Consider the following 56,872-nt stretch of genomic DNA (forward strand, 5'->3'; position numbering starts at 1 on the left):
GGCTCGGTAGCTCAGTTGGTAGAGCAATGGATTGAAGCTCCATGTGTCGGCGGTTCGATTCCGTCTCGCGCCATAGTAATAAGCGGGTGTAGTTTAGTGGTAAAACTACAGCCTTCCAAGCTGTTATCGCGAGTTCGATTCTCGTCACCCGCTTTTGGATTCTTATCCAAATACCAAACAAGTGTTTGGGCGCGTAGCTCAGATGGTTAGAGCGCACGCCTGATAAGCGTGAGGTCGGTGGTTCGATTCCACTCGTGCCCATTTATAAGTGGAGAATTACTCAAGAGGCTGAAGAGGACGGTTTGCTAAATCGTTAGGTCGGGTAACTGGCGCAAGGGTTCGAATCCCTTATTCTCCGTTGTTAACGAGATTATCATTTGATATTCTCGTTTTATTGTATTGTAATACTCATTGAATTTCAAAAATATCTCTTTATCTATAACTATTTATTTTTACTCTAAGATAAAGCAAGTTAAGTGGGGGAAACATGATGCTTTTTCAGTAAGTGAAAAGGACAGTAATAAAAAAGTGGTAGGAAGCATCTAAGAAAGTTGCAAAGGCGCTAACTTTGATTTTCATTGAGTATAAATTAGTGTTGAGTATGGGTGAGGTTGGAAATGAATAAAATTTCTAAGTTAATTGTTGTTAGTTCTGTAATTTTAGTACTATCTTTATCTTTCTTATTCTTGACAGTTAATAAAAAAATGCAGATTCCTTACATATCAAGTATTATTCATTCGTCGATATCAACTGTTAATAATGCTATAGGGCGCCCCACGCAGTTTTTTTCTAAGCAAAAGGAATCAATTGCAGATTTGATTGCTGCCTATGATGAGAATAAAGAACTTAAAAAACAAAACATTGATTTAAAGAATCAATTAGCAGAAAAAGACAGCTTAGAAAAGGAAAATGAGAGCTTGCGCCAAAGTTTGTCCTTGGCTGGGACTTATGGAAATAAGCTCTTCATAACTGGTTTAGTATCTAGTCGAACTCCTACATCTTGGGCAAGTCGGTTGATGTTGGATATCGGTGCAAAAGATGGCGTTAAGGAAGGTATGCTTGTTGCTGCAAATGGTGCGTTGATTGGTCTAGTGGATAATGTCTATTCAAATGCGACAAATGTAAAGTTATTATCTAGTTCTGATCAATTTACAAAAATTCCTGTGAAGATTTTGGCGGGAACCTCCAATATTTATGGTGTATTAGTTGGTATGATACGGATAGTTCTACCTTTATTATCAATCAATTAAATAGTACGGAAACTATTCCTGAGGGAGTGGAGGTAGTGACAAGTGATTTAGCTGGGGATATGCCTTCAAATGTTCTTGTTGGGAAAGTTTCATCTGTAAAGACTAGTACAAGAGATCTTAGTCGGGAGCTGTATATCAAACCAGCAGCAAATTTTTCTAATATTTATTCTGTTTTGGTAGTTGGAGAGGAATAATGAAGAAGTACATTTTTTATTTCCTGCCGTTTTTGTTATTCTTGGCTTTTTTATTAGACGCCCAATTGTCTACTTTGTTAACAAATTTGGCACCAAAAGCGGTATCAATTACCAGTCATTTGCTATTGATAGTGGGAATTTTTGCAAGTCTGTATGTGACTGTTACGCCAATGATGGTTTTATATGTTATACTGGGCTTTGTATATGACATCTATTATTTTAATATTATTGGTTTATCTACAGCCTTGCTCCCTTTGACAGTTTACCTGGTTTATTACGTATATCAGAGTCTAGCTTTTAAACGAGTTACGAACTATATTTTGCTGTTGGTAATGGTCTTTACGTTCGAATTTGGAACTTTTTATTAGCTCGATTATTTCAAATTACAAATCTTTCTATGTTTATTTTTGTTTTTTATAATTTAGTGCCAAGCTTACTGTTTAACATTTTCCTATTGGTGATAATCCACCCGTTAATGGAAAAGATATTTGGGATTACGAATAAGACATAAAAATGTAACAATTGCGTAATATACTTACGCAATTTTTTTTGGTAAAATGAGATAGTCAGAAAGAATAGAGGAGTCTGAATTCGATATGAAGAAAAAATATTTAGCAACCTTGCTCGTAAGTACCATTATTTTAACAAATGCTGGAACAGTTGTAGCTGTTAAGGCAGATGATACAGATAGCAAAATTGCTGCTCAAGATAATAAAATTAAAGAAATTGCAAGTCAACAAGCCAGTGCACAAGCGCAGGTAGAAGCGTTACAATCAAAAGTAGATGCTATTCTTGCAGAACAAGCAAGTTTAAATGCTGAAAATGAGCGTTTACAGGCTGAGTCACAATCATTAAGTCAAGAGATTCAAAAATTGGCAGGTGATATTGTATCACGTGATGAGGCGTTAAAAAAACAAGCGCGTAGCGCTCAAACAGATGGTTCAGCAACTAGTTATATTAACACGATTTTAGATTCTAAATCAATTGTAGATGCTGTGTCTCGTATCAATGCAATGCGTGAAATTGTTTCTGCAAATAATCGTATGCTTGGACAACAAAAAGCGGATAAAGAAGCAATCGTTGAAAAACAAAAAGCGAATCAGGAAGCCATTAACGTTGTTGAAGCAAACTGGAAAAAATTAGATGATGCTTCACAAGAATTGAATACTCAGCAAGCAGCCTTGAAAGTAGCACAATTGAATCTGGCTGCAGAAAGAGCAACGGCAGAAGGTGAGAAGAATGCCCTTCTTGAGCAAAAAGCTGCAGCAGAAGCTGCTGCAAGAGAAGCTGCCGCAGCTCAAGCAGCTTACCAAGCTCGTCAAGCAGCTACCACTCAAATGCAACAACAGCCAGTTGCAACTTTATTGACAACTGGTGGAAATGTTGAGTCAACTGTTTCAGCTGCTCCAGCTACAGAAGCAGCAGCAGCTCCAGCTGCTGCAACTTATACTTATGATGCGAGCAATACATATCCAGTTGGTCAATGTACTTGGGGAGCAAAACAAGTAGCACCTTGGGTTGGGAACTATTGGGGAATGCAAACCAATGGTTGTATTCAGCAGCAGCAGCAGGTTTCCGTACAGGTTCTACTCCACAAGTTGGGGCTGTCGCAGTATGGACTGACGGGGCATTTGGACACGTTGCTGTCGTAACAGAAGTAAATGGTTCACAAATTCAAGTATTAGAATCAAACTACAACGGAAACCAATATGTTGGAAACTTCCGTGGATCATTTAATGCTGCATCTAGCGGTATTGCTGGTTATATTTACCCATAATAGAAATGAACTAAGACTTTGGAGAAATCCAAAGTTTTTTCGTGTAAGATTTTGATTTGATTTTGTTTGAAAATTGTCTTAAAAAGGTTTAAAATAGTAAAGTAGAAATAAATAGGAGGCTGTCATGGCGTTTTCTGACATAAAATTGTTCGCCCTTAATTCTAATCAAAAGTTAGCAGCTAAGGTAGCAGAGAAAATGGGGATTTCATTAGGAAAATCCACTGTTCGTCAATTTTCAGATGGTGAAATTCAAGTGAATATTGAGGAGTCTATTCGTGGGAGACATGTCTATATTCTTCAATCAACAAGTTCTCCAGTGAATGATCATTTAATGGAGATTTTAATTATGGTGGATGCATTAAAGCGTGCGTCTGCAGAGTCAGTAAATGTCGTTATTCCTTATTATGGGTATGCACGTCAGGATCGGAAAGCACGTGCGCGCGAGCCAATTACCTCTAAATTGGTCGCAAATATGTTAGAAATTGCTGGTGTAGATCGGTTGCTAACCATCGATTTGCACGCTGCACAGATTCAAGGTTTCTTTGATATTCCTGTGGATCATTTGATGGGAGCTCCATTGATTGCAGATTACTTTGAGCGTCGTGGTATGGTTGGAGAAGGATATGTCGTCGTATCTCCTGATCACGGGGGAGTGACACGTGCGCGCAAACTAGCACAATTCTTGAAAACTCCGATTGCGATTATTGATAAACGTCGCAGTGTTGATAAGATGAATACATCAGAAGTGATGAATATTATCGGAAATATTGAAGGTAAAACTTGTATTTTGATTGATGATATGATTGACACAGCTGGAACAATTTGTCATGCTGCTGATGCCTTGGCGGAAGCTGGTGCGGTAGAAGTATACGCTTCTTGTACGCATCCGGTCTTGTCTGGACCTGCTATGGAAAATATTCAAAACTCTGCGATTAAGAAGTTGGTTGTCCTTGATACGATCGAAATTCCTGAAGAGCGTTTGATTGATAAGATTGAACGAATTTCGACAGCGGACTTATTAGCTGAGGCCATTATTCGGATTCATGAAAAACGTCCATTGTCCCCATTATTTGAAAATAATTAGAATGAGCAGACTTAGAAGGTTGGAACATCTGTTTCAGCCTTTTATTCATGTAGTAGATTTTGCCTCAGGTAGAAATAGTGGTATAATGTGATGTATAGTCAAAAAATGAATGATATAGCACTGGAGAGAGAGGTAGTATATGGATTTACGTCATCGTTTTAATCAGAATTTGAACCGGATTGAGGTCTCTATGATTCGGCAGTTTGATCAAGCTATTTCAGATATTCCTGGTATTTTAAAATTAACACTGGGGGAGCCTGATTTTACAACGCCTGATCATGTTAAGGAAGCAGCGAAGGCTGCCATTGATGCTAACCAGAGTCATTACACAGGTATGGCTGGGTTATTGGAGTTACGGCAGGCAGCAGCAGAATTTGTAGCAGAAAAATACAATCTGTCCTACAATCCTATGAATGAAATTTTGGTTACAATTGGTGCGACGGAAGCCTTATCTGCTAGTTTAGTAGCTATCTTGGAACCTGGAGATAAGGTACTGCTTCCAGCACCTGCTTATCCAGGTTATGAGCCGATTGTGAATATGGTAGGCGCAGATATTGTTGAGATTGATACGACCGAAAATGACTTTGTCTTAACACCTGAGATGTTAGAGAAAGCCATTATTGAGCAAGGAGAGAAACTCAAGGCAGTGATTCTTAATTATCCTGCGAATCCGACAGGGGTAACCTATTCTCGGAAACAAATTCAGGCTTTTGCAGAAGTCTTGAAGAAATATCCTATCTTTGTCTTGTCTGATGAGGTTTATGCAGAATTGACCTATACAGGAGAGCCCCATGTGTCGATTGCAGAATTCTTACCTGAGCAGACGATTTTGATTCAAGGCTTGTCTAAATCGCATGCCATGACTGGCTGGCGGATTGGGCTCATTATGTCGTGTGCGGAGATTGTTGCACAGGTGATTAAAAGTCATCAATACTTGGTGACAGCTGCTGCGACAGCTATGCAATACGGCGCCTTAGAAGCCTTGAAAAATGGAAAAGATGATGCGCTTCCGATGCGTCATGAATATGTCAAACGCAGGGATTATCTGATTGAAAAAATGACAGAGCTTGGATTTGGGATTATCAAACCAGAAGGGGCTTTTTATATCTTTGCTAAGATTCCTGACGGATATCCTCAAGATTCCTTTAGCTTCTTGCAAGAATTTGCTCGAAAAAAAGCAGTTGCCTTTATTCCAGGTGCAGCCTTTGGTCAGTATGGAGAGGGCTATATTCGGATTTCCTATGCGGCAAGTATGGAGACCATTGAGCAAGCAATGGTCCGGTTGAAAGAATTTATGGCAGAATATGGAACGGATTGAAACAAGGGGAATCGTTCTGTATAATCGGGACTTTCGTGAGGCAGATAAATTGGTCAAAATCTTTACGGAACAAGCTGGGAAACGAATGTTTTTCGTGAAACATGTAGCTAAGTCCAAGTTAACAGCTGCGATTCAGCCCTTGACTTATGCAGACTTTATTATAAAAATCAACGATGATGGTTTGAGCTATATCGAAGATTTTCATCAGGTTCAACCTTTTCGGCAACTGAATGAGGATATTTTTCGGCTAAGTTATGCAACCTATATTTTGGCCTTGGCAGATGCATGTTTGCAGGACAAGATGCACGATGCGGCTTTATTTGCTTTTTTGGTCAAAACCTTGGAGTTAATGGAGTCGGGCCTGGATTATGAAATTTTAACCAATATTTTTGAGATTCAGTTGTTGAGTCGATTTGGGGTTTCCTTGAATGTTCATGAGTGTGCTTTTTGCCACCGTGTAGGCCTTCCCTTTGATTATTCGTATCAATATTCGGGAGTTTTATGCCCGCAGCATTATCACGAAGATGAGAGGCGTCTACATTTAGATCCCAATGTGCTCTATCTGATTGATCAATTTCAAGCAATTTCGTTTGAGGAATTGGAGCGAATTTCAGTCAAGGATGAGATGAAGCAAAAGTTGCGCCTATTTATTGATCAGCTCTATGATGAGTATGTAGGGATTCACCTAAAATCGAAGAAATTTATTGATGATCTGTCTTCTTGGGGGCAGTTACTGAAAAAGGGAGATAAGTAATCTGGGTTGAGAATGGATTTTCAACCCAGATTTGCTTATTATGACTTCGAGCCAGTTTTTCTCGAAGAGAAAAAAAGAAAACCACCAGCTATGCTGGTGGCTGACAAGGCTTTGAGCTTCCATTTCTTTTTCCTGTTATAATCTAATTGTTCAGGTTAGATAAAAGGAGGAAAAAGAAATGGCTAAAACCAGTTACAGTTTATCACATACTAAATGGATGTGCAAATATCATATAGTTTTCACACCGAAGTATCGCAGAAAATCCATTTACTACAAAATTAGACAGGATTTAATTGCTATCTTCCGTCATCTATGTCAATACAAAGGTGTTGAAATCATTGAGGGACACATGATGTCAGATCATGTTCATATGTTAGTTCTCATTCCTCCAAAACTTGCGATTTCTGATTTTATGGGCTATCTGAAAAGTAAAAGTGCCTTAATGATATTTGATAAACATGCGAATTAAAAATATAAGTATGGAAATCGCAAGTTTTGGGCAAGAGGCTATTACGTCAGTACGGTAGGATTAAACGAGAAAACTGTTGCGAAGTATATCCGTGAGCAGGAAAAGACTGACATCGCTCTTGATTCTTGAGTGTTAAAGAGTATGAAGATCCATTTTCAGATGGAGGTTTTAGAACAAGATAAAAGCCCGTTGTGACTAGCATTAGTCAAGTAATAGAAGCTAACCTGAACGAAGTTCAGCGAGCGTCTTTAGACGCCCGCTGGAGGGAAACGGCTTATAGCCGGTGTACAAGCCACCCGTTTTCACGGGTGGTTATGACTTTTTTATAATTTTTTCGAATAACAAAAGTGAAGAACTCTTCTTCAAAGTTATAAAATAACGTGGAAGTATTATTTGTGATTACGATGCTATCTAATGCGATGCAAGTATACGCATTAGAATTGGAAAAAAAGTATGAGGAAGTTATTGAAAATAGATGAGGCTGGGTGATAGTCGCACTAGTCGTTTTAGCCGCAGTTGGTCTGTATGCTTGGTACTGCACTAGCAGGGGAAAAAGTTTTGCATTTAATATAAAATTTAATTGACCTAAATCGGGTGAGATGGGAATAGCATGTCATTAACGAATCGTTTCACAAAGGAGCTAGGCTCAAGCCTAGCTTCTTTAATCAGATTTAGTAAAAAGATATTGACGCAGTGATTGACACGATATAAGTTCAAAGATAGGTTTAATCAATTATCTGGGGAGTCAGGGGAATGACTATTGGTAGCCGATCTGAGGAATCAGAGAGTGTGCTCTCTTTTTAATGGATGCGAGTTTTTTCTCGCTCCCTATTTTACTAGAAGGAGAATAAATGTTATCTGTTAGAAATATTATAAAACAAGTAGGGCAACAAAAAATTCTTAATGATGTAAGTATTGACTTCGGAAGAAATGGTGTTTATATTATTGTAGGAACGAATGGTTGTGGAAAAACAACGTTCATGAATATAGTGAATAATATGCTGCTAGTAGACAAAGGAACTATAGTATGCGAAAAGTTCCCTGTTGGTTCAAAAAACTATAAAGATTCTATATTTTATATTCCTTCAGATTTTTATTTACCGGAATATTTAACAGGTGATGAATATTTACAATTTGTATTGCAGCACTATTCTACATCAAGCTTTGATAAAGTAGAATTTCTATTTTCATTATTTGATTTATCGGAAGAAAGAGATAAACTGTTGGAGAATTATTCATTTGGGATGAAGAAAAAAATTCAAATAATAGCTGCTATCTTGTCAAATACTCCTTATATATTTGCAGACGAGTTGTTTAGCGGACTAGATTTTGATACAGTTATTCTATTACAGGAGCTATTACAGCAATTAGAAAAAGAGCGGTGTTTTGTATTGGTATCACATGATTTGAATGTATTGACCCATTTTCCCAATAAAATTTATATTATGTCAAATGGGAATCTTACCCATTTTACGAGTTCGGTGGATAAAATTAGTGAAGCAATAAAAGAAGTGGGAGATTTGCATGTTAAATTACAGAACATACAGAAATATTTTGTTTCTGCTTAAATTTTATTTCCGAGATTCTTTCCAAGGGGTATTGAGAAGACGTTTCTTTCAAAAAAAGATTAATAGGTAGCTATTTTTTGTAGGTAGTGTCATCATTTATGGGATTTATTTTTATTTAAATGCTGTGGAAACAGTCCATTTAGCTCAGGTTGGAGTGATTTCCAAAGAAGAGTTGAATAAACTAATCTCCTTGTCTGTTGGAAGCTATAATAATCTGGCTATTGTGTTTGCATTTCTTATATTTTTACTTACTAATGCGACACTTCAATTAAAAAGTAGTGCACTTTTTTTTTGCTAAAACACTGCCCTTTACAGAAAAGGAGGTGCATGTATCTTTAAAATTATTTAAAGTCATCGTGGCTCTTTCTTTATATGAAGTATTCTTTATTATTTTAATACCAGGTCTTAGTATACTGCGGTCGCCAGTTATATCCACTGTATTATTTGTATCTTGCCATATTATCTTTTTAGCGACCTATCTATTATTAAATTACCTATACCTAGTTATTTTAAAAATCCCTAGAATACCAATTAAGTATTTGCATTCGAGTGTGACAATTCTTTACTTTTTACTAGCTCTCATTTATGGATATGTAGTGCGGTTCAAAGTAGAGTATTATTTAGTTACATTAATTTCTAAACCACTTGTATTGTCAATTTTCTTTTTTGTGGTAGGATTTGTCACTCTATTAGGATTGTTGATAATGGATAAAGATGTATATGGGTCGGTATTTTTGATTAGAAGATTTATCAGAATCCCTTTGCCATCAATGTTGCCAATTGGTTTTAGAAGTGTATTATTATCTATTGTTCGGACAAAGTTATTTGTGTTTTCTATCGTTTTTATAGGATTTGTATCGATTTATTCCGTTATGGTTGGTCATCTGTCGATAATGGCCTATAATTTGTTAGATTTTTGGCCCTTGCTAGGGATAGTCTTTATTCACTATGCTGATTCTACCCAACAGCAGAGACGTTTGTATTACCATATGAATAGATCAACTAGTGTAGAGCTAATTCAGTTGATATGTGCTATTGGGTTGTTTCAATTGCCAGTACTACTATTAAATCTATATATCAATCAAACGCTTGTTCAGTTCATACATGCTTATGCTATTAGTTGCATATCTATTTTTATTGGTTTTTTATTTCCAAGGTCAAGTGGAAGTACAAATGAAACAGTTGCGACAGTTTTATTATGTTTGGCTATACTCTTACTTTATATAGCGACTCGATTTCCAGTGATATTAGTGTTAGTTACGCTTTATTTATGCTGTGTGATAACGTTTATGATTAAGAAAGAAACGGAGATTCAATTTTGAAACAATTTTTACAACAATATACCTATGCTACTTTGGTTTGGTTAGTCCTATTTATCGTCGATTTTGGTATTGAACTTTTTCAAATAGTGAATGAAACAAGAGTAACAATGATGGGTCTGGTTATAAAAAATGTAGATACACCAGAGGTATTATACAATCTATTTTCAATCCACTCTCGTTTGTATTATATATACGTAGTATTTATTTGCTTATGGCTAACTTGTTATGCTTTTTTCTATAAGAAAAAGGGATAATAGTATGATTTTTGTTTATTTTTGCGTGGCACTAACTAGTATTATTGTCCTGCATGAGTTTATTCATTGGATAACAGCACGGTTGTTAGGCTATAAAACAATAATAAGATGGAGAATAGCTAGTATAGCTATCGTTTACGAGAATAGAAAAAACGATTTTCATCATCTTATTATTGCTTGCTCGGCTCCGCTCATTCTTTTTTTAATAGGGATAATTGCACCAGCTGATAATACATTACAGTTTATCGTGAAATTTTTTTGTCTTATGAATATTATCAATTTCTTTCCGATAACCAATGACGGAGAAGTTATACTATTGTCGTTGATAAATATAATAAAGAAAGGGGACCCTCTATTGTTAAGGAAGTATTTACTGATTGTTTTGGGCATACCAGCTATTACTCTTGGAGTCATATGGCTATTTGTAGTTCGAAATTCTACACCTGTTGTAGACTATAATGAAAATGCTATTGAATTTATTCACCAATCCTCAAATACTGTTATTTCTAAAATACAGCAGAAAGAAGCAGGAATTTATTATTTTGGATTTGCATCATGTCCTTGGTGCCAAGAGTTACTGCCTTTGCTAATAGAAGAGTTGAATGCAGAAGATGTACAGGCTTATTTAATCAATACAAAATCTTCTGAGTTTACAGAGCAAAATCGACAGGAGCTAACGGATATTTATTTAACCTATCTAAAAGGTGATCGGTTATATGTACCATTTCTAGTATCTATAAATAGTAAGGGGGACGTGAGAACGCATATGGGAACAGTGTCTGGTCATAATGCAAAGACTAAAGCCTTGTCAGAAGAGCAAAAGGAGGAGCTTAGAAAGTTACTTGTTGATTTTATAAATCATTCACAAACCTAGTGTGGTATTCAAATGAAAAAGGGTGTCTTTCGTGGTATAATAGGGAGTAACTTTTTCAGGAGGAATCAAGATGAAACGGATTGCGGTTGATGCAATGGGTGGAGATCATGCTCCGCAGGCTATTGTAGAAGGAGTAAATCAAGCCATTGCTGCTTTTTCAGATATTGACATTCAATTGTATGGTGATGAGGCGAAAATTAAGCCTCTCTTAAAGAGTATGGATCGAGTATCGATTATTCATACAGAAGAAAAAATTGAATCAAATGATGAGCCGGTCAAGGCCATTCGCCGGAAGAAAAATGCTTCCATGGTGCTTGCGACAAAGGCTGTGAAGACAGGGGAAGCCGATGCGGTTATTTCTGCTGGAAACACGGGTGCCCTCCTTGCTGCGGGTGTATTTGTGGTTGGTCGTTTGAAACAGATTGACCGCCCTGGTCTATTGTCAACCTTACCAACAATGGATGGAAAAGGCTTTGATATGATGGATTTGGGAGCAAATGCAGAAAATACAGCTCATCATTTACATCAGTATGCGATTTTAGGGTCTTTCTATGCTCAATATGTACGAGGAATCGCTCGTCCACGGGTGGCCTTACTAAACAATGGGACGGAAGAATCAAAAGGGACTCCTGTTCATAAAGAAGCTTATGACTTGCTATCACAGGATGAAAGTATTCATTTTATCGGTAATGTTGAGGCGCGTGAATTGCTAAATGGTGTTGCAGATGTGGTTGTTACCGATGGTTTCACGGGAAACGCTGTCCTAAAAACGATTGAAGGAACGGCAAAAAGCATTCTCAGTCAATTAAACTCAGCGATCAAAAATGGTGGCTTACTTGCTAAGATAGGTGGCTTGCTCTTGAAGCCAACGTTGAAATCAGCCTTAGGGGCTTTGGACTATAAAAAAGCTGGTGGAGCGGTACTGCTAGGCTTGAAAGCTCCTGTTATTAAAGCCCATGGTTCAAGTGATGCGGCAGTAATTTACTATACGATTCGTCAAACGAGAACGATGTTAGAGGCTGGAATTGTCCAAAAATCAGTAGAGCGTTTTTCACATGAGGAGGAGACGAGTGACTAAAGAAGAAATTTATCAGAGAATGGAAGAAATTCTGATAGAAGAAAAAGGTGAAGGCCTTGAGCTTCGTCCTGATTTAATGGTTACTGAGGAGTTAGCAGAAGATTCTGTTGAAGTTATGGAGCTTGTGTTGACCTTGGAAGATGAGTTTCAGATTACTATTCCAGATGAAGCCATTGAAGGATTTGAGACGCTGGCAGATATTGTTGATTATATTGAACAGCGAGTGGATTAATAAGCATAGTGAATTGAATAAAGGTTAGGACATCATTTAGTCGCTTTGCTTCAACAGTCCGGTGGACTGTTGAAGGTTGGAAATAGGGATTATGGAGTAATCCTCAATTAATGCCAGTTCTATCTGCAGCCCTTCTCCTTGTCCTATTCCTTTCTCAGTCTACTATATATTTATTTACAAAAACAAATAAAACGTTCGCCTTTTGGCGTTCTTTTTTTTGTTTTTTTATAGGATTCAACCGATATTTTCTTGAATTAACGAATGTTGTATGCTAGAATATAGCAAAATACAAAAAATATAAAAGTAAAGGCGAACAATAATATGAAACAATCATTGTTATATTCGGGAAAAGCTAAGGATCTGTATGCAACAGAGAATGATGAGGTGATTGTTGCAGTGTATAAGGACCAGGCGACGGCCTTAAATGGGTTAAAAAAGGAACAAGTGCTTGGTAAGGGGCAATTGAATAATCAGATTTCGTCTTTGATTTTTGAAAAATTAAATCGAGCAGGAATTGCCACTCACTTTTTAGAAAAACTATCAGATACGGAGCAACTGAATAAAAAAGTGGCGATTATCCCGCTAGAAGTAGTATTGCGAAATTATACAGCGGGCTCATTTTCAAAGCGCTTTGGTGTGACAGAAGGGCTCAAGTTGGTAGAGCCAATTGTAGAATTTTATTACAAGAAAGATGAGCTAGATGACCCTTTTATCAATGATGAACATGTAGCTTTTCTGGATATTGCTTCAACCGAAGAACTTGCTTATATCAAGGCAGAAACGAGGAAAATCAATCAATTATTGATAGAGTGGTTTGCAGCTATTGGCTTGACCTTGATTGATTTCAAGCTGGAATTTGGGAAGGATCGGAATGGCAAGATTATTTTAGCAGATGAATTTTCTCCAGATAATTGTAGGCTCTGGGATGCCGAAGGACACCATATGGATAAGGATGTTTTTCGCCGTGGGCTAGGAAATATGACGGATGTGTATCAAATTGTATGGGAAAAATTACAGGAGTTGGACTAAGATGGAGAAACGAATTTTTGTCGAAAAAAAAGCTGGTTTTCAAATCAAGGCAGAGAGTTTATTGAGGGAATTGCAGGAGCGTTTAAGGGTTGACTCATTGACGAATGTACGCTTGGTGCAGGTCTATGATGTCTTTGGTCTGAGTGAAGATTTGATGACGTTAGCTGAGGAGCGTGTTTTTTCAGAAAAAGTAACAGATATTGTATTGTCAGAGCAAGAAGTGGCAGAAAGTCTTGCTGCTAGTCGTTTCTTTGCGATTGAAGCTCTTCCTGGTCAATTTGATCAGCGTGCAGCGAGCAGTCAGGAAGCCCTGTTTCTTTTAGGCGCAGGTAGTGATGTACTAGTAAAAACTGCTCAGCTCTATCTTTTAAATGCTGATACGAGCGATGAGGATGTAGCAGCGATTCAGGCTTATTTGCTCAATCCTGTCGATTCTCGTTTTAAGGATGTTACGAAAGAGTTGGAAGATCCTAATTTCTCCAGTTCGAATACGGTTATTCCAGTGCTTGATTTTTTCAAGGATTACACAGAGGCTGATTTTGCTCAGTATAAACAAGATCAAGGACTTGCTATGGAAGTAGCTGATTTGCTCTTTATTCAAGATTATTTTGCTTCGATTGGGCGTTGTCCGACGGAAACAGAGTTGAAGGTTTTGGATACCTATTGGTCAGATCATTGTCGTCACACAACCTTTGAGACAGAATTGCGTCAGATTGATTTTTCAGCATCACAATTTCAAGATCAATTACAGGCGACCTATGAGAAATATCTTGCTATGAGAACAGAATTAGGTCGTGACAATAAACCACAAACCTTGATGGATATGGCAACGATTTTTGGACGGTATGAACGAGCAAATGGCCGTTTGGATGACCTTGAAGTATCCGATGAAATCAATGCCTGCTCAGTAGAGATTGACGTAGATGTGAATGGGGTAAAAGAGCCATGGCTACTCATGTTTAAAAATGAAACCCATAATCATCCGACAGAAATTGAGCCTTTTGGTGGTGCTGCAACCTGTATTGGCGGAGCTATTCGCGATCCGCTCTCAGGTCGTTCCTATGTCTATCAAGCCATGCGAATTTCAGGGGCGGGTGACATTACCCAACCCTTGTCTCAGACTCGCTCAGGAAAATTACCGCAGCAGGTTATTTCAAAAACAGCAGCCCATGGTTATTCTTCTTATGGAAACCAAATTGGTCTCGCAACGACTTATGTTCGGGAATATTTTCATCCAGGTTTTGTCGCAAAGCGGATGGAGTTAGGTGCTGTTGTTGGTGCTGCTCCTTGTGAAAATGTGATTCGTGAAAAACCAGTAGCAGGGGACGTCATCATTCTTCTTGGAGGGAAAACTGGTCGAGATGGGATTGGTGGAGCGACAGGATCGTCAAAAGTTCAGACGGCTACATCTGTTGAAACAGCCGGTGCAGAGGTTCAAAAAGGAAATGCCATTGAAGAGCGGAAAATTCAACGACTTTTTCGAGAGAAAGAAGTGACCCGTCTGATTAAAAAATCCAATGACTTTGGAGCAGGCGGAGTCTGCGTTGCAATTGGGGAGTTGGCAGACGGTTTAGAGATTGATTTGGATAAGATCCCACTCAAATACCAGGGATTGAATGGGACAGAAATTGCTATTTCAGAAAGTCAAGAGCGTATGGCAGTCGTTGTTGCGCCAGAAAATGTGCAGACTTTCATCACCTTTGCAGCCAAAGAAAATATCCTAGCTGTCCCTGTAGCAACTGTGACAGAAACTGCAAATCTTGTCATGACTTGGAAAGGGCAGAAGATTGTCGATATTGAACGTTCTTTCCTGGATAGTAACGGTGTGCGAGTAGTTGTGGATGCGAAGGTTACAGATAGTCCATGTGTTTTGCCAGAGCAACGCGTAACCTCCATCCATACATTGAAAGAGGATGTGCAGTTTGTATTATCTGATTCAAATCATGCTAGTCAAAAGGGCTTACAAACCATTTTTGATAGTTCCGTAGGTCGTTCAACGGTCAATCATCCTCTTGGTGGTCGCTATCAAATCACACCGTCGGAAAGTTCCGTTCAGAAGTTGCCAGTTGCGCATGGTGTGACAGAAACCGTTTCTGTGATGGCACAAGGTTACAATCCCTTGATTGCAGAATGGTCTCCCTACCACGGAGCAGCTTATGCGGTCATTGAAGCAACCAGTCGCTTGGTGGCAACAGGAAGTGATTGGGAAAAAGCCCGTTTCTCTTATCAAGAATACTTTGAGAGAATGGACAAGCAGGCAGAACGTTTTGGAAAACCAGTCGCTGCGCTTCTTGGCTCTATTGAAGCTCAGATTCAACTAGGCCTCCCATCAATTGGGGGAAAAGATTCGATGTCTGGAACGTTTGAAGAATTAACTGTTCCTCCGACCTTAGTAGCCTTCGGAGTGACGACTTCAACTGTTGGACGGATTTTATCGCCAGAATTTAAGGCTACTGGAGAATACATCTATTACATTCCAGGGACTGCTATTTCTGCAGAAATTGATTTTGAGACTATAAAAGAAAATTTCAAAACCTTCACTCACATTCAAGCAAAACACAAGATAACAGCTGCAGCTGCTGTGAAATACGGTGGTGTAGCAGAAACCCTTGCACTTATGACCTTTGGCAACCATATCGGAGCAAGCGTTGACCTTCCTCAGCTTGAAAGCAGCTTACAGGGGCAATTGGGTGGCTTTGTCTTTGCTAGCCCAGATGAGATTGAGGGAGTTTTGAAAATCGGACAGACAAGGAGTGAAGCAAGCCTCGTCATCAATGGTGTTGATTTACCGATTACTGATTTGTTAGCAAGTTTTGAGAGGACTTTCGAGGATATTTATCCGACTGTATTTGAGCAGGACAGCCTTATGGCAGAAGTAGCACCAGTTGTGACCGATTTTGTGCGTGAAAATAAAGAAACAATCAGCCAACCCTTGGTGTATATTCCCGTTTTTCCGGGAACAAACTCAGAGTATGATTCGGCTAAGGCCTTTGAACAAGTTGGTGCCAAGGTGCGCTTAGAACCATTTGTAACGCTGGATGAAGCAGCACTGGCTCAGTCTGTTGAGAGAATGGTTCAATCCATTAGCCAAGCCCACATTCTCTTTTTTGCAGGTGGATTTTCAGCGGCAGATGAGCCAGACGGATCTGCAAAATTTATTGTGAATATTTTGCTCAATGAAAAAATAAGGGCTGCGATTGACGCATTTATGGCGCGTGGTGGTCTGATTATCGGTATTTGTAATGGATTCCAAGCTCTTGTCAAATCAGGTCTTCTTCCTTATGGTAATTTTGAAGAGGCAGGCGAGACGAGCCCAACTCTCTTTTATAATGATGCCAATCAGCACGTAGCGAAAATGGTGGAAACGCGTATTGCAAATACTAATTCACCGTGGTTAGCTGGTGTGGAAGTAGGTGCTATTCATGCCATTCCAGTATCACATGGAGAGGGGAAATTCGTTGTGACAGAAGCAGAATTTAGAGAACTTCGTAATCAAGGGCAGATATTCAGCCAGTATGTAGATTTTGAAGGGCAGCCAAGTATGGATAGTCGTTACAATCCAAATGGCTCCTTCTATGCGATTGAAGGGATTACCAGCAAGAACGGACAAATCATCGGGAAAATGGGACATTCTGAACGTTATGAAACTGGTTTGTTCCAAAATATTCCGGGAGAAAAAGACCAGAAGCTGTTTGAAAGTGCTGTACGGTATTTCACAAAGAAATAAGAGGATGATATGACATACGAAGTAAAATCGCTCAATGAGGAATGTGGCTTGTTTGGTATTTGGGGTCATCCACAGGCTAGCCAAGTGACCTATTTTGGACTGCATAGTTTGCAACACCGTGGTCAGGAAGGAGCGGGTATCTTGGCTAATCAAGCAGGAACCTTGCGCCGTCATCGTGGCTTAGGCCTGGTCTCTGAAGTCTTTAAGCATCAAGAAGATTTGGAAGCCTTGACAGGTCAAGCAGCTATTGGTCATGTCCGTTATGCAACAGCAGGCGGTGCGTCAATCAATAATGTTCAACCCTTTCTATTTGACTTTTTTGATATGCAATTAGGCTTAGCTCATAATGGGAATTTGACCAACACCCAAAGTTTAAAGAGAGAATTAGAAGCGCAAGGAGCTATCTTTGCTAGTTCTTCTGATACAGAAATTCTCATGCACCTCATTCGTCGAAGTCAAAAAGAAACGCTCCTTGCTAAAATCAAGGAGGCTCTCAATCAAGTTAAGGGTGGATTTGCCTATTTGATTATGGCGGAAGATAAGCTGATTGCAGCGCTTGATCCAAATGGTTTTCGTCCTCTTTCGATTGGTCGGATGAAAAATGGAGCTTGGGTTGTTTCAAGTGAAACTTGCGCTTTTGAAGTTGTTGGTGCAGATTGGATTGAAGATGTAAAACCAGGGGAGTTGGTCATCATAGATGATCAAGGAATTCAACATGATCGCTACACAGACGATACCCAGCTCTCTATCTGTTCCATGGAATATGTCTATTTCGCACGACCAGATAGTGTGATCAATGGGGTCAATGTTCATGCGGCACGAAAGAAAATGGGACGCCGTTTGGCACAAGAAGCAAAAATTGAAGCAGATATTGTGGTCGGTGTGCCAAATTCTTCTTTGTCTGCAGCGAGTGGTTATGCGGAAGAATCAGGCTTGCCTTACGAAATGGGCTTGATCAAGAACCAATATACTCAGCGGACCTTTATTCAACCAACCCAGGAATTACGGGAGCAAGGGGTCCGGATGAAATTATCTGCCGTATCGAGCATTGTCAGAAATAAGCGCGTGGTCATGGTCGATGATTCGATTGTTCGTGGAACAACTAGTCGGCGAATTGTCCAATTATTGCGAGATGCAGGAGCAGCAGAGGTCCACGTAGCGATTGCAAGCCCTCCTCTCAAGTACCCTTGTTTTTTCGGAATTGATATTCAAAATCGGAGCGAATTGATTGCGGCCAATCATAGCAATGAGGAGATTTGCGAGATTATTGGAGCAGATAGTTTGACCTTTCTGTCTTTAGAGGGCTTGATTGAGGGAGTAGGAATGGAAACAGATGCTCCAAATGGTGGTCTCTGTGTTGCTTATTTTGATGGGAAGTACCCGATTCCGCTGTATGATTACGAGGAGCGGTATTTGGAAAGTCTGGCAGAAAAAACGAGTTTCTACTAAATGTTAGTCGTTTAATTGCTGTATTTAGTGATAAAAAGGAGAAAAGGATGTCAAAAAATTCATACGCAGCATCAGGTGTGGATGTGGAAGCTGGATATGAAGTAGTTGAGCGCATCAAAAAGCATGTTAAAAAGACAGAGCGTTTAGGCGTTATGGGGGCTCTCGGGGGCTTTGGAGGCATGTTTGATTTGAGTAAACTCTCGGTCAAAGAACCTGTCTTGATTTCTGGAACAGACGGAGTTGGGACTAAGCTGATTCTGGCTATTCAGTACGATAAACACGATACCATTGGTCAGGATTGTGTAGCCATGTGTGTCAATGATATTGTCGCAGCAGGAGCAGAACCGCTTTATTTCTTAGATTATATTGCGACTGGGAAAAACATCCCTGAAAAACTTGAGCAGGTCGTCAAGGGAGTTGCAGATGGTTGTTGTCTAGCAGGTGCTGCTCTTATCGGTGGAGAAACGGCTGAAATGCCTGGAATGTATGGTGAAGATGATTATGATTTAGCCGGTTTTGCCGTTGGCATTGCAGAAAAATCCCAAATCATTGACGGTTCTAAGGTCGTGGCAGGCGATGTTCTGTTAGGTCTTGCTTCCAGTGGTATTCATTCAAACGGTTACTCTCTTGTTCGCCGTGTTTTCGCAGATTATACAGGCGAGGAATGCTTGCCTGAATTAGAAGGGAAACCTCTCAAGGAAGTCTTGCTGGAACCAACACGAATCTACGTTCAGACACTTCTTCCTCTAATTAAGGAAGGTTTAGTGCATGGGATTGCTCATATTACAGGCGGTGGTTTTATCGAAAATATTCCGCGGATGTTTGGCGAAGAGCTAGCAGCTGTGATTGATGAGAGTAAGGTGCCGGTCTTACCGATTTTCAAGGCCTTGGAGAAATACGGTAAGATTCCTCATGCGGAAATGTTTGAAATCTTCAACATGGGCTTAGGAATGGTTCTTGCGGTAGCAGCAGAAGATGTGGAGCGTATCAAGGAACTTGTGGATGAGGAAGTCTATGAAATTGGCCGTATCATTGAAAAAACAAATCAAAGTGTGGTCATCCAATGAAGAAAATAGCTGTGTTTGCTTCAGGGAATGGGTCTAATTTTCAAGTGATTGCGGAGCGATTTCCTCTTGAATTTGTCTTTTCAGATCACCGAGATGCCTATGTACTCGAGCGAGCCAAGAATCTTGGTGTGACAGCTTATGCCTTTGAACTCAAGGAATTTGAGAATAAAGCAGCTTATGAACATGCGATTGTGGAGCTATTAGACCAGCACCAAGTAGACTTGGTTGTCCTAGCAGGATATATGAAAATTGTGGCAGAAACCTTGCTATCTCGCTATGAGGGGCGGATAATCAACATTCATCCAGCTTATCTGCCAGAATTTCCAGGAGCTCACGGCATTGAAGAAGCCTGGAATGCAGGTGTTGCTCAATCTGGCGTGACTGTTCATTGGGTGGATTCAGGTGTTGATAGCGGTCAGATTATCAGACAAGAGCGGGTGCCGATTTTTGCAGATGATACCCTTGAGAGTTTTGAAGAGCGCATTCATGCGATGGAATACCAACTCTATCCAGAGGTGATTCGGAAGTTACTATCTTAATTTGTAAGTCCAGTATGGTAGAATGGTTGTATGTCATGATGGATTACAAAAGGAAAGGAGTAACTAAAATGGTCACACTGAGATTAGTTGATGAGGAAAATTTTGCTCAGGTCATTGATTTGAGCCTGGCAGAGGAGGATAGGTCATTTGTGGCTTCTAACCTTCGCTCATTAGCAGATTGTTGGCTTTATCGGGAGAATGGTGATGTCTTTCCATATGCTATTTACGCTGATCATCAAGTCGTCGGCTTTGCCTTGATTGATGTAGATGAGGAAGAAGCCTGTTATATGATTTGGCGCCTGATGATTGATAACAGTCAGCAGGGAAAAGGATATGGGAAAGCGGCCATCTTAGCCTTAATGGAACAAGCTAAGGCGATTGGAAAATACAACACCATTCGGGCTGATTTTGTTAAGGGAAATCAGAAAATGGAACGATTGTTGCACTCGCTGGGTTTTGCGAAATTTGGCCAAGATGAGCGAGAAATCTTTACCAGACGAACTCTTGAAGTTGAAAAATAAATATGGAACAGTATCAAATAGCAAAAAGAACGAATCATTGATAACAAAGAAAAATAAGGAGAAATCATGACAAAAAAAGCCTTGATTAGTGTATCGGATAAGACAGGCATTGTAGCATTTGCACAGGAATTAGTCCAATTGGGCTGGGACATTATCTCAACTGGCGGAACCAAGTCAACCTTAGATGCGGCAGGTGTAGCAACGATTGCAATCGATGAGGTGACAGGATTTCCAGAGATGATGGATGGGCGGGTGAAAACCCTCCACCCTAAGATTCATGGGGGACTTTTAGCGAGACGAGATGTAAATAGTCACCTAGAAGCGGCAAAATCACAGGGGATTGACTTGATTGACCTAGTAGTGGTCAATCTGTATCCCTTCAAAGAAACGGTTATAAAGCCTGATGTCACCTATGCGGAAGCGGTAGAAAATATTGATATTGGTGGACCTTCTATGCTTCGCTCAGCTGCCAAAAACCATGCCAGCGTAACTGTGGTCGTTGATCCAGCAGATTATCACGGGGTACTGGAGGAATTGCAAGCAACAGGTGAGACCAGTCTTGCCATCCGCAAACGCTTAGCAGCTAAGGTTTTCCGCCATACCGCAGCCTATGATTCTCTGATTGCAGACTACTTTACTAATCAAGTCGGAGAAGAAAAGCCAGAAAAGCTTACTCTGACCTACGAACTTAAACAACCGATGCGCTACGGTGAAAATCCGCAACAGGATGCGGACTTCTATCAAACAGCCCTGCCTCTTGCTTACTCGATTGCAGCTAGCAAGCAACTGAACGGCAAAGAGCTGTCCTTTAATAATATTCGAGATGCCGATGCAGCCATTCGTATTATCCGTGATTTTCAGGATCGCCCAACCGTTGTAGCCCTCAAACACATGAATCCATGTGGTATTGGGCAGGCAGATGATCTTGAAACAGCTTGGGATTATGCGTATGCGTCAGATCCTGTGTCGATTTTTGGTGGCATTGTCGTCTTGAACCGTGAGGTAGATGCGACAACTGCTGAAAAAATGCACCCGATTTTCCTTGAAATCATCATCGCACCAAGTTATACCCCAGAAGCCTTGGAGATTTTGACCCATAAAAAGAAAAATCTTCGAATTCTGGAGCTTGATTTTAGCCAGCACCTAGCCAGTACAGCTGAAAAAGAAGTGACTGGTGTGCTGGGGGGCCTCCTTATCCAAGATCAAGATGTTGTAGCAGAAAGCCCAAGCGACTGGACGGTTGTCACCAAGCGTCAGCCGAGTTCTGAAGAGCAAACAGCCCTTGAATTTGCTTGGAAGTCCATCAAATATGTCAAGTCAAACGGCATTATCATCACAAATGACCATATGGTGCTAGGCGTTGGCCCTGGGCAAACCAATCGTGTGGCTTCCGTTAAAATTGCCATTGAACAAGCAAAAGACCGCCTAGAGGGAGCCGTTCTTGCTAGTGACGCTTTCTTCCCATTTGCAGATAATATCGAAGAAATCGCAGCAGCTGGTATCAAGGCTATTATCCAACCCGGGGGTTCCGTCCGTGACCAAGAATCCATTGCAGCAGCAGATAAACATGGCCTCACCATGATTTTCACCGATGTCCGACATTTTAGGCACTGAGTTTCGTTTAAGCCCTCTTTAAGGTTCGAGACGTATACTATAAATATCCTAAATTTTCTTTTTCATTAATCTCCAAAAAATCCCGAGCGTTGCTACGCTTGGGATTTTGCTGTTTATTGTGGATAGATATAGGATGCAATTCCCCCTGCGACAGGATTAAACCAACCGCGGAAATCACCCACATATTGATGCCCATTAAAGTTTGATTCTTTAAGGCGGATACGGGTTGGACTTTCTACAGCAGTAACGACACCGACATGTCCAAATTGACCATCTGTCCAAACAGCAACAGCTCCGACACGAGGAGTTGTACCGACTTCAAATCCCTGAGCTCTGGCATTGCTTGCCCAATATTTTGCATGGCCAAGGTAGTTAGGAATCCATGGTGCAAGCTCTTTTGCTCCCCATGTACATTGGCCGACAGGGTAGGTATTTGGCTCTGTTCGGATGATAGGCTTAGGTGCAGGGAGCTGAGAGGTAGTTACTTGGAAGGTAGATGGAATCAATCCTTTTCCATTTTGATAGACATGGAGATGGTATTTTCCTGTACCCTTGTGGAAATGGAGTGGAATATCTCCAGTATAGGTCTTATCTCCAGCTTTAGTAGCTGCATACCAGCGAAGATCATCTTGCCCGTTTTCATCTGACCAAACGGCATAGCTAACATTTCCGCCACCATAAATATTGTCGAGTGTGACCCGGAAATTTCCTTGAGAGCTAAATGTTGTGGTAACTTTTACAGCGGCGCGGGCATTGGTCAAATCGACTTTCTCAGTGGCATACCCCAATCGACTTCCGTCGCCATAGGTAATATAGACATGATTGTGGTAGAATCCATTGATACTCTGATGCTCAGAGAAGTTAACATTGGTCGTATAAACTCCATCTTGATAAGAGGCAACACGCCATTTGAGGTTGCTTTGATTGTCGGTAGACCAGGTTGCGACATCCACTTTTTTGATGGATTTTCCTCCAACTTGTGGTGTGACCTGCACTTGGTAGGTGCCGTTTGCTGGGTTTAGGGCCGTAATGGCGAGCTTAGGATCTGGATTAACAGGAAGTTGCTCTTTTTCAATAGAAATTTGAGTATGTGTCAGGATTTTTAAGGAAGAGCTTGCCTCCTTACCATAGACATGGATAGCATAATTTCCAGTGTCTAGTTTATGACGTTTTAAATCAACTTGTAAGCCATACGTTCCATCAGCGTTACGAGTAGCATTGTACCAAATAATATCATCCTGACCATTATTGATAGACCAAACCGGAATTTTTACTTCGGTTACGGTATTTGGGACATGTTCGACCTGTATATCGATAAATCCTGGTTTAGAAACACTTGCTGAAACAGCTGGTGGAGTTGTTTGAGGAGTCTCTTTGGGTTTATCTGGTTTCTCTTCGGATGGATTTTGCTCAGATTGTTTTTCTTTATCTAGTGAATTGCCTTGATTTTCAGGTAGAAAGTGAGGTCTGTCAAGTACAAATTTACTTTCTTCCAAAAATGTTAGACGATTGTTCACCATAATATAGGAATGAATAAGGTAGGTACCGTAATTTTTCGGATTTTTGAGCGAAATAGTTGTGATGCTTTCTCCAGCGGTATGCCATTGTAAATCATCCTGGCCATTTGCTTCAGACCAGATAGCATACATGATCACGCTGCCGCGTTGACTATCTGTTCGATTGTAAAAAACCGATACTTCCTGCCCATCGACCTGTGTAGATAGAGGTTGCTGGACGATAGTCGGATCAATTGCTGGAGAAGGTGTCTCTTGGTTAGGTTGACTTGGTTGACTCGGCTGAGTCGGCTGAGTCTCTTGGCTTGACGTTGATGGTGTCACGGGTGTAGAACTAGCTTGATTGTTCTGATTGGCATTGTACCAACGTCCATAGGATGAATAGGCATGTACTTTTGGTGCATAGGTTAGGCTCGCAAGAAGCATAGCAGACGATAGAAATACTGTTGAATATTTTTTCATTTAAACCCTCCTGTCTTAACTGTTCGGAAAAAGTTAGAAAAATAGAAATCCTTATAAAAAATATTGACAAAATATATCGGGGGGGGGTAAAATTAGGATAGTAAATAAAGGAGTTTTGTTATATGAAAAAACAAAGATTTAGCTTGAGAAAGCTAGCAGTAGGTGTTGTGTCGATTGGTCTAGGAACAGCAATGGTTCCCGCAGTTCCACAACTTAGAACGCTTGAGATTGTCAAAGCAGATACCGAGTCAACGAATGATGAGGCAGCTCGTCAAGCAGCCATAAAAGAGGTAGAAGCGAAGCGTGATGAAGTTGTAGCAGCGCTTTTAAAGTTGAAAAATAATGATTTGAGGGAAGAACAGGTTAAGAAAATTCTCTCTTCTGAAAATTATTATTTAGGTAATTTAGGAGATGAAACACTCGAGAGAAAAGACGAACTTCTAACATTATTAGCGTCAATTCAATTCAAATATGAGTTAATTGATGAAGTCTTGACCAAGTGGAATGCGTTTTATGCTAGTAAAGGCATTGAGCATAAACTAGGATTTTCGGATTTGGGAAGGTTGAAAGAAGTTGATTTGTCACCTAATTCTAAGGTACGATATAGTTACCCAGTGGTAAATAGAGTTATAGAGCCAACATATTCATTGAGTAGTTCGTTTCATAATTTAATTTTTATAAATTCAGATCGTAATGAAAATAATATGATTCGAGATCAGCGGTCAGCCTTTAATGATTTACGTAATTTGGAGAAAAATTATGACGATTTAAAAGAAGCAAGAAAAAATATAATGAGGTAGTGACCTATTTTAATGCACAGCCAGAAGAAACTCGCAAGGAACAGTTTAATGATTTTGCTGATGAGGGCTTCAGATCTATTTGGACTGATGTTCATAGTTCGGGTAGATATCTAAACCGTGAAAATGTACTGAAACATCTAACACTACTAGAAAACCGCATTAAAGGCAAAATAGCAGACGAAAAAGCGATTGCTCAGGCGGTGAAAGAAGTCAATGATAAGAAAGCGACTATTGCCGTAGCCATTCAAAAATTAGAGAATATTCAAATTGAAGGTGGTATTTCTAACTTATATGTAAATGAAAATGGTTATACTTCTTATGATGACTTTACGATTGAGGAGTTATCTCAAGCATTTCCAACTTTTGAAGAGTTAGAGGCTACCAAGCAGAAAAAGTTTCAACAATGGGAACATTTGTTGGAGCAAATGACGGTCATCAACGATATTTTAATCCAAGCGAATCAATTTGAAGAGAAACAAGGTGGGAAAAAACATTGGTATACTATGTATCTTATAGCTGGACCTGCTGGATCTAATCCTATAACAGAGTCAGCATCTACATCACGACCAAGTAGTGAGGAGTTTCTTGCAAGTAAGGAAGAAGTGAGCTCTGTGGATTTACCGTATAAATTTTATGATGCTTTAGATGAGATTAGGTATACAGGAGATAGTCATGTGATAGAGGAGAAGAGGAATGTCGCCTTATCTCTACTATCGCTTGCTGAGAAGAAGTATGATGCGATGACAGAAGCTGTTTCTGCCTATAATCAGATAATCGATAAAATCAATGCTTTACCGCAGGAAAAACGCCGCCAAACATGGGTGGATTTGATTTACCAAAAAGAACCATATCTGTATGTGTTAGACGAGTTACGGTTTGGAGATGGGGAGACAGAGGAAAGCATAGAGAATCGTAAAGAGAATTTGTTAGCTATTTTTAAAAAATTCGACCAAGAAACATTTGCCTCTACTGCTCCATCAACAGAATCTAGCACGTCATCCTCTGAAAATGCTACAAATCCGTCTTCAGATAGTACTGTATCGTCAAGTGATGCTGCTTCAGATAAGGAACCAACAACGACAAGTTCCAGTTCTGCTACTGCTGAGAGCATTCCAAGTGCGACAGGAAGTACTTCCTCATCAAGTGAGGAAACGGAGTCATCCAATACGACAAAACCTTCGGATTTGGAAAACAAGGAGGAAGGTACTGAAGTAGAGAATTCGCCAAGCACTCCACCTTCTGCCGACACTGTAACTAAACCGAGTTTATCTGAACCAAGCACTACTACTTCGGAATCACACTATTCTTCAGCAGAAACTATTCATTCTGACACAGTCACTGGTTCATCAGCATTGGAAAAGAGCGAGCCAAGCTCTGCCTTGCCATCTTCAAATACAGTAGTGACTAGTAGCTCAATCATGTCGTCTGCAACGATGACGAGTGCCTCAGGTTTTGGAACGAATAGGACCAGTACGACCAGTACGGGGCAAGGTTATGATGCGCAAGTGATTGCTAAAGCCCCCTCTGGCACGGGTACTATCGCTGTGGAAAGTGTGAGTGATGGCGGAATCTCTACGTTACCTAGCAGAAAGGATTCTAGTTTAACAGTAAAACCAAGACAATTGCCCAAAACAGGAACGAATCGGAGTATTTTGAGCCTTGTTTCCTTCTTGCCGATGTTAGTTGGAGCTGTCCTCTTTAAAAAGAAAGCATAATTCAGGAAGGCTGGAGTGGGACTCAATCGTGATTTCGAAGAAATCGATTTTGTCAATTTTGCTTCCTCATTTCTAGGCTCAAGTATGAATAGTCCACTGGACTGTCCTCGCTCTCTAGTTTCTAAGCTCGGGTATTGACAGTCACTCCCCTGACTGTCAATATCCGCAAGGTTGACGCGGTTTATAGAATGTTGATTTATCAACGTTTTACAAACCCGACAACTACTGTGTCAAACTGTTCAATCTACAAAAATAATGAGGTCAGAGACTTTTGCTCTGACCTCGTTTTTCATTCTATTTGTCGATTGTTCGGAAATGAATTGAAAAACAGCTTATTTTATATAATTTATAGATAAAAACGAATGATTTTGTTACAATATCCTTATAAAATACGTTTTTAGAGGTGTGTAGATGAAGTTGTTGCTTGTTGGTTCAGGTGGTCGTGAACATGCGATTGCAAAGAAATTAGTAGCATCAAAAGGTGTTGATAGGGTGTTTGTTGCACCAGGAAATGACGGAATGATTGCAGACAGAATTGAGTTGGTCGATATTGCTATTTCCGAACATTCAAAATTGATTGCATTTGCCCAAAAAGAAGCTATTAGCTGGACTTTTGTAGGACCAGATGATGCTTTGGCAGCAGGTATCGTGGATGCCTTTGAGGCAGCTGGTTTAGTCGCTTTTGGACCGAGAAAAAATGCAGCAGAATTAGAGTGGTCTAAGGATTTTGCCAAATCCATTATGAAAAAATACAGGGTACCAACAGCACGCTATGAGACCTTTTCTGATTTTGAAGCAGCCAAGGCTTACATCGAAGAACAAGGGGCACCAATCGTGGTCAAGGCAGACGGCCTAGCCCTTGGTAAAGGTGTGGTCGTTGCTGAAACGGTTGAAGAAGCAGTCGTAGCGGCGCAGGATATGTTGCTAGATCATAAGTTTGGCCATAGTGGTGCGCGTGTAGTTATTGAAGAATATTTGAGCGGCGAAGAATTTTCTCTTTTTGCTTTTGTCAATGGAGAGGATTTCTATCTGATGCCGACAGCACAGGATCACAAACGGGCTTTTGATGGCGATAAAGGACCAAATACAGGGGGTATGGGGGCTTACGCTCCGGTTCCTCATCTGCCAGCTAGTGTGATTGAGCAGTCCGTAGCGGAGATTATTCGACCTGTTTTAAAAGGGATGATAGCTGAAGGACGTCCCTATCTCGGTGTGCTTTATGCTGGCTTGATTGTGACCGATGAAGGTCCGAAGGTAATTGAGTTTAATGCTCGCTTTGGTGATCCTGAAACGCAGGTCATTCTACCCCAGTTGACATCTGATTTTGCGGAAAATATTACAGACTTATTAGCAGGAAGAGTCCCTAAGTTTACTTGGCTTGAAGAGGGGGTAACTCTTGGTGTGGTAGTGGCAAGTGAGGGCTATCCTCTTGCCTATGAAAAAGGGGTGGCTTTACCAGAAAAGACTAGCGGAGACATCGAAACTTATTATGCAGGTGCTACCTTCAATGAGAACCAAGAACTAGTCTCAAATGGTGGTCGTGTCTATATGCTTGTCACAACGCAAGACACCGTGTCACAAGCTCAAAAGACTATTTATCAGCAGTTGGAAGAGCAAGACACGACAGGACTGTTTTATCGAACAGATATTGGCAATAAGGCAAATCAATAGGAGAAAAATATGGAACACATACAGATATCCCTTATCATGGGATCTATTTCAGATTGGGAAACTATGAAAAAAGCAGCACAGGTATTGGATGAATTTGGGGTTTCTTATGAAAAAAAGGTTGTTTCTGCCCATAGAACGCCCGATTTGATGTTTGATCATGCCGAAAAAGCTCGTGAACGAGGCATTAAGGTAATCATTGCAGGTGCAGGTGGTGCAGCGCATTTACCAGGAATGGTTGCAGCTAAGACGACCTTACCAGTTATCGGAGTACCAATTCAATCACGAGCGTTGAGTGGAATTGATTCGCTTTACTCCATTGTGCAGATGCCAGGTGGCGTGCCTGTTATGACTATGGCAATTGGAGATAGCGGAGCGACCAATGCAGCCTTGTCTGCGGTGCGGATTTTAGCTCTGGAAAACTCAGAATTAAACAAAAAATTAGTAGTATTTGCTGAAAAACAAAGCAAACTGGCAGAGGAGTCAAGTCATGACCTTATCTAAAACAATTGGGATTATTGGAGGCGGACAGTTGGGTCAAATGATGGCAATTGCTGCCATTTACCGTGGGCATAAGGTGCTTACGCTTGATCCGGTAGCGGATTGCCCAGCCTCTCGAGTGAGTGAGGTCATCGTGGCAGACTATGCAGATGTAGATGCCCTACGTACCTTGGTAGAGCGTTGTGACGTCTTGACCTATGAATTTGAAAATGTAGATGCTGCTAGTCTTGATGCAGTAGCAGACAAGGTGCTTCTACCTCAAGGAACGGACTTGCTACGAATTTCCCAAAATCGTATTGCAGAAAAAAACTTTTTGAAGAAGGCAGGCGTAGGTTTAGCCCCTTATCGAGTGATTACTTCCAGTAGCGATTTGGCAGATTATGACTTTGAAACCAAGCGAGTGTTGAAAACAGCGGCAGGTGGTTATGACGGTCATGGCCAAGTCGTCATTCATGATGAGGCAAGTTTAGCACAGGCAAAAGTCTTGGCAGACAAGACCGACTGCGTTTTGGAAGATTTTGTGCCGTTTGACATGGAAATTTCCGTCTTGGTTTCAGGAAATGGACGAGAGCTGACTGTTTTTCCAGTCCAAGAAAATAGTCACCGCAACAATATTCTCGCGAAAACCATTGTCCCAGCCCGCATTTCTGAAAGTTTGGCTGAAAAAGCTGTCCAAATGGCAAGAAAAATTGCCACAGACTTGCAACTTTTTGGTACACTATGTATAGAGATGTTTGTGGCAGGCTCAACTATTTTGGTCAATGAAATCGCACCACGCCCTCACAACTCTGGTCATTATAGCATTGAGGCTTGTAACTTTTCCCAATTTGATACCCATATCTTGGGTATTCTAGGCGAATCTTTGCCTAAAATCCAGCTCCACGCACCAGCTGTCATGCTCAATGTCTTGGGTCAGGATATGGAGGCGGTGCAAAGATTCATGGCTAAGCATCCACAAGCTCACCTTCATCTCTACGGCAAAGCAGAAGCCAAGCACAACCGGAAGATGGGGCATATTACCCTGTTGACGGAGCAGGTGGATGAGGTCAGCATATAATTATGGAGGAGTTCCCTATATAAAATAATGAAGCAAGGAAGATGTTGAATGGGAGGAAATAATGAAGAAATTGATAACTTTAATAAGCTGTCTTGGTATTTCTGCTCTAATGGTAGCATGTGGAGATACTGTAAATAGTGAGAAAGAAGCTTCAGTACAGCAGAAATCATTAGCTCCAAGTTCGAGTAGTTCTGAAGTAGAAAAATATGTTGACGATGATATTGTGAATGAATTCATTACTGCATACAATGCGCTATCATCAAGTAAGTTAAGTAATATTGAGAAAGGAAATATTCGCACAAAATTTTTTGCAGAAAGTCAAGGTTATTACTTAGAGTTATTGAATGCTGCTGATACAAATAAAATACACATCTCGATAAATCCAACAAATGAAACGAAAGAAAACGGGTTGTCTGGAATGGCGGAAATTTTTCACGATGTGGTTAAAGCAGTGGATCAGTCATTATCAGATGAGGAGATCGACCGAAGCTTTCAAGAATCTATAGAAAAAAATGTAATGGTCAATCAAATGCTTGGTTCAATAAATATTGAAGTTATTCCAGATCTGTATAACTCGGGAGGCAGGATTGATATATCAGCTCAATAAACGAAGATAAGGAAAAAAGAATGGCTACTCTTTTAGAACGTTATCAATCAGATTCAGGATGGATGAGCAAGGCACTTCATCCCTCCTATATAGAGAAGTTGAAACTCAGCTCGCGTTTGGATGATGAGTTGATTGCCTTTGCAGAAAACGGCTCGATTCATGACTGTTCCCTGTGGCAGCTACACCTTGATTTTGAAAAGACCCTGCTTGAGATAGAGATGCGTGATTATGATGATGAATGGGTTTATCGGCTATCTTACAAAGGGGTTGATTTTGCGAAGTCCGTCTTGGTATTAGAAAATCAGGTGCAGTTTTTAGTTGATGAAATCTCGCTCGAAGAACGTTATGTCAAGCATGATTTGCTTGTGACCTCGTGGACGAGTCAACATCACAATCCAGCTATGATGACCATTATTTGTCAAGAAATGGCATTGCACAAAGAGAAGCAAGTTAGTTAGCACAGGCTATCTTGATGTTAAAATATAGAAAGGAGTAAGAGGGCGGCCGTATTTGCAACTGAATACGGACTACGGACTTGACCAAAAAGATAATTTTTCATAGAGCCCTGTGGTTCTTTGTTAAAATTTCTATTTTGGCTGTGTCCGCGTAATGCCCTCTGTATCATAAAACATGCTAGAACGTTACACTCGCCCTGAAATGGGGGCTATTTGGACAGAGGAAAATAAATACAAGGCTTGGCTTGAGGTGGAAATCTTGGCAGATGAGGCTTGGGCTGAGTTGGGGGAGATTCCCAAGGAAGATGTGACAAAAATCCGTGAGAATGCGGGATTTGACATCGATCGTATCTTAGAAATTGAGCAGGAAACCCGCCATGATGTGGTGGCCTTTACTCGTGCGGTATCTGAAACCTTGGGTGAGGAGCGCAAGTGGGTGCACTACGGCTTGACATCGACAGATGTGGTGGATACAGCTTATGGTTACCTCTACAAGCAGGCCAATGATATTATTCGTGAGGACTTGCGTCGCTTTACGGACATTGTGGCTGATAAGGCACGTGAACACAAGTATACCATTATGATGGGGCGGACCCACGGTGTGCATGCGGAGCCAACGACCTTTGGGCTAAAACTCGCTACTTGGTACAGTGAAATGAAACGCAACATTGAGCGTTTTGAGCGTGCTGCTGAGGGTGTGGAAGCAGGAAAAATCTCTGGTGCGGTTGGGAATTTTGCCAATATCCCACCATTTGTTGAGGAATATGTCTGTGAAAAATTAGGCATTCGTCCGCAGGAAATTTCGACTCAGGTTCTTCCTCGTGACCTCCACGCAGAATACTTTGCAGCCCTTGCGACTATTGCGACTTCTATTGAGCGGATGGCAACGGAAATCCGTGGATTGCAAAAATCTGAACAACGTGAGGTAGAAGAATACTTCGCCAAGGGTCAAAAAGGAAGCTCAGCTATGCCTCATAAACGCAATCCAATCGGATCTGAAAATATGACAGGACTTGCGCGTGTGATTCGTGGTCACATGGTGACAGCTTTTGAAAATGTAGCGCTTTGGCATGAACGTGATATTTCCCATTCATCTGCAGAGCGGATTATCACACCTGATACGACCATTTTGATTGACTACATGCTCAACCGCTTTGGAAATATTGTGAAAAACTTGACGGTATTTCCAGAAAATATGAAACGGAATATGGAGTCAACTTTCGGCTTGATTTATAGTCAACGGGTCATGCTTTCCTTGATTGAAAAAGGGATGACACGTGAAGAAGCCTATGATTTAGTACAGCCAAAAACCGCCTACGCTTGGGACAATCAAACAGCTTTCAAACCCCTGCTTGAAGCAGATGAAAAAGTGACAGAACGCCTTAGCCAAGCAGAAATTGATGAACTCTTTGATCCATCTTACTATGCCAAACGAGTGGATGATATCTTTGAACGTGTAGGTTTAGGGTAGAAAGTAGTCAAATAATCTTTTAGCCCAAAACTAGAAATAAAGGAGTGAGGACAGCCGATTCTACGAGATCACGCTTTTTGTTCCACTTCTTTTTGTGTTATAATAAAAGTATGAATAGAATACTAGATACAGAACAATTGGGAGATGAGGAGTACGTAGAGCGTACCCTGCGCCCACAAAAATTAAATGAATATATTGGTCAGGATAAGGTCAAAGACCAATTGAAAATTTTCATCGAGGCTGCTAAACTGCGAGATGAAGCCTTGGACCATGTTCTTCTCTTTGGGCCACCGGGCTTAGGGAAGACCACCATGGCCTTCGTCATTGCTAATGAACTTGGTGTCAATATCAAGCAGACCAGTGGGCCAGTGATTGAAAAGGCTGGAGATTTGGTGGCGCTTCTCAATGACTTGGAGCCAGGGGATGTCTTATTTATTGATGAAATTCACCGCCTTCCTATGGCGGTAGAGGAGATCCTCTACAGTGCCATGGAAGACTTTTACATTGACATCATGATTGGGACAGGAGAAGCTAGTAGAGCAGTGCATTTGGACTTACCACCCTTTACCTTGATTGGCGCGACAACGCGTGCCGGTATGTTATCCAATCCCCTGCGTGCCCGCTTTGGCATTACAGGCCACATGGAATATTATGCTCTGCCTGATTTGACAGAAATTGTCGAGCGGACTGCGGATATTTTTGAGATGGAAATTACCCATGAAGCGGCGATTGAATTAGCACGTCGTTCTCGTGGGACACCTCGTATTGCCAACCGTTTGCTAAAACGAGTTCGAGATTTTGCTCAAATTATGGGAGATGGTGTCATTGACGATACCATTACCGATAAGGCTCTGACTATGCTGGATGTTGACCATGAAGGACTTGACTATGTTGACCAGAAGATTTTACGCACCATGATTGAGATGTATGGTGGTGGCCCTGTCGGATTAAATACGCTCTCGGTGAATATTGCAGAAGAGCGGGAAACGGTCGAGGACATGTACGAACCTTACCTGATTCAGCAAGGTTTTCTGATGCGAACTCGAACTGGTCGTGTTGCGACAGCTAAAGCCTATGAGCATTTAGGATATGAATATATAGAAAGATAGATGAGTGATGAAGCGGGCATTTATTTGGGATTTAGACGGAACGCTACTTGATTCATACGATGCGATTTTGTTGGGGTTAGAAGAAATGTATAGCCATTTCGGTTTGACTTTTTATCGCGAAGAAGTAAAAGCGTTCATTTTACGCTATTCAGTCAAAGAATTGCTCCTTCAACTCTCACAAAAAGAGCAAATTCCATTAGAAGAGCTGAACGCTGTCAGGGCTAATTCCTTACGTGAAAAAAATGCCCACATTCAGCTAATGGAGGGAGCAAGAGAGATTCTCGAATGGGGACAGCAAGCAGGAATTGCCCAGTTTGTTTACACCCATAAAGGAGACAATGCCTTTGCTGTTTTGGATGATTTGGGCATTTCCGAATATTTTGTAGAGGTGCTGACGGGGGACTCTGGGTTTGCAAGAAAGCCTCATCCAGAAGCGATTGTCTACCTCATGGAGAAATATGACTTGTCGCAGAAAGCGACGTACTATATAGGAGATTGCCTGCTGGACGCTGAGACAGCTCAGGCAGCGGGTATAAAAAGTCTCAATCTAACAGTTGCATCTTCTACGAACAACACCTATATCGAGAGCCTCCTTGCGATAAAAGAAGTTGTAGGTTAAGGTTTGATTAAGAATACTTTTCTATACTATAGTCATTCTTTTTCATATAACCTCCTTAAAAGAGAACGGAAGTGATTTCGGTTCTCTTTTTGTGATATACTGTGTCTATGATGACTGAAAATGATTTGAAAAAAATGTTGCTGACGAATAGGAAAATGCGAGAAGTGCTTGAAATTGCCTCAAGCCTACCGTTACAAGATGCTTGGGTGTGCGCAGGAACGATTCGCAATTTCATCTGGAATCTGCTTAGCCACAAAGAGGCATTTGATGAGGAGACGGATGTGGATATTGTGTTTTATGATCCGACCATGTCCTATGAAGAAACTTCTCTAATAGAAAGAAGATTGAAAAATGCGTACCCGCACTATCGTTGGGAGTTGAAAAATCAAGTCTACATGCACCAGCATAGCCCGAACACCGCTCCCTATAAACATTCACGAGATGCCATTTCCAAATATCCTGAAATATGCACGGCAATCGCGGCTCGGTTATTGCCTGATTCTCAAGTAGATTTGTTTTGCCCGTATGGCTTGGAGGATATTTTAACTTTCAAGGTTTGTCCAACGCCGCATTTTGCAGCGGACCAAGACCGCATGAAAGTCTACCGTGAGAGACTCGGTAAGAAAAAGTGGCAAGAAAAGTGGGAAAAACTAGAATTTTTCCATGTGAAATGAGAGAAATTGAAATGAAGAGTAGACAGCCAAGAGTTGTTCTACTTTTGCTAAATTCCCAAACTAACTTCCATAGCCTCTTCAAGTGGCAGTTAGTCTGATAAAAACGTTAAAAACCAGTGGAAATCCATGTCAGAGTAAGTTCCACTGGTTTTTATAATTGTTGATTTCATGGCTTTTTTAGGCGAATGGTAGTTGAAAAAAAGAGCGCACAAACCCCCTCATCTGAAAGCGTTTCAGATTAAGTTCCGCTATGGTGGAAGTTAGTGTGAGACGTTTGAGTGGATTTTATTCGGTTCGTTTTTAGGATTTATGTTGCAATACTTTAGGAGACTGGCAGACGTCTTCAGCGGGAATTAAGGAAATACCGAGAAGCTTAGCCAGTTCTTCGTCATAGGTAAACGTAAAAAGTTCATAAGCTGACTTTCCATTCAAAGCAGCACGTTTCACGCTATTGACATGCGAACAGACCAGGTTGATATCGTCCTGAGTTAAGGTATCAAAGCTCGTTCCTTTAGGGAGAATATCTCGAATGAGGGTATGCTTCTTCTCGATTCTTGCTTTCTGGTCAGACCGGTTAGGATCACAGAAGAAGAGGTTTACCTCTCCTCTCACGTCCATTTCAATATCATCGACTCTAGCGAATTCCCCACCATTGTCAGTTAGGATAACAGGGAATAACTCATGGAAATCTTTCCCTGCTTGAAAGAAGGCCTTCTTGATCTCGTAGAGATGCTTAGCGACTTCAGCGGCAGTTTTATTGTCCAGAAGTCTAGCGAAGATAAAGTTACAGAAAGAGACATTGAAAGTGAGGAGTAGTTTCCCACCAATACGCCCCATAACCGTGTCCATTTCTAACCAAGAAGTTAGTTGGTTATGGGTCAAATACTTTTGGAAGTCCTCATAAGACCGTCCTTTTTTCGCTTCTTTAGGGATAGAAGGTAGAGTCGATTTGCGTCTTTCTTTGAATTTTACGGCCCTAGCGAGATCAATAGGAGCGATAGAAAGATATCCTTTACGGATGTGTCGATAGACGGTTGAGGAGCTGACATCAAGGTTATGAGTTTTAAGGATGTGATAGATGTGTTGTCCCTTTCTCACCCCATCTGAAATGATTTTATCCATGTCCCAGAAGGTTTGAGAATTGAGAGGTGTTCCTTCACGAGCCTCAATGAGAGTTTGTTCGTATTGTTTTTGAGCTTGTTTAGCGAAATAGAATATTTTTTTATAGCCACAATTTCGTCTTCTCTTAGGGCAAGCGTTACAGACAAAAGGAGCCTTATCAAGGAGAGGACAAGGAAGCCCATCACTAGTAGATGTTCTGATCTGTCTATTACGTTTGACTTCTTTGGAAACAGTAGTAGGATCTTTAAGGATGAATTGTGCGATGGCTTTGAAGGATTCTCCTCTTTCTAATCCTATCTGGATATCATTGCGGTCTGAGAGGGTAAGGTGTTTGTATTTTGTCATCGTAAGAGCTCATTTCTAACCCAAACGTCTCAGACTTAATTCCACCATAAAAATCCGTTTTAGACTAACTTCCGCTTCGAAAACGAAAGTGGAACTTACTTTGGGAAATTACCTTGTTCTACTTTTTTTAAAAAATCGAACAAAAATGCTTGCAATGCCTGATAGAATCTGATAGAATGTTCTAGTGCCGTGAAAATACGGCTATAGCTTTGATGCAAGAGGTTGCGACACGCTCGGTTGCATTGCCACGCAATCGCTGTCGGTTTTCTTGTGGAGCTAGCCTATTATCTTAAATAGACGAAAAGGAGAAAAAGATGGCAAACAAAAAAATCCGCATCCGCTTGAAAGCGTACGAACACCGTACACTTGATACAGCAGCTGCAAAAATCGTAGAAACTGCAACACGTACAGGTGCAAGCGTAGCTGGTCCAGTTCCACTTCCAACTGAACGTAGCCTCTACACAATCATTCGTGCGACTCATAAGTACAAAGATTCTCGTGAGCAATTCGAAATGCGTACTCACAAACGTCTTATCGACATCGTGAACCCAACGCAAAAAACAGTTGACGCTCTTATGAAACTTGATTTACCAAGTGGCGTGAACGTAGAAATCAAGTTGTAATCGAACACGGACTACGGACCGTGCAAAAAAGATAGATCGCTTTGAAGTCAAAAGACTTCTGCAGCAATCTCCTATTTTTGCTTCGTCCGCTTAACGTCCTTTGTATCTTGGTTTTGAGCATAAAAAACGCTCGTTAAAAACTTTTTAAACTATAAAATAAGAAAAGGAATATTTTTCTCATGACAAAAGGAATCTTAGGGAAAAAAGTGGGAATGACTCAAATCTTCACTGAAGCTGGTGAATTTATCCCTGTAACTGTCATCGAAGCAACTCCAAACGTTGTTCTTCAAGTGAAAACTGTTGAAACTGACGGATACAATGCAATCCAAGTTGGATTTGATGACAAACGCGAAGTATTGAGTAACAAACCTGCCAAAGGCCATGTAGCAAAAGCTAACACAGCTCCTAAGCGCTTCATTCGTGAATTCAAAAACATTGAAGGCTTGGAAGTTGGTGCAGAAATCACAGTTGATACTTTCGCAGCTGGAGATGTTGTTGATGTAACTGGTACATCTAAAGGTAAAGGTTTCCAAGGTGTTATCAAACGCCATGGTCAATCACGTGGTCCTATGGCTCACGGTTCACGTTACCACCGCCGTCCAGGTTCAATGGGACCTGTTGCGCCAAACCGTGTGTTCAAAAACAAACACTTGGCAGGACGTATGGGTGGCAATCGTGTGACAATTCAAAACCTTGAAATTGTACAAGTTGTTCCAGAAAAGAACGTTATCCTTATCAAAGGGAACGTACCAGGTGCTAAGAAATCTCTTATCACCATCAAATCAGCAGTAAAAGCTGGTAAATAATAAAGAAAGGGGAAATCAGTCATAATGGCAAACGTAACATTATTTGACCAAACTGGTAAACAAGCTGGTGAAGTAGTTCTTAACGATGCAATCTTTGGTATCGAACCAAACCAAGCAGTTGTGTTTGATGTGATCATCAGCCAACGCGCAAGCCTTCGTCAAGGAACTCACGCAGTTAAAAATCGCTCAGCAGTTTCAGGTGGCGGACGCAAACCATGGCGTCAAAAAGGAACTGGACGTGCTCGTCAAGGTTCTATCCGCTCACCACAATGGCGTGGCGGTGGCGTAGTCTTTGGACCAACTCCACGTTCTTATGCCTACAAACTTCCACAAAAGGTTCGTCGCTTGGCGCTCAAATCTGTTTACTCAGAAAAAGTTGCTGAAAACAAATTTGTAGCTGTTGACAGCCTTTCATTTACAGCTCCAAAAACTGCTGAATTCGCAAAAGTTCTTGCAGCATTAAGCATTGATTCAAAAGTCCTTGTTATTCTTGAAGAAGGAAATGAATTCGCAGCTCTTTCAGCTCGCAACCTTCCAAACGTGAAAGTTGCAACTGCTACAACTGCAAGTGTTCTTGACATTGCAAATGCAGACAAACTTCTTGTAACTCAAGCAGCTATCTCTAAAATTGAGGAGGTTCTTGCATAATGAATTTGTATGATGTTATCAAAAAACCTGTCATCACAGAAAGCTCAATGGCTCAGCTTGAAGCAGGAAAATATGTATTTGAAGTGGACACTCGCGCTCACAAATTGTTGATCAAACAAGCTGTTGAAGCAGCGTTTGACGGTGTAAAAGTTGCGAATGTGAACACAATCAATGTAAAACCTAAAACAAAACGCGTTGGACGTTATGTAGGTCGTACAAGCAAAGTGAAAAAAGCAATCATCACATTGACTGCTGATTCAAAAGCAATCGAATTGTTTGCTACAGCTGATGCTGAATAATCAAAGGAGGAATTAACGTGGGAATTAAAGTTTATAAACCAACTACAAATGGCCGTCGTAACATGACTTCTTTGGATTTCGCAGAAATCACAACAAGCACTCCTGAGAAATCATTGCTTGTTTCTCTTAAGAGCAAAGCTGGTCGTAACAATAACGGTCGCATCACAGTTCGCCATCAAGGTGGCGGTCACAAACGTCACTACCGTTTGATTGACTTCAAACGTAACAAAGACGGTATCGAAGCAGTTGTTAAAACAATTGAATACGATCCAAACCGTACTGCCAACATCGCTCTTGTACATTACACAGACGGTGTTAAAGCCTATATCATCGCTCCTAAAGGTCTTGAAGTTGGTCAACGTATCGTATCAGGTCCAGAAGCAGATATCAAAGTTGGTAACGCTCTTCCGCTTGCGAACATTCCAGTCGGTACTGTTGTTCACAATATCGAGTTGAAACCAGGTCGTGGTGGAGAATTAGTTCGTGCTGCAGGTGCTTCTGCGCAAGTGCTTGGTCAAGAAGGTAAATACGTTCTTGTTCGTCTTCAATCAGGTGAAGTTCGTATGATTCTTGGAACTTGCCGTGCAACAATCGGTGTTGTTGGAAATGAGCAACATGGACTTGTTAACCTTGGTAAAGCAGGACGTAGCCGTTGGAAAGGTATCCGCCCAACAGTTCGCGGTTCTGTAATGAACCCTAACGATCACCCACACGGTGGTGGTGAAGGTAAAGCACCAGTTGGTCGTAAAGCACCATCTACTCCATGGGGCAAACCTGCTCTTGGACTTAAAACTCGTAACAAGAAAGCTAAATCAAGCAAACTTATCGTTCGTCGTCGTAACGAAAAATAATCTGTTACAAGTAGCGTAAAACATATCCGCCAGCTCGGTAGCCTTGCAGCTGTAAGGCAGGCCGCTGTGGTACATATTTTAAAGGAGAAAACACAAAAATGGGACGTAGTCTTAAAAAAGGACCTTTCGTCGATGAGCATTTGATGAAAAAAGTTGAAGCTCAAGCAAACGATGAAAAGAAAAAAGTAATTAAAACTTGGTCACGTCGTTCAACGATTTTCCCAAGTTTCATTGGCTATACAATCGCAGTTTATGATGGGCGTAAACATGTACCTGTTTACATCCAAGAAGACATGGTAGGTCACAAACTTGGTGAATTTGCACCAACTCGTACTTACAAAGGTCACGCTGCTGACGACAAGAAAACACGTAGAAAATAATAGGAGGAACACATCATGGCAGAAATTACTTCAGCTAAAGCAACTGCTCGCACAGTACGTGTTTCACCTCGTAAATCACGTCTTGTCTTGGATAATATCCGTGGCAAAAGCGTAGCCGATGCAATCGCAATCTTGAAATTCACTCCAAACAAAGCTGCAGGCATTATTGAGAAAGTTTTGAACTCTGCAATCGCTAATGCTGAAAATAACTTTGGTTTGGAAAAAGCAAACTTGGTAGTAAGCGAAGCTTTCGCAAACGAAGGACCAACACTTAAACGTTTCCGTCCACGTGCAAAAGGTTCTGCTTCACCAATCAACAAACGTACAGCTCACATTACTGTAGTTGTGGCAGAAAAATAAGGAGGTAAAAACGTGGGACAAAAAGTACATCCAATTGGTATGCGTGTCGGCATCATCCGTGATTGGGATGCTAAATGGTATGCTGAAAAAGAATACGCGGATTACCTTCATGAAGATCTTGCAATCCGCAACTTTATCAACAAAGAATTGGCTGAAGCGGCAGTTTCAACAATTGAAATTGAACGTGCAGTAAACAAAGTGATCGTAAGCATTCATACAGCTAAACCAGGTATGGTTATCGGTAAAGCTGGTAGCAACGTTGACGCACTTCGTGCACAATTAAACAAATTGACAGGTAAACAAGTTCACATCAACATCATTGAAATCAAACAACCTGATTTGGATGCACACCTTGTTGGTGAAACAATTGCTCGTCAATTAGAGCAACGTGTGGCATTCCGTCGCGCTCAAAAGCAAGCTATCCAACGTACAATGCGTGCAGGAGCAAAAGGAATCAAAACTCAAGTATCTGGACGTTTGAACGGTGCTGATATCGCCCGTGCAGAAGGATATTCTGAAGGAACTGTTCCGCTTCATACACTTCGTGCGGACATCGACTATGCTTGGGAAGAAGCACTTACAACTTACGGTAAACTTGGTGTTAAAGTATGGATTTACCGTGGAGAAGTTCTTCCAGCTCGCAAAAACACTAAAGGAGGTAAATAACCAATGTTAGTACCTAAACGTGTTAAACACCGTCGTGAATTCCGTGGAAAAATGCGCGGTGAAGCTAAAGGTGGAAAACAAGTAGACTTCGGTGAATATGGTCTTCAAGCTACAACTAGCCACTGGATCACAAACCGTCAAATCGAAGCAGCCCGTATCGCGATGACTCGTTATATGAAACGTGGTGGTAAGGTTTGGATTAAAATCTTCCCGCACAAATCATACACAGCGAAAGCTATCGGGGTACGTATGGGATCTGGTAAAGGGGCACCTGAAGGTTGGGTAGCACCAGTTAAACGTGGTAAAGTGATGTTTGAAGTTGCGGGCGTTTCAGAAGAAATCGCACGTGAAGCATTCCGCTTGGCTAGCCACAAACTACCAGTTAAATGCAAATTCGTAAAACGTGAAGCAGAATAAGGAGAAGACATGAAACTTAATGAAGTAAGAGAATTTGTTAAAGAACTTCGTGGACTTTCTCAAGAAGAACTTGCAAAACGCGAAAACGAGTTGAAGAAAGAACTCTTCGACCTTCGTTTCCAAGCTGCTGCTGGTCAACTTGAGCAAACTGCTCGTTTGAACGAAGTTAAAAAACAAATTGCACGTATCAAAACTGTGCAATCAGAAGTTAAATAATAGATTGGGAAAGGAGAATTTCAATGGAACGCAATAATCGTAAAGTTCTTGTTGGACGTGTTGTATCTGACAAAATGGACAAAACCATCACAGTTGTAGTTGAAACAAAACGTAACCACCCAGTCTATGGTAAACGTATTAACTACTCTAAAAAGTACAAAGCTCATGATGAAAACAATGTTGCTAAAGAAGGCGATATCGTACGTATCATGGAAACTCGTCCGCTTTCAGCTACAAAACGTTTCCGTCTTGTAGAAGTTGTGGAAGAGGCAGTTATCATTTAATCAACCTGAAAGGAGAAAACTTACATGATTCAAACAGAAACTCGTTTGAAAGTTGCTGATAACAGTGGCGCACGTGAAATCTTGACAATCAAAGTTCTTGGTGGTTCAAAACGTAAATCTGCAAATATCGGCGACATCATCGTTGCTTCAGTAAAACAAGCTACTCCTGGTGGTGCGGTTAAAAAAGGTGACGTTGTAAAAGCCGTTATCGTTCGTACTAAGACAGGTGCTCGTCGTGCTGATGGTTCATACATCAAATTCGACGAAAATGCTGCAGTTATCATCCGTGAAGATAAAACACCTCGCGGAACTCGTATCTTTGGTCCAGTTGCTCGTGAATTGCGCGACGGCGGTTTCATGAAAATCGTTTCATTGGCACCAGAAGTACTTTAAGAAACACAAACGAAGTCCCCTGAAAGAATTTCAGGGTGCCCTTAGGGCGTAAGAAATAATAGGAGAAATCAAATGTTTGTAAAAAAAGGCGATAAAGTTCGCGTAATCGCTGGTAAAGACAAAGGTGTTGAAGCCGTAGTCTTAACAGCACTTCCAAAAGTAAATAAAGTTGTTGTAGAAGGTGTTAACATCGTCAAAAAACACCAAAAACCAAATAGCGAAAACCCTCAAGGTGCTATCGTTGAAAAAGAAGCTGCAATCCACGTGTCAAACGTACAAGTTCTTGACAAGAATGGTGTAGCAGGTCGTGTTGGTTACAAGTTTGTTGACGGTAAAAAAGTTCGTTACAACAAAAAATCAGGCGAAGTGCTTGATTAATCACGAAGGAAAGGAGAAGTAACATGGCAAATCGCTTAAAAGAAAAATATCTTAATGAAGTAGTTCCTGCTTTGACTGAACAATTTAACTATTCATCAGTTATGGCTGTACCAAAAGTTGATAAGATTGTTTTGAACATGGGTGTTGGTGACGCTGTTTCTAACGCTAAAAACCTTGAAAAAGCTGCTCAAGAATTGGCATTGATTTCAGGTCAAAAACCACTTATCACGAAAGCTAAAAAATCAATCGCCGGCTTCCGTCTTCGTGAAGGGGTTGCAATCGGAGCGAAAGTAACACTTCGTGGCGAACGTATGTATGAATTCTTAGATAAATTGGTATCTGTCTCACTTCCACGTGTACGTGACTTCCACGGTGTTCCAACAAAATCATTTGATGGACGCGGAAACTACACACTTGGTGTGAAAGAGCAATTGATCTTCCCAGAAATCAACTTTGATGACGTTGACAAAACTCGTGGTCTGGATATCGTTATCGTTACAACTGCTAACACTGACGAAGAATCACGTGCATTGCTTACTGGCCTTGGTATGCCGTTTGCGAAATAAGAGGGAGAGAATAAATGGCTAAAAAATCAATGATCGCTAAGAACAAACGCCCAGCTAAGTTCTCTACGCAAGCATATACTCGTTGTGAAAAATGTGGACGTCCACATTCTGTTTACCGCAAATTCAAACTTTGCCGTGTATGCTTCCGTGAATTAGCATACAAAGGACAAATCCCTGGCGTTACCAAAGCTTCTTGGTAATAACATGATGCAACGGACATTAAAAAAATCCGTATGAAAATAGGAGTTTGACGTCGAGTTTTTTAAGAACTCAAGGAGGACTGTCTTTTTTCACTAGGATTTTAGTCCGTGCTCAAATAATATGATATGAAGGCGTTAGAAATGCTCAGCAAAAATAGGGAAATTAGCGAAGGTACTTGCACCTAGATAAAGTTATCTTTTTTGCCCAGCGTTTAGCCTGAATTTAAATATATAGAACTAATCACGTAGTTCAAGGATGATACAAATTGTACTAGCTGATTTGAATATGAGCTACAACCTTTGCAAAAAAGGTAGAATTGTCTCGGAGCATTGCTCCAGCGTCAATTCCTCTATTTTTGCCGTGGTTGCCTCGCTCTTTGTATCATTATTAACTAGCAAGTGAGAACTTCAAACTACTAGTAAGAGGAGAAATTAAAATGGTTATGACTGACCCAATTGCAGACTTTTTGACACGTATTCGTAATGCAAACCAAGCAAAACACGAAGTGCTTGAAGTACCTGCATCAAACATCAAAAAAGGAATTGCTACAATTCTTAAAAACGAAGGTTTTGTAAAAAACGTTGAATTTATCGAAGATGATAAACAAGGCATCGTACGCGTATTCTTGAAATACGGACCAAACGGTGAAAAAGTTATCACAAACTTGAAACGTATCTCAAAACCAGGTCTTCGTGTTTACTCAAAACGTGAAGATATTCCAAAAGTTCTTAACGGACTTGGAATTGCAATCATCTCTACATCAGAAGGTCTTTTGACAGACAAAGAAGCTCGTCAAAAGAATGTTGGTGGCGAGGTAATCGCATACGTTTGGTAATATAATGATACGAGGACGTTAAAAAATCCGTATGAAAATAGGAGTCTGACGTCGAGTTCTTAAAGAACTCAAGGAGGAATGTCTTTTCCACTAGGATTTTAGTCCGAGTTCAAATCATTTATCAAACAGAAACTTAGCTTAGGATACTATTCCAACCGAATGTTGCGGATGTGAATACGGACTAAGAGCCGTGCGAAATAGATAAATCTTGTCTTGTTCCTCGAACAATCGTCGATTTCCTAATTTCGCTGTGCTCTTTACGTCCTTAGTATCATAAGCTCCCGTGAAAACTGGTCGTTATTCGGCCTGACAATTTAACAGGAGAAAAAATAAATATGTCACGTATTGGTAATAAAGTTATTACATTGCCTGCTGGTGTTGAAATTTTACAAAACAACGGCGTGGTAACTGTAAAAGGACCTAAAGGGGAATTGACTCGTGAATTCCCAACTGCTATTGAAATTCGTGTGGAAGGAACTGAAGTAACCCTTCACCGTCCAAACGATTCAAAAGAAATGAAGACTATTCACGGTACAAGCCGTGCTAACCTCAACAACATGGTTGTTGGTGTTTCTGAAGGCTTCAAAAAAGAACTTGAAATGCGTGGTGTCGGTTACCGTGCGCAACTTGCAGGTAACAAATTGACACTTGCTGTTGGTAAATCACATCCAGATGAAGTGACTGCACCAGAAGGTATTACATTTGAAGTTCCAGCACCAACACAAATCATCGTGTCTGGTATCAATAAAGAAGTTGTTGGTCAAACAGCAGCTTACATCCGTAGCCTTCGTGCTCCTGAGCCTTACAAAGGTAAAGGTATTCGCTATGTTGGTGAATTTGTTCGCCGCAAAGAAGGTAAAACAGGTAAATAATAATGTTCACGAGTGGTTTTTCCACATCGTCCATTATATTCCAACATATCTCGTACAGATATGATCAATAATTAAGAGGTGAAAATTGTGATTTCAAAACCAGATAAAAACAAAATCCGCCAAAAACGCCATCGTCGTGTTCGCGGTAAAATCTCTGGAACTGCTGCTCGCCCACGTTTGAACATTTTCCGTTCTAATACAGGCATCTACGCTCAAGTGATTGATGACGTAGCGGGTGTAACGCTCGCAAGCGCTTCTACTCTTGATAAAGAAGTTTCAAAAGGTACTAAGACAGAACAAGCCGTTGTTGTAGGTAAACTCGTTGCTGAACGCGCAGTAGCGAAAGGTATTTCTGAAGTGGTCTTTGACCGCGGTGGATATCTCTATCACGGACGTGTGAAAGCATTGGCTGAAGCAGCTCGTGAAAACGGATTGAAATTCTAATAGGGAGGACACTAAGAAATGGCATTTAAAGATAACGCAGTTGAATTTGAAGAACGCGTAGTAGCCATCAACCGTGTTACAAAAGTTGTAAAAGGTGGACGTCGTCTTCGCTTCGCAGCTCTTGTGGTTGTTGGTGACCGTAATGGTCGTGTAGGTTTCGGTACTGGTAAAGCTCAAGAAGTACCAGAAGCTATCCGTAAAGCAGTTGAAGCTGCTAAGAAAAACTTGATTGAAGTACCAATGGTTGGTACGACTATCCCTCACGAAGTTCGTTCAGAATTTGGTGGAGCTCGCATCATGTTGAAACCAGCTGCAGAAGGTGCTGGGGTTGCTGCGGGTGGTGCTACTCGTGCGGTTATCGAGTTAGCAGGTATCGCTGATGTGACATCTAAGTCACTTGGATCAAACACTCCAATCAACATTGTTCGTGCAACGGTTGAAGGTTTGAAACAATTAAAACGTGCTGAAGAAGTGGCTGCACTTCGTGGCATTTCAGTTTCTGATTTAGCATAAGAAAGGGGATAACATGGCTCAAATTAAAATTACTTTGACTAAGTCTCCAATCGGTCGCAAACCAGAACAACGTAAAACAGTTGTTGCCCTTGGACTTGGCAAATTAAATAGCTCAGTTATTAAAGAAGACAATGCTGCTATTCGTGGAATGGTTACAGCAATCTCTCACTTGGTAACTGTTGAAGAAGTAAACTAAGAGACGATAGTATTTCGTTTCTAAAAAACACAGACGAAGTCGCTTAGAGAAATCTTTGCGACTTACTGTCAATTTGTATAGGCGAGTTTTTAGGTTGAGGCCTTACCCAGCCTAAAGGCGCTAGCATTTTACACATAAGGAGAAAGAATAAATGAAACTTCATGAATTGCAACCTGCTACAGGTTCTCGTAAAACTCGTAACCGCGTTGGTCGTGGTACATCATCAGGTAATGGTAAGACTTCAGGTCGTGGACAAAAAGGTCAAAAAGCTCGTAGCGGTGGTGGTGTACGTCTCGGTTTTGAGGGTGGACAAACTCCATTGTTCCGTCGTCTTCCAAAACGTGGATTTACAAACATCAACGCAAAAGAATATGCGATTGTAAACCTTGACCAATTGAACGCTTTTGAAGACGGTGCAGAAGTAACACCAGTTGTGCTTGTTGAGTCTGGTATCGTTAAAGCTGAAAAATCAGGAATCAAAATTCTTGGTAACGGTGAATTGACGAAAAAATTAACTGTGAAAGCAGCTAAATTCTCTAAATCAGCTGAAGAAGCTATTACTGCCAAAGGTGGTTCAGTAGAAGTCATCTAAGAGAGGTGACCTATGTTTTTTAAACTATTAAAAGATGCCCTTAAGGTAAAAAATGTCCGCAAGAAAATCTTGTTTACCATTTTTATCTTATTGGTCTTCCGTGTTGGAACACACGTAACCGTTCCAGGAGTAAACGTAAAAAGTTTAGAAGCTCTCTCAAATATTCCGTTTTTGAATATGCTGAGTCTTGTTTCTGGAAATGCTATGCGTAATTTCTCTGTTTTTGCACTCGGTGTCAGTCCCTATATTACAGCTTCTATCATTGTGCAATTGATGCAAATGGACCTTGTTCCTAAGTTTGTAGAATGGGGTAAACAAGGTGAGGTAGGACGGCGTAAGTTAAATCAGGCAACACGGTACATTGCATTGGTACTAGGTTTTGTTCAATCAATGGGAATTACCGCAGGGTTTAATGCTCTATCTGGTGTTCAGTTGACAACTATGCCGTTGAACTGGAAAACCTATCTTCTAATCGGTTCTGTCTTAACAACTGGATCGGTTATTGTGACATGGTTGGGTGAGCAGATTACAGATAAAGGATACGGGAATGGGACTTCCATGATTATCTTTGCTGGAATTATTTCCTCGCTTCCGGATACCATTCATGATATTTACGAAGATCGTTTTGTCAATATCGAAGCTGGCCGATTGGGAGAATCCGCGATTATAGTAGGTGTGTTACTAGTTGCTGTCTTAGCTATTGTCTACTTTACGACATTTGTACAGCAGGCAGAGTATAAGATTCCAATTCAGTACACCAAACGTGCTCAAGGTGCACCGTCTAGTTCATACTTACCACTTAAGTTAAATCCGGCAGGTGTTATTCCAGTCATCTTTGCAGGTTCCATTACAGCTATTCCGACCTCCCTCCTTCAGTTCTTTGCTAGCCAGAATAAGAGTATCTCTTGGCTATCAACTGTTCGTGAATATTTTGATTATTCTACAATCAAAGGGATGGTTGTGTATGCGGTATTGATTATCCTCTTTACCTTCTTCTACAGCTTTGTTCAGGTGAATCCAGAAAAAGCTGCTGAAAATCTCCAAAAGAGTGGAGCTTATATCCATGGAGTGCGTCCAGGTAAAGGAACAGAAGAATACTTTTCAAAACTATTAACAAGACTGGCAACAGTAGGATCCTTATTCTTGGGATTTGTTGCCTTGTTACCGATTCTTGCACAAAATATCTTTGGGCTAACTTCTAAAATTGCCTTCCTTGGTACAAGTTTGATTATCGTTATCATGACAAGTATTGAGGGAATCAAGCAATTGGAAGGATACTTGCTTAAGAGAAAATATGTAGGTTTCATGGAAACAGAATAGGGAGAACGAGCAACATCGTGATTGCGTAGCGTAGCAAGCGGTGCTGTCTCATACTTTGAATGATAAAAAGTAGGAAGCTGAGCACTTTTTGCCCAGCCTCTCTATTTTGTTTTTTGATAAGTTTGTCAATATTGGCAAATTTATGTGAAAACAAAATAAGGAGTTTATCATGAATCTTTTAATTATGGGTTTGCCAGGTGCTGGTAAAGGAACGCAGGCTGCAAAAATTGTTGAAAAATTTGACATTGTGCATATTTCAACAGGTGATATGTTCCGTGCAGCGATGGCAAATCAAACAGAGATGGGATTGCTGGCAAAATCTTATATTGATAAAGGTGATTTGGTACCAGACGAAGTGACCAATGGTATTGTCAAAGAGCGTTTAGCTCAAGAGGATATTAAAGGTAAAGGTTTCTTGTTGGATGGTTACCCTCGTACAATTGAGCAAGCATATGCTTTAGATGACACATTGAAACATCTTGGCATCGAGCTTGAAGGAGTTATCAATATCGAGATTGAGCCAACAAAATTAGTCGAACGTCTCAGCGGGAGAATTATTCATCGCCAAACAGGTGAAACTTTCCATAAAGTATTTAATCCACCAGCAGAAGGTTACGATGAAAAAGATTACTACCAACGTGAAGATGACAAACCAGAGTCTGTCAAACGTCGCTTAGAAGTTAATATTGCACAAGGACAACCAATCATTGATCATTATCGTGCTGCAGATTTAGTACATGATATCGAGGGTGACCAAGACATTGAAGTTGTCTTTGCAGATATTGAAAAAGTTTTGTCAAAATTGCAATAAAGTAGGGGATTTAGCTTGCGTTTTCTTGATGGAAATGATAAAATAGCTTAGTCTGACTTATAATTGTTACCTCTGTGTGCAGAGGACATCAAATCGAAATTTAGAGGGGGATACTTTTGCATGGCAAAAGAAGATGTGATTGAAATTGAAGGTAAGGTAGTTGATACCATGCCGAATGCTATGTTTACTGTTGAGTTGGAAAACGGACATCAAGTTCTTGCAACGGTTTCAGGAAAAATCCGTAAAAATTACATTCGTATTTTGGTCGGTGATCGCGTGACGGTTGAGCTTAGTCCATATGACTTAACACGTGGACGTATCACATACCGCTTTAAATAATCGAAATACTTGGAGGGATTAAACATGAAAGTAAGACCATCGGTCAAACCAATTTGCGAATACTGTAAAGTTATTCGTCGTAATGGTCGTGTTATGGTGATTTGCCCAGCAAATCCAAAACACAAGCAACGTCAAGGATAAGATAGAAAGGAGAAAAAATGGCTCGTATTGCTGGAGTTGATATTCCAAACGATAAACGTGTAGTGATTTCATTGACTTACGTATACGGGATTGGTCTTGCAACATCTAAAAAAATTCTTGCAGCAGCTGGAATCTCAGAAGATGTTCGCGTAAAAGATTTGACTTCTGATCAAGAAGATGCAATCCGTCGTGAAGTAGATGCGATTAAAGTTGAGGGTGACCTTCGTCGTGAAGTAAACTTGAACATTAAACGTTTGATGGAAATCGGTTCATACCGTGGAATTCGTCACCGTCGTGGACTTCCTGTCCGTGGACAAAACACTAAAAACAACGCTCGCACTCGTAAAGGGAAAGCTGTTGCGATTGCAGGTAAGAAAAAATAAAATAGGAGGTAGAAAAATTGGCTAAACCAACACGTAAGCGTCGTGTGAAGAAAAATATCGAATCTGGTATTGCACACATTCACGCTACATTTAATAACACTATTGTTATGATTACTGATGTGCATGGTAATGCGATTGCTTGGTCATCAGCTGGTGCTCTTGGTTTTAAAGGTTCTCGTAAATCTACACCATTTGCGGCTCAAATGGCTTCAGAAGCAGCTGCTAAATCAGCACAAGAACACGGTCTTAAAACAGTTGAAGTTACAGTAAAAGGTCCAGGTTCAGGTCGTGAGTCTGCGATCCGCGCTCTTGCTGCCGCTGGTCTTGAAGTAACAGCAATTCGTGATGTGACTCCTGTACCACACAATGGTGCTCGTCCTCCAAAACGTCGCCGTGTATAATCAATTAACGATACACAGCTTTTCGTTTAAGAGGGAGTAAGAAATGATTGAGTTTGAAAAACCAACTATAACAAAAATTGATGAAAATAAAGATTACGGCAGATTTGTTGTAGAACCATTAGAACGTGGTTATGGAACAACTCTCGGGAACTCACTTCGTCGTGTACTCCTTGCATCGCTTCCTGGTGCTGCAGTAACGTCAATCAAGATTGATGGTGTACTACACGAGTTCGACACAGTTCCGGGTGTCCGTGAAGATGTGATGCAAATTATTTTAAACATCAAAGGCATTGCTGTAAAATCTTATGTCGAAGACGAAAAGACGATAGAACTTGATGTGACAGGACCAGCAGAAATTACTGCCGGAGATATCCTGACAGATAGTGATATTGAAATCGTAAACCCTGATCATTATCTTTTTACCATTAGCGAAGGTGCTAGTTTCAAGGCGACTATGACAGTGAATACTGGTCGTGGCTATGTACCAGCTGAAGAGAATAAAAAAGATGATGCGCCAGTGGGCACACTTGCAGTAGATTCAATCTATACGCCAGTGAAAAAAGTCAATTACCAAGTTGAACCAGCTCGCGTTGGTAGCAATGATGGTTTTGACAAATTAACACTTGAAATCATGACTAATGGGACAATCATTCCTGAAGATGCCTTAGGTCTTTCTGCGCGTATTTTGATGGAGCACTTAGGTCTCTTTACTGATTTGACAGAAGTAGCAAAATCAACTGAAGTAATGAAAGAAATCGAAGAAGCATCTGATGATCGTATGTTGGATCGTACAATTGAAGAATTGGATTTGTCTGTTCGTTCGTACAACTGTTTGAAACGTGCAGGTATCAATACTGTATTTGATTTGACAGAGAAAACTGAACCAGAAATGATGAAAGTACGCAATCTTGGACGCAAGAGTCTTGAAGAAGTCAAAGTGAAATTGGCTGACCTTGGTTTAGGATTGAAAAAAGATAAATAAAGGAGGAATACATGGCTTACCGTAAACTAGGACGCACTAGCTCACAACGTAAAGCAATGCTTCGTGACTTGACAACAGATCTTTTGATCAATGAATCGATCGTTACAACTGAAGCTCGTGCAAAAGAAATCCGCAAAACAGTTGAAAAAATGATTACACTTGGTAAACGTGGAGACTTGCACGCTCGCCGTCAGGCAGCAGCATTTGTTCGTAACGAAATCGCATCAGAAAACTATGATGAAGCTACTGATAAATACACATCAACTACAGCACTTCAAAAATTGTTCTCTGAACTTGCGCCTCGTTATGCAGAACGCAATGGTGGATACACTCGTATCTTGAAAACTGAACCACGTCGTGGTGATGCTGCACCAATGGCAATTATTGAACTTGTATAAGATCATCAATTTTGTTGAGTGTTATGATGGTGGAATGCAGGAGCATTCTTAGTCTAGCTCTGGTCTACCGCTGGGTTTATCCCCAGCGGGAACACTCATCAGATAAAACGTAACGCTTGTTTACGAAATCGCTTTGAAGAAAGAACGATTTCGTAAGCAGGCGTTTTATTTGGCTCTTTGTTAACTGTAGTGGGAAGATGTGTAAGCGCTCCATAACGAGGTATCTAGTAATCCTCTCACTCCTCCATTATACTGTTAGTAGAAAACAGAATTGGAGGCTATTGTGATGTCACAACCTATTGTTCCTTTGGAAACGCCCCAATCTCGTCGTTTTGATAAGAAAAACAAAAACGAGATGGTGCTGAAAATGCGTATTGGAAAAGTTGAACTAATACTTAACAAAAATCAAATTCTGATGTATAATAATCCTATGAACGCTACACAAGAACAAATCACAGAACTCAAATCAGCTCTCAAGGCTAAACACCTCTCTGCCTATCACAAACGGATTCAAGCGGTCTATTTACGCTCTCAAAAGTTGACCTACAAGGCCATTTCTGACTTAATCGGTTTATCTCATGATACGATTTGGCGTTTGGTGAAAAAATATGAACAAGAAGGTCTCTCTGCCCTTACCCGTGATGCACGAGGGGGGCGTCATCGTTCTTATCTTACTTACGAAGAAGAAAAAGCATTCTTAGAAGAACAGTTTGTTGGTAGTGCTTCAGGACAATTTGTCACTATTGCAGAAATGCACGAGGCTTATCAAACTAAAATTGGGAAACAAACGACGCGAGAAGGGTTTTATGCACTGTTGAAGCGTCACGGTTGGCGCAAAGTAACACCAAGACCTGAACACCCTAAAAAGGCAGATGCCAAAACGATTTTGGCGTCTAAAAATAAAATCTACCTTCAAGAAGACAAGAAAGCGCTTTAAGAATAGTAGACGTTACCAGAAGGTCAGACTCATGTACCAAGATGAAGCAGGATTCGGACGGATTAGTAAAATTGGGAAGTCTTGGGTGCCAAAAGGAGTACGACCTCATGTTCACAGCCACTATATTCGAGAATATCGCTACTGCTACGGAGCTGTCGATGCCCATACAGGGGAATCTTTCTTTATCATTGCTGGGGGATGTAACACCGATTGGATGAATGAATTTTTAAGGCAACTGTCCCAAGCCTACCCTAATGACTACATTTTACTCGTGATGGATAACGCCGTATGGCATAAATCACGGACGTTAGAGAAACCTACCAACATTGGCTTTGAATTCATTCCACCTTATACGCCTGAGATGAATCCCATTGAACAAGTCTGGGCTGAGATTCGTAAGAGAGGTTTCAAGAATAAGGCCTTTAAGACGCTTGACGATGTCATTAGCAAGTTGCAAGAAGAGAAATAATAAGCAAATAGGTAGTTGAGATGGGTACTCAGCTACCTATTTTCGATTTATAGGACAAAAAAGTCCTTTTCTATCTTGTATCGATTTGGTAAATTAGAGATAGAAGAATGAAAGGAGAAGCAGGATGGACTTTAAGAGACTCTATTTACAAGTACGCCCGATAGTAGTGAAAGCCCGGAAGGAATACTATATTAAGAGCTGGGAGGTCAGCGACTGGGATCAAGAAGGGATGTATATATTGTATTGCTTACTAGAGCGCGAGGCAGGGATAGAAGAGGACCCTAGTCGCTTATATCGGTATTATAAAGTAAAATTCCGCAATTACATCAAAGACATCATTCGGAAACAAGAAAGCCAGAAACGGAAGTTTGACCGGATGAGCTATGAGGAAATAGGAGAAGTATCGCATAAGCTAGGGAGCGGCGGCTTAGTTACAGATGAGTTAATCTGTCTCCGCGACAGACTAAGTAGCTATCGTTCCCAACTAAGTGAAGAAGAAGTTGGCCAATATGAACTCCTCATAAGCGGGAGGAACTTCAAAGGGCGTCGGAAGATGTTACGCGAGTTACGGGTCTATTTAGAAGATTAGAAAAAAAAAGAAAAAAGTTCTTGACAATCGAAGGTCAAATGTAGTATATTAGGATAGCTGACGCAGAACAGCCACGGAAAATTCCCGGAGAGACAAAAAAGATGAAAAAAATTAAAAAAAGTTTCAAAAAAGTGTTGACAAGGAATTGAAGAAGTGATATACTGATATAGTTGTCGCTTGAGAGAGCGACAGACAAGACCTTTGAAAATTAAAGAAGACGAACCAAACGTGCAGGGTGGTTTATGGAAACATAAACCGTCAATGAACAAAAGAAATAAATCTGTCGGTGAACAGAATGAGTGAAGACTCAAACTATTAATGAGAGTTTGATCCTGGCTCAGGACGAACGCTGGCGGCGTGCCTAATACATGCAAGTAGAACGCTGAAGCTTGGTGCTTGCACCGAGCGGAGGAGTTGCGAACGGGTGAGTAACGCGTAGGTAACCTGCCTGGTAGCGGGGGATAACTATTGGAAACGATAGCTAATACCGCATAAGAGTGCTAACTGCATGGTAAGCATTTAAAAGATGCAATTGCATCACTACCAGATGGACCTGCGTTGTATTAGCTAGTTGGTGGGGTAACGGCTCACCAAGGCGACGATACATAGCCGACCTGAGAGGGTGATCGGCCACACTGGGACTGAGACACGGCCCAGACTCCTACGGGAGGCAGCAGTAGGGAATCTTCGGCAATGGGGGCAACCCTGACCGAGCAACGCCGCGTGAGTGAAGAAGGTTTTCGGATCGTAAAGCTCTGTTGTAAGAGAAGAACAGCGATGGGAGTGGAAAGTCCATTGTATGACGGTATCTTACCAGAAAGGGACGGCTAACTACGTGCCAGCAGCCGCGGTAATACGTAGGTCCCGAGCGTTGTCCGGATTTATTGGGCGTAAAGCGAGAGCAGGCGGTTTGATAAGTCAGAAGTAAAAGGCTGTGGCTCAACCATAGTATGCTTTTGAAACTGTCGAACTTGAGTGCAGAAGGGGGGAGTGGAATTCCATGTGTAGCGGTGAAATGCGTAGATATATGGAGGAACACCGGTGGCGAAAGCGGCTCTCTGGTCTGTAACTGACGCTGAGTCTCGAAAGCGTGGGGAGCGAACAGGATTAGATACCCTGGTAGTCCACGCCGTAAACGATGAGTGCTAGGTGTTGGGTCCTTTCCGGGATTCAGTGCCGTAGCTAACGCATTAAGCACTCCGCCTGGGGAGTACGACCGCAAGGTTGAAACTCAAAGGAATTGACGGGGGCCCGCACAAGCGGTGGAGCATGTGGTTTAATTCGAAGCAACGCGAAGAACCTTACCAGGTCTTGACATCCCTCTGATCGCTCTAGAGATAGAGTTTTCCTTCGGGACAGAGGTGACAGGTGGTGCATGGTTGTCGTCAGCTCGTGTCGTGAGATGTTGGGTTAAGTCCCGCAACGAGCGCAACCCTTATTGTTAGTTGCCATCATTGAGTTGGGCACTCTAGCGAGACTGCCGGTAATAAACCGGAGGAAGGTGGGGATGACGTCAAATCATCATGCCCCTTATGACCTGGGCTACACACGTGCTACAATGGCTGGTACAACGAGTCGCAAGTCGGTGACGGCAAGCTAATCTCTTAAAGCCAGTCTCAGTTCGGATTGTAGGCTGCAACTCGCCTACATGAAGTCGGAATCGCTAGTAATCGCGGATCAGCACGCCGCGGTGAATACGTTCCCGGGCCTTGTACACACCGCCCGTCACACCACGAGAGTTTGTAACACCCGAAGTCGGTGAGGTAACCTTTTAGGAGCCAGCCGCCTAAGGTGGGATAGATGATTGGGGTGAAGTCGTAACAAGGTAGCCGTATCGGAAGGTGCGGCTGGATCACCTCCTTTCTAAGGAAACGGAACTCTGTACGTAGTCTTCTTTAATTTTGAGAGGTCTTGTGGGGCCTTAGCTCAGCTGGGAGAGCGCCTGCTTTGCACGCAGGAGGTCAGCGGTTCGATCCCGCTAGGCTCCATACAACTGGAAATAGTTGTAGAGATTTGCACATTGAAAATTGAATATCTATATCAAATAGTAACAAGAAAATAAACCGAAAACGCTGTGAATTAATGAGTTTTCTAATTTGAAAGAATTAGGTTAAAAATAAGGTTAAGTTAATAAGGGCGCACGGTGGATGCCTTGGCACTAGGAGCCGAAGAAGGACGTGACTAACGACGAAATGCCTTGGGGAGCTGTAAGTAAGCGATGATCCAGGGATGTCCGAATGGGGGAACCCAACATGTAATGCATGTTATCCATGACTGTTAAGGTCATGCGAAGGAAGACGCAGTGAACTGAAACATCTAAGTAGCTGCAGGAAGAGAAAGCAAAAGCGATTGCCTGAGTAGCGGCGAGCGAAACGGCAGGAGGGCAAACCGAAGAGTTTACTCTTCGGGGTTGTAGGACTGCAATGTGGACTCAGATTTTGTAGAAGAATCTACTGGGAAGTAGAGCCAAAGAGAGTAAAAGCCTCGTATTCGAAACAGAGTCTGTACCTAGCAGAATCCTGAGTACGGCGGGACACGCGAAATCCCGTCGGAATCTGGGAGGACCATCTCCCAACCCTAAATACTCCCTAGTGACCGATAGTGAACCAGTACCGTGAGGGAAAGGTGAAAAGCACCCCGGGAGGGGAGTGAAATAGAACCTGAAACCGTGTGCCTACAACAAGTTCGAGCCCGTTAATGGGTGAGAGCGTGCCTTTTGTAGAATGAACCGGCGAGTTATGATATGATGCGAGGTTAAGTTGAAGAGACGGAGCCGTAGGGAAACCGAGTCTGAATAGGGCGAATTAGTATCATGTTATAGACCCGAAACCATGTGACCTACCCATGAGCAGGTTGAAGGTGCGGTAAAACGCACTGGAGGACCGAACCAGGGCACGTTGAAAAGTGCTTGGATGACTTGTGGGTAGCGGAGAAATTCCAAACGAACTTGGAGATAGCTGGTTCTCTCCGAAATAGCTTTAGGGCTAGCGTCGATGTTAAGTCTCTTGGAGGTAGAGCACTGTTTGGGTGAGGGGTCCATCTCGGATTACCAATCTCAGATAAACTCCGAATGCCAACGAGATATAATCGGCAGTCAGACTGCGAGTGCTAAGATCCGTAGTCGAAAGGGAAACAGCCCAGACCACCAGCTAAGGTCCCAAAATAATTGTTAAGTGGAAAAGGATGTGGGGTTGCACAGACAACTAGGATGTTAGCTTAGAAGCAGCTATTCATTCAAAGAGTGCGTAATAGCTCACTAGTCGAGTGACCCTGCGCCGAAAATGTACCGGGGCTAAAACAATTTACCGAAGCTGTGGATACCT

60 protein-coding genes, 5 tRNA genes, 2 rRNA genes and 3 pseudogenes (1 of these 70 cut by a window edge) are annotated in these 56,872 nt (G+C 41.2%); 68 read left to right on the forward strand and 2 right to left on the reverse strand.

The features are described 5' to 3' along the window. From A4H00_RS04070 to purH, 23 genes and pseudogenes are all read left to right on the forward strand, one after another. A tRNA-Phe gene (locus A4H00_RS04070) sits at positions 1 to 73 on the forward strand. 9 nt (positions 74 to 82) lie between these two features. Further along, positions 83 to 153, forward strand: a tRNA-Gly gene (locus A4H00_RS04075). A 34-nt stretch (positions 154 to 187) separates the two neighbouring features. Beyond that, a tRNA-Ile gene (locus A4H00_RS04080) sits at positions 188 to 261 on the forward strand. A 9-nt stretch (positions 262 to 270) separates the two neighbouring features. After that, a tRNA-Ser gene (locus A4H00_RS04085) sits at positions 271 to 358 on the forward strand. Positions 359 to 617: 259 nt separating this feature from the next. Further along, positions 618 to 1,250, forward strand: coding sequence for a rod shape-determining protein MreC (locus A4H00_RS12340; RefSeq protein WP_067087548.1), 633 nt, complete (start codon positions 618 to 620; stop codon positions 1,248 to 1,250). A gap of 26 nt (positions 1,251 to 1,276) precedes the next feature. Next, complete coding sequence (locus tag A4H00_RS12345) at positions 1,277 to 1,444, forward strand: rod shape-determining protein MreC (RefSeq protein ID WP_335339458.1); 168 nt, start codon at positions 1,277 to 1,279, stop codon at positions 1,442 to 1,444. After that, complete coding sequence (mreD, locus tag A4H00_RS04095; protein WP_067087550.1) at positions 1,444 to 1,812, forward strand: rod shape-determining protein MreD; 369 nt, start codon at positions 1,444 to 1,446, stop codon at positions 1,810 to 1,812. The genes A4H00_RS12345 and mreD overlap by 1 nt, the downstream gene beginning before the upstream one ends. Positions 1,813 to 2,040: 228 nt before the next feature. Next, positions 2,041 to 3,221: pseudogene (gene pcsB, locus A4H00_RS04100) on the forward strand (peptidoglycan hydrolase PcsB). 124 nt (positions 3,222 to 3,345) lie between these two features. Then, positions 3,346 to 4,305: a ribose-phosphate diphosphokinase gene (locus tag A4H00_RS04105; RefSeq protein WP_067087552.1), complete on the forward strand. Its 960-nt coding sequence runs from the start codon at positions 3,346 to 3,348 to the stop codon at positions 4,303 to 4,305. Positions 4,306 to 4,444: 139 nt separating this feature from the next. Next, positions 4,445 to 5,623, forward strand: a complete 1,179-nt coding sequence (locus tag A4H00_RS04110; RefSeq protein ID WP_067087554.1) for a pyridoxal phosphate-dependent aminotransferase — start codon at positions 4,445 to 4,447, stop codon at positions 5,621 to 5,623. Beyond that, positions 5,610 to 6,377, forward strand: a complete 768-nt coding sequence (gene recO, locus A4H00_RS04115; protein ID WP_067087556.1) for a DNA repair protein RecO — start codon at positions 5,610 to 5,612, stop codon at positions 6,375 to 6,377. Before A4H00_RS04110 ends, recO begins: the two co-directional genes overlap by 14 nt. 178 nt (positions 6,378 to 6,555) lie before the next feature. After that, positions 6,556 to 7,028, forward strand: a pseudogene (gene tnpA, locus A4H00_RS04120) (IS200/IS605 family transposase). Positions 7,029 to 7,697: 669 nt separating this feature from the next. Continuing rightward, positions 7,698 to 8,414, forward strand: a complete 717-nt coding sequence (locus tag A4H00_RS04125; protein WP_067087558.1) for an ATP-binding cassette domain-containing protein — start codon at positions 7,698 to 7,700, stop codon at positions 8,412 to 8,414. Positions 8,415 to 9,994: 1,580 nt separating this feature from the next. Beyond that, positions 9,995 to 10,864 carry a zinc metalloprotease gene (locus A4H00_RS04140; protein ID WP_067087564.1) on the forward strand — a complete coding sequence of 290 codons (870 nt, stop codon included), beginning with the start codon at positions 9,995 to 9,997 and terminating at the stop codon, positions 10,862 to 10,864. A gap of 70 nt (positions 10,865 to 10,934) precedes the next feature. Next, positions 10,935 to 11,942 (forward strand): phosphate acyltransferase PlsX, encoded by a 1,008-nt coding sequence (gene plsX, locus A4H00_RS04145; protein WP_067087565.1) that lies wholly within the window; start codon positions 10,935 to 10,937, stop codon positions 11,940 to 11,942. Continuing rightward, positions 11,935 to 12,174 carry a phosphopantetheine-binding protein gene (locus A4H00_RS04150; RefSeq protein ID WP_067087567.1) on the forward strand — a complete coding sequence of 80 codons (240 nt, stop codon included), beginning with the start codon at positions 11,935 to 11,937 and terminating at the stop codon, positions 12,172 to 12,174. Before plsX ends, A4H00_RS04150 begins: the two co-directional genes overlap by 8 nt. Before the next feature lie 321 nt (positions 12,175 to 12,495). Then, positions 12,496 to 13,203, forward strand: coding sequence for a phosphoribosylaminoimidazolesuccinocarboxamide synthase (purC, locus tag A4H00_RS04155; protein WP_067087569.1), 708 nt, complete (start codon positions 12,496 to 12,498; stop codon positions 13,201 to 13,203). Position 13,204: 1 nt separating this feature from the next. After that, positions 13,205 to 16,930, forward strand: coding sequence for a phosphoribosylformylglycinamidine synthase (locus A4H00_RS04160; RefSeq protein WP_067087571.1), 3,726 nt, complete (start codon positions 13,205 to 13,207; stop codon positions 16,928 to 16,930). Between the two features lie 9 nt (positions 16,931 to 16,939). After that, positions 16,940 to 18,379, forward strand: coding sequence for an amidophosphoribosyltransferase (purF, locus tag A4H00_RS04165; protein ID WP_067087573.1), 1,440 nt, complete (start codon positions 16,940 to 16,942; stop codon positions 18,377 to 18,379). Positions 18,380 to 18,426: 47 nt separating this feature from the next. Next, a complete protein-coding gene (gene purM / locus A4H00_RS04170) occupies positions 18,427 to 19,446 on the forward strand; it encodes a phosphoribosylformylglycinamidine cyclo-ligase (protein WP_067087575.1) in 1,020 nt (339 codons plus the stop codon). After that, entirely contained in the window at positions 19,443 to 19,985 is a 543-nt protein-coding gene (gene purN / locus A4H00_RS04175; protein WP_067087577.1) for a phosphoribosylglycinamide formyltransferase, read from the forward strand. Before purM ends, purN begins: the two co-directional genes overlap by 4 nt. Positions 19,986 to 20,053: 68 nt before the next feature. Beyond that, positions 20,054 to 20,506, forward strand: a complete 453-nt coding sequence (locus A4H00_RS04180; RefSeq protein ID WP_067087579.1) for a GNAT family N-acetyltransferase — start codon at positions 20,054 to 20,056, stop codon at positions 20,504 to 20,506. 66 nt (positions 20,507 to 20,572) lie between these two features. Beyond that, positions 20,573 to 22,120 (forward strand): bifunctional phosphoribosylaminoimidazolecarboxamide formyltransferase/IMP cyclohydrolase, encoded by a 1,548-nt coding sequence (gene purH, locus A4H00_RS04185; protein WP_067087582.1) that lies wholly within the window; start codon positions 20,573 to 20,575, stop codon positions 22,118 to 22,120. A 113-nt stretch (positions 22,121 to 22,233) separates the two neighbouring features. On the opposite strand, the gene A4H00_RS04190 is transcribed toward purH, so the two are convergent. Beyond that, positions 22,234 to 24,096, reverse strand: coding sequence for a GBS Bsp-like repeat-containing protein (locus A4H00_RS04190; RefSeq protein WP_067087584.1), 1,863 nt, complete (start codon positions 24,094 to 24,096; stop codon positions 22,234 to 22,236). A gap of 122 nt (positions 24,097 to 24,218) precedes the next feature. On the opposite strand from A4H00_RS04190, the gene A4H00_RS04195 reads away from it, so the two are divergent. The 11 genes from A4H00_RS04195 (at position 24,219) to A4H00_RS04245 (ending at position 34,772) form a co-directional block, all read left to right on the forward strand. Next, positions 24,219 to 24,896 carry a YSIRK-type signal peptide-containing protein gene (locus A4H00_RS04195; protein ID WP_067087586.1) on the forward strand — a complete coding sequence of 226 codons (678 nt, stop codon included), beginning with the start codon at positions 24,219 to 24,221 and terminating at the stop codon, positions 24,894 to 24,896. After that, on the forward strand, positions 24,896 to 26,611 hold the full coding sequence (locus A4H00_RS04200) for a hypothetical protein (RefSeq protein ID WP_067087587.1): 1,716 nt from the start codon (positions 24,896 to 24,898) through the stop codon (positions 26,609 to 26,611). Before A4H00_RS04195 ends, A4H00_RS04200 begins: the two co-directional genes overlap by 1 nt. A 411-nt stretch (positions 26,612 to 27,022) precedes the next feature. Continuing rightward, positions 27,023 to 28,282, forward strand: coding sequence for a phosphoribosylamine--glycine ligase (gene purD / locus A4H00_RS04205; protein ID WP_067087589.1), 1,260 nt, complete (start codon positions 27,023 to 27,025; stop codon positions 28,280 to 28,282). A gap of 9 nt (positions 28,283 to 28,291) precedes the next feature. Beyond that, on the forward strand, positions 28,292 to 28,783 hold the full coding sequence (gene purE, locus A4H00_RS04210; protein ID WP_067087590.1) for a 5-(carboxyamino)imidazole ribonucleotide mutase: 492 nt from the start codon (positions 28,292 to 28,294) through the stop codon (positions 28,781 to 28,783). Next, complete coding sequence (gene purK / locus A4H00_RS04215) at positions 28,770 to 29,837, forward strand: 5-(carboxyamino)imidazole ribonucleotide synthase (protein ID WP_067087592.1); 1,068 nt, start codon at positions 28,770 to 28,772, stop codon at positions 29,835 to 29,837. Before purE ends, purK begins: the two co-directional genes overlap by 14 nt. A gap of 61 nt (positions 29,838 to 29,898) precedes the next feature. Continuing rightward, complete coding sequence (locus tag A4H00_RS04220; protein ID WP_067087593.1) at positions 29,899 to 30,444, forward strand: hypothetical protein; 546 nt, start codon at positions 29,899 to 29,901, stop codon at positions 30,442 to 30,444. A gap of 20 nt (positions 30,445 to 30,464) precedes the next feature. Next, positions 30,465 to 30,902, forward strand: coding sequence for a hypothetical protein (locus A4H00_RS04225; RefSeq protein ID WP_067087595.1), 438 nt, complete (start codon positions 30,465 to 30,467; stop codon positions 30,900 to 30,902). Positions 30,903 to 31,074: 172 nt separating this feature from the next. Further along, entirely contained in the window at positions 31,075 to 32,370 is a 1,296-nt protein-coding gene (gene purB / locus A4H00_RS04230; RefSeq protein ID WP_067087597.1) for an adenylosuccinate lyase, read from the forward strand. Between the two features lie 110 nt (positions 32,371 to 32,480). Continuing rightward, entirely contained in the window at positions 32,481 to 33,479 is a 999-nt protein-coding gene (gene ruvB / locus A4H00_RS04235; RefSeq protein ID WP_067087599.1) for a Holliday junction branch migration DNA helicase RuvB, read from the forward strand. A 7-nt stretch (positions 33,480 to 33,486) separates the two neighbouring features. Further along, on the forward strand, positions 33,487 to 34,098 hold the full coding sequence (locus A4H00_RS04240; RefSeq protein ID WP_067087601.1) for an HAD-IA family hydrolase: 612 nt from the start codon (positions 33,487 to 33,489) through the stop codon (positions 34,096 to 34,098). A 110-nt stretch (positions 34,099 to 34,208) separates the two neighbouring features. Then, the gene (locus A4H00_RS04245) at positions 34,209 to 34,772 is read left to right on the forward strand and encodes a nucleotidyltransferase family protein (protein ID WP_067091459.1); all 564 of its coding nucleotides are present in this window, start codon (positions 34,209 to 34,211) and stop codon (positions 34,770 to 34,772) included. Between the two features lie 300 nt (positions 34,773 to 35,072). Here A4H00_RS04245 and A4H00_RS04250 read toward each other — a convergent pair whose 3' ends face one another. Continuing rightward, entirely contained in the window at positions 35,073 to 36,239 is a 1,167-nt protein-coding gene (locus A4H00_RS04250) for an IS30 family transposase (RefSeq protein ID WP_067087603.1), read from the reverse strand. 314 nt (positions 36,240 to 36,553) lie between these two features. Between A4H00_RS04250 and rpsJ the strand changes: the two genes are divergently transcribed. The 34 genes and pseudogenes from rpsJ to A4H00_RS04415 form a co-directional block, all read left to right on the forward strand. After that, positions 36,554 to 36,862, forward strand: a complete 309-nt coding sequence (gene rpsJ / locus A4H00_RS04255; RefSeq protein ID WP_067087606.1) for a 30S ribosomal protein S10 — start codon at positions 36,554 to 36,556, stop codon at positions 36,860 to 36,862. A gap of 179 nt (positions 36,863 to 37,041) precedes the next feature. Next, positions 37,042 to 37,668 (forward strand): 50S ribosomal protein L3, encoded by a 627-nt coding sequence (gene rplC, locus A4H00_RS04260; RefSeq protein ID WP_067087608.1) that lies wholly within the window; start codon positions 37,042 to 37,044, stop codon positions 37,666 to 37,668. Between the two features lie 24 nt (positions 37,669 to 37,692). Next, positions 37,693 to 38,316, forward strand: a complete 624-nt coding sequence (gene rplD, locus A4H00_RS04265; protein ID WP_067087610.1) for a 50S ribosomal protein L4 — start codon at positions 37,693 to 37,695, stop codon at positions 38,314 to 38,316. Further along, positions 38,316 to 38,615 (forward strand): 50S ribosomal protein L23, encoded by a 300-nt coding sequence (locus A4H00_RS04270; RefSeq protein ID WP_067087612.1) that lies wholly within the window; start codon positions 38,316 to 38,318, stop codon positions 38,613 to 38,615. Before rplD ends, A4H00_RS04270 begins: the two co-directional genes overlap by 1 nt. 17 nt (positions 38,616 to 38,632) lie before the next feature. Continuing rightward, positions 38,633 to 39,466, forward strand: coding sequence for a 50S ribosomal protein L2 (gene rplB, locus A4H00_RS04275; protein ID WP_067087614.1), 834 nt, complete (start codon positions 38,633 to 38,635; stop codon positions 39,464 to 39,466). A gap of 98 nt (positions 39,467 to 39,564) precedes the next feature. Beyond that, the gene (gene rpsS, locus A4H00_RS04280) at positions 39,565 to 39,846 is read left to right on the forward strand and encodes a 30S ribosomal protein S19 (protein WP_000533766.1); all 282 of its coding nucleotides are present in this window, start codon (positions 39,565 to 39,567) and stop codon (positions 39,844 to 39,846) included. Positions 39,847 to 39,861: 15 nt separating this feature from the next. Continuing rightward, positions 39,862 to 40,206, forward strand: coding sequence for a 50S ribosomal protein L22 (rplV, locus tag A4H00_RS04285; RefSeq protein ID WP_067087616.1), 345 nt, complete (start codon positions 39,862 to 39,864; stop codon positions 40,204 to 40,206). A 12-nt stretch (positions 40,207 to 40,218) separates the two neighbouring features. Then, entirely contained in the window at positions 40,219 to 40,872 is a 654-nt protein-coding gene (gene rpsC / locus A4H00_RS04290) for a 30S ribosomal protein S3 (RefSeq protein WP_067087618.1), read from the forward strand. Positions 40,873 to 40,875: 3 nt separating this feature from the next. Continuing rightward, on the forward strand, positions 40,876 to 41,289 hold the full coding sequence (gene rplP, locus A4H00_RS04295; RefSeq protein ID WP_067087620.1) for a 50S ribosomal protein L16: 414 nt from the start codon (positions 40,876 to 40,878) through the stop codon (positions 41,287 to 41,289). A gap of 9 nt (positions 41,290 to 41,298) precedes the next feature. Then, a complete protein-coding gene (gene rpmC, locus A4H00_RS04300) occupies positions 41,299 to 41,505 on the forward strand; it encodes a 50S ribosomal protein L29 (RefSeq protein WP_067087621.1) in 207 nt (68 codons plus the stop codon). A 23-nt stretch (positions 41,506 to 41,528) separates the two neighbouring features. After that, complete coding sequence (gene rpsQ / locus A4H00_RS04305) at positions 41,529 to 41,789, forward strand: 30S ribosomal protein S17 (protein WP_000440801.1); 261 nt, start codon at positions 41,529 to 41,531, stop codon at positions 41,787 to 41,789. Positions 41,790 to 41,813: 24 nt separating this feature from the next. Then, on the forward strand, positions 41,814 to 42,182 hold the full coding sequence (gene rplN, locus A4H00_RS04310; protein WP_067087623.1) for a 50S ribosomal protein L14: 369 nt from the start codon (positions 41,814 to 41,816) through the stop codon (positions 42,180 to 42,182). A 72-nt stretch (positions 42,183 to 42,254) separates the two neighbouring features. Continuing rightward, positions 42,255 to 42,560, forward strand: coding sequence for a 50S ribosomal protein L24 (gene rplX, locus A4H00_RS04315; protein ID WP_067087626.1), 306 nt, complete (start codon positions 42,255 to 42,257; stop codon positions 42,558 to 42,560). Positions 42,561 to 42,583: 23 nt separating this feature from the next. Beyond that, positions 42,584 to 43,126: a 50S ribosomal protein L5 gene (gene rplE / locus A4H00_RS04320; protein WP_067087628.1), complete on the forward strand. Its 543-nt coding sequence runs from the start codon at positions 42,584 to 42,586 to the stop codon at positions 43,124 to 43,126. A gap of 14 nt (positions 43,127 to 43,140) precedes the next feature. Continuing rightward, positions 43,141 to 43,326 carry a type Z 30S ribosomal protein S14 gene (locus tag A4H00_RS11415; protein WP_001085697.1) on the forward strand — a complete coding sequence of 62 codons (186 nt, stop codon included), beginning with the start codon at positions 43,141 to 43,143 and terminating at the stop codon, positions 43,324 to 43,326. Positions 43,327 to 43,763: 437 nt separating this feature from the next. Beyond that, entirely contained in the window at positions 43,764 to 44,162 is a 399-nt protein-coding gene (rpsH, locus tag A4H00_RS04325; protein ID WP_067087630.1) for a 30S ribosomal protein S8, read from the forward strand. Between the two features lie 335 nt (positions 44,163 to 44,497). Next, complete coding sequence (gene rplF, locus A4H00_RS04330) at positions 44,498 to 45,034, forward strand: 50S ribosomal protein L6 (protein ID WP_067087632.1); 537 nt, start codon at positions 44,498 to 44,500, stop codon at positions 45,032 to 45,034. A gap of 87 nt (positions 45,035 to 45,121) precedes the next feature. Then, on the forward strand, positions 45,122 to 45,478 hold the full coding sequence (gene rplR, locus A4H00_RS04335; protein WP_067087634.1) for a 50S ribosomal protein L18: 357 nt from the start codon (positions 45,122 to 45,124) through the stop codon (positions 45,476 to 45,478). A gap of 18 nt (positions 45,479 to 45,496) precedes the next feature. Further along, positions 45,497 to 45,991, forward strand: a complete 495-nt coding sequence (gene rpsE / locus A4H00_RS04340; protein WP_067087635.1) for a 30S ribosomal protein S5 — start codon at positions 45,497 to 45,499, stop codon at positions 45,989 to 45,991. Positions 45,992 to 46,004: 13 nt separating this feature from the next. Then, on the forward strand, positions 46,005 to 46,187 hold the full coding sequence (gene rpmD / locus A4H00_RS04345) for a 50S ribosomal protein L30 (protein WP_067087637.1): 183 nt from the start codon (positions 46,005 to 46,007) through the stop codon (positions 46,185 to 46,187). Positions 46,188 to 46,338: 151 nt separating this feature from the next. Then, positions 46,339 to 46,779 carry a 50S ribosomal protein L15 gene (gene rplO / locus A4H00_RS04350; RefSeq protein ID WP_067087639.1) on the forward strand — a complete coding sequence of 147 codons (441 nt, stop codon included), beginning with the start codon at positions 46,339 to 46,341 and terminating at the stop codon, positions 46,777 to 46,779. Between the two features lie 12 nt (positions 46,780 to 46,791). Then, on the forward strand, positions 46,792 to 48,099 hold the full coding sequence (gene secY / locus A4H00_RS04355; RefSeq protein ID WP_067087641.1) for a preprotein translocase subunit SecY: 1,308 nt from the start codon (positions 46,792 to 46,794) through the stop codon (positions 48,097 to 48,099). Between the two features lie 169 nt (positions 48,100 to 48,268). Further along, positions 48,269 to 48,910: an adenylate kinase gene (locus A4H00_RS04360; RefSeq protein ID WP_067087643.1), complete on the forward strand. Its 642-nt coding sequence runs from the start codon at positions 48,269 to 48,271 to the stop codon at positions 48,908 to 48,910. 120 nt (positions 48,911 to 49,030) lie between these two features. Further along, the gene (gene infA, locus A4H00_RS04365; protein WP_002936627.1) at positions 49,031 to 49,249 is read left to right on the forward strand and encodes a translation initiation factor IF-1; all 219 of its coding nucleotides are present in this window, start codon (positions 49,031 to 49,033) and stop codon (positions 49,247 to 49,249) included. A gap of 24 nt (positions 49,250 to 49,273) precedes the next feature. Then, complete coding sequence (rpmJ, locus tag A4H00_RS11420; protein WP_001808836.1) at positions 49,274 to 49,390, forward strand: 50S ribosomal protein L36; 117 nt, start codon at positions 49,274 to 49,276, stop codon at positions 49,388 to 49,390. A 17-nt stretch (positions 49,391 to 49,407) separates the two neighbouring features. Continuing rightward, entirely contained in the window at positions 49,408 to 49,773 is a 366-nt protein-coding gene (gene rpsM / locus A4H00_RS04370; RefSeq protein WP_002936622.1) for a 30S ribosomal protein S13, read from the forward strand. Between the two features lie 17 nt (positions 49,774 to 49,790). Further along, positions 49,791 to 50,174, forward strand: coding sequence for a 30S ribosomal protein S11 (gene rpsK / locus A4H00_RS04375; protein ID WP_004195509.1), 384 nt, complete (start codon positions 49,791 to 49,793; stop codon positions 50,172 to 50,174). Positions 50,175 to 50,217: 43 nt separating this feature from the next. Continuing rightward, a complete protein-coding gene (locus A4H00_RS04380; RefSeq protein WP_067087645.1) occupies positions 50,218 to 51,156 on the forward strand; it encodes a DNA-directed RNA polymerase subunit alpha in 939 nt (312 codons plus the stop codon). A gap of 11 nt (positions 51,157 to 51,167) precedes the next feature. Continuing rightward, positions 51,168 to 51,554 (forward strand): 50S ribosomal protein L17, encoded by a 387-nt coding sequence (gene rplQ, locus A4H00_RS04385; protein ID WP_067087647.1) that lies wholly within the window; start codon positions 51,168 to 51,170, stop codon positions 51,552 to 51,554. A 430-nt stretch (positions 51,555 to 51,984) separates the two neighbouring features. Continuing rightward, positions 51,985 to 52,951 (forward strand): annotated as a pseudogene (locus tag A4H00_RS12165) (IS630 family transposase); the annotation flags it as partial. A 133-nt stretch (positions 52,952 to 53,084) separates the two neighbouring features. Next, entirely contained in the window at positions 53,085 to 53,549 is a 465-nt protein-coding gene (locus A4H00_RS04400) for a transcriptional regulator (protein ID WP_067086464.1), read from the forward strand. A 314-nt stretch (positions 53,550 to 53,863) separates the two neighbouring features. Next, positions 53,864 to 55,412 (forward strand): 16S ribosomal RNA (locus tag A4H00_RS04405). A 52-nt stretch (positions 55,413 to 55,464) separates the two neighbouring features. Next, positions 55,465 to 55,537, forward strand: a tRNA-Ala gene (locus tag A4H00_RS04410). 132 nt (positions 55,538 to 55,669) lie between these two features. Beyond that, a 23S ribosomal RNA gene (locus A4H00_RS04415) occupies positions 55,670 to 56,872 on the forward strand (it continues 1,702 nt past the right edge of the window). Together the 16S and 23S rRNA genes with 1 tRNA gene alongside form the textbook arrangement of a ribosomal RNA operon.

It is taken from the genome of Streptococcus marmotae (assembly GCF_001623565.1).
Classification (GTDB): domain Bacteria; phylum Bacillota; class Bacilli; order Lactobacillales; family Streptococcaceae; genus Streptococcus; species Streptococcus marmotae.

What these genes read in the sequence shown, in the direction of transcription:
- A4H00_RS12340 (WP_067087548.1), top strand. Translation starts at nt 618, where the DNA reads ATGAATAAAATTTCTAAGTTAATTGTTGTTAGTTCTGTAATTTTAGTA.
- mreD (WP_067087550.1), top strand. Translation starts at nt 1,444, where the DNA reads ATGAAGAAGTACATTTTTTATTTCCTGCCGTTTTTGTTATTCTTGGCT.
- A4H00_RS04105 (WP_067087552.1), top strand. Translation starts at nt 3,346, where the DNA reads ATGGCGTTTTCTGACATAAAATTGTTCGCCCTTAATTCTAATCAAAAG.
- A4H00_RS04110 (WP_067087554.1), top strand. Translation starts at nt 4,445, where the DNA reads ATGGATTTACGTCATCGTTTTAATCAGAATTTGAACCGGATTGAGGTC.
- recO (WP_067087556.1), top strand. Translation starts at nt 5,610, where the DNA reads ATGGAACGGATTGAAACAAGGGGAATCGTTCTGTATAATCGGGACTTT.
- A4H00_RS04125 (WP_067087558.1), top strand. Translation starts at nt 7,698, where the DNA reads ATGTTATCTGTTAGAAATATTATAAAACAAGTAGGGCAACAAAAAATT.
- A4H00_RS04140 (WP_067087564.1), top strand. Translation starts at nt 9,995, where the DNA reads ATGATTTTTGTTTATTTTTGCGTGGCACTAACTAGTATTATTGTCCTG.
- plsX (WP_067087565.1), top strand. Translation starts at nt 10,935, where the DNA reads ATGAAACGGATTGCGGTTGATGCAATGGGTGGAGATCATGCTCCGCAG.
- purC (WP_067087569.1), top strand. Translation starts at nt 12,496, where the DNA reads ATGAAACAATCATTGTTATATTCGGGAAAAGCTAAGGATCTGTATGCA.
- A4H00_RS04160 (WP_067087571.1), top strand. Translation starts at nt 13,205, where the DNA reads ATGGAGAAACGAATTTTTGTCGAAAAAAAAGCTGGTTTTCAAATCAAG.
- purF (WP_067087573.1), top strand. Translation starts at nt 16,940, where the DNA reads ATGACATACGAAGTAAAATCGCTCAATGAGGAATGTGGCTTGTTTGGT.
- purM (WP_067087575.1), top strand. Translation starts at nt 18,427, where the DNA reads ATGTCAAAAAATTCATACGCAGCATCAGGTGTGGATGTGGAAGCTGGA.
- purN (WP_067087577.1), top strand. Translation starts at nt 19,443, where the DNA reads ATGAAGAAAATAGCTGTGTTTGCTTCAGGGAATGGGTCTAATTTTCAA.
- A4H00_RS04180 (WP_067087579.1), top strand. Translation starts at nt 20,054, where the DNA reads ATGGTCACACTGAGATTAGTTGATGAGGAAAATTTTGCTCAGGTCATT.
- purH (WP_067087582.1), top strand. Translation starts at nt 20,573, where the DNA reads ATGACAAAAAAAGCCTTGATTAGTGTATCGGATAAGACAGGCATTGTA.
- A4H00_RS04190 (WP_067087584.1), bottom strand. Translation starts at nt 24,096, where the DNA reads ATGAAAAAATATTCAACAGTATTTCTATCGTCTGCTATGCTTCTTGCG.
- A4H00_RS04195 (WP_067087586.1), top strand. Translation starts at nt 24,219, where the DNA reads ATGAAAAAACAAAGATTTAGCTTGAGAAAGCTAGCAGTAGGTGTTGTG.
- purD (WP_067087589.1), top strand. Translation starts at nt 27,023, where the DNA reads ATGAAGTTGTTGCTTGTTGGTTCAGGTGGTCGTGAACATGCGATTGCA.
- purE (WP_067087590.1), top strand. Translation starts at nt 28,292, where the DNA reads ATGGAACACATACAGATATCCCTTATCATGGGATCTATTTCAGATTGG.
- purK (WP_067087592.1), top strand. Translation starts at nt 28,770, where the DNA reads ATGACCTTATCTAAAACAATTGGGATTATTGGAGGCGGACAGTTGGGT.
- A4H00_RS04220 (WP_067087593.1), top strand. Translation starts at nt 29,899, where the DNA reads ATGAAGAAATTGATAACTTTAATAAGCTGTCTTGGTATTTCTGCTCTA.
- A4H00_RS04225 (WP_067087595.1), top strand. Translation starts at nt 30,465, where the DNA reads ATGGCTACTCTTTTAGAACGTTATCAATCAGATTCAGGATGGATGAGC.
- purB (WP_067087597.1), top strand. Translation starts at nt 31,075, where the DNA reads ATGCTAGAACGTTACACTCGCCCTGAAATGGGGGCTATTTGGACAGAG.
- ruvB (WP_067087599.1), top strand. Translation starts at nt 32,481, where the DNA reads ATGAATAGAATACTAGATACAGAACAATTGGGAGATGAGGAGTACGTA.
- A4H00_RS04240 (WP_067087601.1), top strand. Translation starts at nt 33,487, where the DNA reads ATGAAGCGGGCATTTATTTGGGATTTAGACGGAACGCTACTTGATTCA.
- A4H00_RS04245 (WP_067091459.1), top strand. Translation starts at nt 34,209, where the DNA reads ATGACTGAAAATGATTTGAAAAAAATGTTGCTGACGAATAGGAAAATG.
- A4H00_RS04250 (WP_067087603.1), bottom strand. Translation starts at nt 36,239, where the DNA reads ATGACAAAATACAAACACCTTACCCTCTCAGACCGCAATGATATCCAG.
- rpsJ (WP_067087606.1), top strand. Translation starts at nt 36,554, where the DNA reads ATGGCAAACAAAAAAATCCGCATCCGCTTGAAAGCGTACGAACACCGT.
- rplC (WP_067087608.1), top strand. Translation starts at nt 37,042, where the DNA reads ATGACAAAAGGAATCTTAGGGAAAAAAGTGGGAATGACTCAAATCTTC.
- rplD (WP_067087610.1), top strand. Translation starts at nt 37,693, where the DNA reads ATGGCAAACGTAACATTATTTGACCAAACTGGTAAACAAGCTGGTGAA.
- A4H00_RS04270 (WP_067087612.1), top strand. Translation starts at nt 38,316, where the DNA reads ATGAATTTGTATGATGTTATCAAAAAACCTGTCATCACAGAAAGCTCA.
- rpsS (WP_000533766.1), top strand. Translation starts at nt 39,565, where the DNA reads ATGGGACGTAGTCTTAAAAAAGGACCTTTCGTCGATGAGCATTTGATG.
- rplV (WP_067087616.1), top strand. Translation starts at nt 39,862, where the DNA reads ATGGCAGAAATTACTTCAGCTAAAGCAACTGCTCGCACAGTACGTGTT.
- rplP (WP_067087620.1), top strand. Translation starts at nt 40,876, where the DNA reads ATGTTAGTACCTAAACGTGTTAAACACCGTCGTGAATTCCGTGGAAAA.
- rpmC (WP_067087621.1), top strand. Translation starts at nt 41,299, where the DNA reads ATGAAACTTAATGAAGTAAGAGAATTTGTTAAAGAACTTCGTGGACTT.
- rpsQ (WP_000440801.1), top strand. Translation starts at nt 41,529, where the DNA reads ATGGAACGCAATAATCGTAAAGTTCTTGTTGGACGTGTTGTATCTGAC.
- rplN (WP_067087623.1), top strand. Translation starts at nt 41,814, where the DNA reads ATGATTCAAACAGAAACTCGTTTGAAAGTTGCTGATAACAGTGGCGCA.
- rplX (WP_067087626.1), top strand. Translation starts at nt 42,255, where the DNA reads ATGTTTGTAAAAAAAGGCGATAAAGTTCGCGTAATCGCTGGTAAAGAC.
- rplE (WP_067087628.1), top strand. Translation starts at nt 42,584, where the DNA reads ATGGCAAATCGCTTAAAAGAAAAATATCTTAATGAAGTAGTTCCTGCT.
- A4H00_RS11415 (WP_001085697.1), top strand. Translation starts at nt 43,141, where the DNA reads ATGGCTAAAAAATCAATGATCGCTAAGAACAAACGCCCAGCTAAGTTC.
- rpsH (WP_067087630.1), top strand. Translation starts at nt 43,764, where the DNA reads ATGGTTATGACTGACCCAATTGCAGACTTTTTGACACGTATTCGTAAT.
- rplF (WP_067087632.1), top strand. Translation starts at nt 44,498, where the DNA reads ATGTCACGTATTGGTAATAAAGTTATTACATTGCCTGCTGGTGTTGAA.
- rpsE (WP_067087635.1), top strand. Translation starts at nt 45,497, where the DNA reads ATGGCATTTAAAGATAACGCAGTTGAATTTGAAGAACGCGTAGTAGCC.
- rpmD (WP_067087637.1), top strand. Translation starts at nt 46,005, where the DNA reads ATGGCTCAAATTAAAATTACTTTGACTAAGTCTCCAATCGGTCGCAAA.
- rplO (WP_067087639.1), top strand. Translation starts at nt 46,339, where the DNA reads ATGAAACTTCATGAATTGCAACCTGCTACAGGTTCTCGTAAAACTCGT.
- secY (WP_067087641.1), top strand. Translation starts at nt 46,792, where the DNA reads ATGTTTTTTAAACTATTAAAAGATGCCCTTAAGGTAAAAAATGTCCGC.
- A4H00_RS04360 (WP_067087643.1), top strand. Translation starts at nt 48,269, where the DNA reads ATGAATCTTTTAATTATGGGTTTGCCAGGTGCTGGTAAAGGAACGCAG.
- infA (WP_002936627.1), top strand. Translation starts at nt 49,031, where the DNA reads ATGGCAAAAGAAGATGTGATTGAAATTGAAGGTAAGGTAGTTGATACC.
- rpmJ (WP_001808836.1), top strand. Translation starts at nt 49,274, where the DNA reads ATGAAAGTAAGACCATCGGTCAAACCAATTTGCGAATACTGTAAAGTT.
- rpsM (WP_002936622.1), top strand. Translation starts at nt 49,408, where the DNA reads ATGGCTCGTATTGCTGGAGTTGATATTCCAAACGATAAACGTGTAGTG.
- A4H00_RS04380 (WP_067087645.1), top strand. Translation starts at nt 50,218, where the DNA reads ATGATTGAGTTTGAAAAACCAACTATAACAAAAATTGATGAAAATAAA.
- rplQ (WP_067087647.1), top strand. Translation starts at nt 51,168, where the DNA reads ATGGCTTACCGTAAACTAGGACGCACTAGCTCACAACGTAAAGCAATG.
- A4H00_RS04400 (WP_067086464.1), top strand. Translation starts at nt 53,085, where the DNA reads ATGGACTTTAAGAGACTCTATTTACAAGTACGCCCGATAGTAGTGAAA.